The organism is Elusimicrobiota bacterium (genome assembly GCA_040757695.1).
Lineage (GTDB): Bacteria > Elusimicrobiota > UBA8919 > UBA8919 > UBA8919 > JBFLWK01.
Genome location: JBFLWK010000011.1, coordinates 1 through 57,651, shown reverse-complemented (window position 1 = coordinate 57,651; position 57,651 = coordinate 1). Strand labels below are relative to the sequence as shown.

Annotated in this window: 60 protein-coding genes; 59 read left to right on the top strand and 1 reads right to left on the bottom strand. The window is 35.5% G+C overall.

Annotation, left to right across the window (positions count from 1 at the left end; genetic code table 11):
- The 26 genes from AB1349_03660 to AB1349_03535 form a co-directional block, all read left to right on the top strand.
- Nucleotides 1–845 (top strand): site-specific DNA-methyltransferase (locus tag AB1349_03660; protein MEW6556433.1); only part of this gene is annotated, 845 nt, incomplete at its 5' end.
- Nucleotides 817–1,317, top strand: coding sequence for a hypothetical protein (locus AB1349_03655; protein ID MEW6556432.1), 501 nt, complete (start codon nucleotides 817–819; stop codon nucleotides 1,315–1,317). The genes AB1349_03660 and AB1349_03655, both read left to right, overlap by 29 nt.
- A 126-nt stretch (nucleotides 1,318–1,443) precedes the next feature.
- Nucleotides 1,444–1,965 (top strand): hypothetical protein, encoded by a 522-nt coding sequence (locus AB1349_03650; GenBank protein MEW6556431.1) that lies wholly within the window; start codon nucleotides 1,444–1,446, stop codon nucleotides 1,963–1,965.
- 38 nt (nucleotides 1,966–2,003) lie between these two features.
- The gene (locus AB1349_03645; protein ID MEW6556430.1) at nucleotides 2,004–2,939 is read left to right on the top strand and encodes a response regulator; all 936 of its coding nucleotides are present in this window, start codon (nucleotides 2,004–2,006) and stop codon (nucleotides 2,937–2,939) included.
- Between the two features lies 1 nt (nucleotide 2,940).
- Entirely contained in the window at nucleotides 2,941–3,990 is a 1,050-nt protein-coding gene (locus AB1349_03640) for an adenylate/guanylate cyclase domain-containing response regulator (GenBank protein MEW6556429.1), read from the top strand.
- A 188-nt stretch (nucleotides 3,991–4,178) separates the two neighbouring features.
- Nucleotides 4,179–4,511 carry a PilZ domain-containing protein gene (locus AB1349_03635; protein MEW6556428.1) on the top strand — a complete coding sequence of 111 codons (333 nt, stop codon included), beginning with the start codon at nucleotides 4,179–4,181 and terminating at the stop codon, nucleotides 4,509–4,511.
- Nucleotides 4,505–6,685, top strand: coding sequence for a UvrD-helicase domain-containing protein (locus tag AB1349_03630; protein MEW6556427.1), 2,181 nt, complete (start codon nucleotides 4,505–4,507; stop codon nucleotides 6,683–6,685). Before AB1349_03635 ends, AB1349_03630 begins: the two co-directional genes overlap by 7 nt.
- Before the next feature lie 24 nt (nucleotides 6,686–6,709).
- Nucleotides 6,710–6,997: an Asp-tRNA(Asn)/Glu-tRNA(Gln) amidotransferase subunit GatC gene (gene gatC, locus AB1349_03625; GenBank protein ID MEW6556426.1), complete on the top strand. Its 288-nt coding sequence runs from the start codon at nucleotides 6,710–6,712 to the stop codon at nucleotides 6,995–6,997.
- Between the two features lie 23 nt (nucleotides 6,998–7,020).
- On the top strand, nucleotides 7,021–8,481 hold the full coding sequence (gatA, locus tag AB1349_03620) for an Asp-tRNA(Asn)/Glu-tRNA(Gln) amidotransferase subunit GatA (GenBank protein MEW6556425.1): 1,461 nt from the start codon (nucleotides 7,021–7,023) through the stop codon (nucleotides 8,479–8,481).
- A gap of 19 nt (nucleotides 8,482–8,500) precedes the next feature.
- Nucleotides 8,501–8,722, top strand: coding sequence for a NifU family protein (locus AB1349_03615; protein MEW6556424.1), 222 nt, complete (start codon nucleotides 8,501–8,503; stop codon nucleotides 8,720–8,722).
- Nucleotides 8,723–8,759: 37 nt separating this feature from the next.
- The gene (locus AB1349_03610; GenBank protein MEW6556423.1) at nucleotides 8,760–9,329 is read left to right on the top strand and encodes a hypothetical protein; all 570 of its coding nucleotides are present in this window, start codon (nucleotides 8,760–8,762) and stop codon (nucleotides 9,327–9,329) included.
- A complete protein-coding gene (locus tag AB1349_03605) occupies nucleotides 9,295–10,191 on the top strand; it encodes a class I SAM-dependent methyltransferase (protein MEW6556422.1) in 897 nt (298 codons plus the stop codon). Before AB1349_03610 ends, AB1349_03605 begins: the two co-directional genes overlap by 35 nt.
- A 12-nt stretch (nucleotides 10,192–10,203) precedes the next feature.
- Nucleotides 10,204–12,018 (top strand): hypothetical protein, encoded by a 1,815-nt coding sequence (locus AB1349_03600; GenBank protein MEW6556421.1) that lies wholly within the window; start codon nucleotides 10,204–10,206, stop codon nucleotides 12,016–12,018.
- Nucleotides 11,991–12,899: a tetratricopeptide repeat protein gene (locus AB1349_03595; protein ID MEW6556420.1), complete on the top strand. Its 909-nt coding sequence runs from the start codon at nucleotides 11,991–11,993 to the stop codon at nucleotides 12,897–12,899. Before AB1349_03600 ends, AB1349_03595 begins: the two co-directional genes overlap by 28 nt.
- Complete coding sequence (locus tag AB1349_03590; protein MEW6556419.1) at nucleotides 12,883–13,407, top strand: O-acetyl-ADP-ribose deacetylase; 525 nt, start codon at nucleotides 12,883–12,885, stop codon at nucleotides 13,405–13,407. The genes AB1349_03595 and AB1349_03590 overlap by 17 nt, the downstream gene beginning before the upstream one ends.
- 31 nt (nucleotides 13,408–13,438) lie before the next feature.
- Nucleotides 13,439–14,317: a 4-hydroxy-tetrahydrodipicolinate synthase gene (gene dapA / locus AB1349_03585; GenBank protein ID MEW6556418.1), complete on the top strand. Its 879-nt coding sequence runs from the start codon at nucleotides 13,439–13,441 to the stop codon at nucleotides 14,315–14,317.
- Between the two features lie 59 nt (nucleotides 14,318–14,376).
- Nucleotides 14,377–15,708 carry an ArsB/NhaD family transporter gene (locus AB1349_03580; GenBank protein MEW6556417.1) on the top strand — a complete coding sequence of 444 codons (1,332 nt, stop codon included), beginning with the start codon at nucleotides 14,377–14,379 and terminating at the stop codon, nucleotides 15,706–15,708.
- Between the two features lie 4 nt (nucleotides 15,709–15,712).
- Nucleotides 15,713–15,946: a hypothetical protein gene (locus AB1349_03575; protein ID MEW6556416.1), complete on the top strand. Its 234-nt coding sequence runs from the start codon at nucleotides 15,713–15,715 to the stop codon at nucleotides 15,944–15,946.
- 70 nt (nucleotides 15,947–16,016) lie between these two features.
- A complete protein-coding gene (gene dapB / locus AB1349_03570; GenBank protein MEW6556415.1) occupies nucleotides 16,017–16,790 on the top strand; it encodes a 4-hydroxy-tetrahydrodipicolinate reductase in 774 nt (257 codons plus the stop codon).
- A 10-nt stretch (nucleotides 16,791–16,800) separates the two neighbouring features.
- Nucleotides 16,801–17,268 carry an MGMT family protein gene (locus tag AB1349_03565; protein ID MEW6556414.1) on the top strand — a complete coding sequence of 156 codons (468 nt, stop codon included), beginning with the start codon at nucleotides 16,801–16,803 and terminating at the stop codon, nucleotides 17,266–17,268.
- A 4-nt stretch (nucleotides 17,269–17,272) separates the two neighbouring features.
- Nucleotides 17,273–17,506, top strand: coding sequence for a winged helix DNA-binding protein (locus tag AB1349_03560; GenBank protein ID MEW6556413.1), 234 nt, complete (start codon nucleotides 17,273–17,275; stop codon nucleotides 17,504–17,506).
- 65 nt (nucleotides 17,507–17,571) lie between these two features.
- Nucleotides 17,572–18,201 (top strand): fumarylacetoacetate hydrolase family protein, encoded by a 630-nt coding sequence (locus tag AB1349_03555; GenBank protein MEW6556412.1) that lies wholly within the window; start codon nucleotides 17,572–17,574, stop codon nucleotides 18,199–18,201.
- Nucleotides 18,202–18,203: 2 nt separating this feature from the next.
- Nucleotides 18,204–18,584 (top strand): hypothetical protein, encoded by a 381-nt coding sequence (locus tag AB1349_03550; GenBank protein MEW6556411.1) that lies wholly within the window; start codon nucleotides 18,204–18,206, stop codon nucleotides 18,582–18,584.
- Between the two features lie 33 nt (nucleotides 18,585–18,617).
- Nucleotides 18,618–19,313, top strand: a complete 696-nt coding sequence (locus AB1349_03545) for a ChbG/HpnK family deacetylase (protein MEW6556410.1) — start codon at nucleotides 18,618–18,620, stop codon at nucleotides 19,311–19,313.
- An 81-nt stretch (nucleotides 19,314–19,394) separates the two neighbouring features.
- Entirely contained in the window at nucleotides 19,395–20,561 is a 1,167-nt protein-coding gene (locus AB1349_03540; GenBank protein MEW6556409.1) for an LL-diaminopimelate aminotransferase, read from the top strand.
- Between the two features lie 29 nt (nucleotides 20,562–20,590).
- Nucleotides 20,591–21,118 (top strand): biotin transporter BioY, encoded by a 528-nt coding sequence (locus tag AB1349_03535; GenBank protein MEW6556408.1) that lies wholly within the window; start codon nucleotides 20,591–20,593, stop codon nucleotides 21,116–21,118.
- A gap of 82 nt (nucleotides 21,119–21,200) precedes the next feature.
- Here AB1349_03535 and AB1349_03530 read toward each other — a convergent pair whose 3' ends face one another.
- Nucleotides 21,201–22,574 (bottom strand): ATP cone domain-containing protein, encoded by a 1,374-nt coding sequence (locus AB1349_03530; GenBank protein MEW6556407.1) that lies wholly within the window; start codon nucleotides 22,572–22,574, stop codon nucleotides 21,201–21,203.
- An 84-nt stretch (nucleotides 22,575–22,658) separates the two neighbouring features.
- Here AB1349_03530 and AB1349_03525 point away from each other — a divergent pair, with 84 nt between their 5' ends.
- The 33 genes from AB1349_03525 (at nucleotide 22,659) to AB1349_03365 (ending at nucleotide 57,615) form a co-directional block, all read left to right on the top strand.
- Nucleotides 22,659–24,149: a 5'-nucleotidase C-terminal domain-containing protein gene (locus AB1349_03525; protein MEW6556406.1), complete on the top strand. Its 1,491-nt coding sequence runs from the start codon at nucleotides 22,659–22,661 to the stop codon at nucleotides 24,147–24,149.
- A gap of 90 nt (nucleotides 24,150–24,239) precedes the next feature.
- Complete coding sequence (locus AB1349_03520) at nucleotides 24,240–24,560, top strand: nucleotidyltransferase domain-containing protein (GenBank protein ID MEW6556405.1); 321 nt, start codon at nucleotides 24,240–24,242, stop codon at nucleotides 24,558–24,560.
- A complete protein-coding gene (locus AB1349_03515) occupies nucleotides 24,550–24,933 on the top strand; it encodes a HEPN domain-containing protein (GenBank protein MEW6556404.1) in 384 nt (127 codons plus the stop codon). Before AB1349_03520 ends, AB1349_03515 begins: the two co-directional genes overlap by 11 nt.
- Before the next feature lie 191 nt (nucleotides 24,934–25,124).
- Nucleotides 25,125–26,321, top strand: a complete 1,197-nt coding sequence (locus tag AB1349_03510) for a zinc ribbon domain-containing protein (protein ID MEW6556403.1) — start codon at nucleotides 25,125–25,127, stop codon at nucleotides 26,319–26,321.
- 30 nt (nucleotides 26,322–26,351) lie between these two features.
- A complete protein-coding gene (locus AB1349_03505; GenBank protein ID MEW6556402.1) occupies nucleotides 26,352–26,882 on the top strand; it encodes a zinc-ribbon domain-containing protein in 531 nt (176 codons plus the stop codon).
- 335 nt (nucleotides 26,883–27,217) lie between these two features.
- Nucleotides 27,218–27,607: a hypothetical protein gene (locus AB1349_03500; GenBank protein ID MEW6556401.1), complete on the top strand. Its 390-nt coding sequence runs from the start codon at nucleotides 27,218–27,220 to the stop codon at nucleotides 27,605–27,607.
- Nucleotides 27,608–27,807: 200 nt separating this feature from the next.
- On the top strand, nucleotides 27,808–28,221 hold the full coding sequence (gene nikR / locus AB1349_03495; GenBank protein ID MEW6556400.1) for a nickel-responsive transcriptional regulator NikR: 414 nt from the start codon (nucleotides 27,808–27,810) through the stop codon (nucleotides 28,219–28,221).
- A gap of 72 nt (nucleotides 28,222–28,293) precedes the next feature.
- Complete coding sequence (locus AB1349_03490) at nucleotides 28,294–30,213, top strand: magnesium chelatase subunit D family protein (protein ID MEW6556399.1); 1,920 nt, start codon at nucleotides 28,294–28,296, stop codon at nucleotides 30,211–30,213.
- Nucleotides 30,210–33,980 carry a magnesium chelatase subunit H gene (gene bchH / locus AB1349_03485; GenBank protein MEW6556398.1) on the top strand — a complete coding sequence of 1,257 codons (3,771 nt, stop codon included), beginning with the start codon at nucleotides 30,210–30,212 and terminating at the stop codon, nucleotides 33,978–33,980. Before AB1349_03490 ends, bchH begins: the two co-directional genes overlap by 4 nt.
- Nucleotides 33,981–34,065: 85 nt before the next feature.
- Nucleotides 34,066–34,740 (top strand): N-glycosylase/DNA lyase, encoded by a 675-nt coding sequence (locus AB1349_03480; GenBank protein MEW6556397.1) that lies wholly within the window; start codon nucleotides 34,066–34,068, stop codon nucleotides 34,738–34,740.
- Between the two features lie 538 nt (nucleotides 34,741–35,278).
- Complete coding sequence (locus AB1349_03475) at nucleotides 35,279–36,256, top strand: ATP-dependent 6-phosphofructokinase (protein MEW6556396.1); 978 nt, start codon at nucleotides 35,279–35,281, stop codon at nucleotides 36,254–36,256.
- Between the two features lie 49 nt (nucleotides 36,257–36,305).
- Entirely contained in the window at nucleotides 36,306–36,857 is a 552-nt protein-coding gene (locus tag AB1349_03470) for a nucleotidyl transferase AbiEii/AbiGii toxin family protein (protein MEW6556395.1), read from the top strand.
- Nucleotides 36,838–37,038 carry a hypothetical protein gene (locus AB1349_03465; protein ID MEW6556394.1) on the top strand — a complete coding sequence of 67 codons (201 nt, stop codon included), beginning with the start codon at nucleotides 36,838–36,840 and terminating at the stop codon, nucleotides 37,036–37,038. Before AB1349_03470 ends, AB1349_03465 begins: the two co-directional genes overlap by 20 nt.
- 13 nt (nucleotides 37,039–37,051) lie before the next feature.
- A complete protein-coding gene (locus AB1349_03460; protein ID MEW6556393.1) occupies nucleotides 37,052–38,536 on the top strand; it encodes a pyridoxal-phosphate dependent enzyme in 1,485 nt (494 codons plus the stop codon).
- 59 nt (nucleotides 38,537–38,595) lie between these two features.
- Complete coding sequence (locus AB1349_03455) at nucleotides 38,596–39,714, top strand: YgeY family selenium metabolism-linked hydrolase (protein ID MEW6556392.1); 1,119 nt, start codon at nucleotides 38,596–38,598, stop codon at nucleotides 39,712–39,714.
- 4 nt (nucleotides 39,715–39,718) lie between these two features.
- A complete protein-coding gene (locus AB1349_03450) occupies nucleotides 39,719–40,102 on the top strand; it encodes a nucleotidyltransferase domain-containing protein (protein ID MEW6556391.1) in 384 nt (127 codons plus the stop codon).
- The gene (locus AB1349_03445; GenBank protein ID MEW6556390.1) at nucleotides 40,054–40,458 is read left to right on the top strand and encodes a HEPN domain-containing protein; all 405 of its coding nucleotides are present in this window, start codon (nucleotides 40,054–40,056) and stop codon (nucleotides 40,456–40,458) included. Before AB1349_03450 ends, AB1349_03445 begins: the two co-directional genes overlap by 49 nt.
- 15 nt (nucleotides 40,459–40,473) lie before the next feature.
- Nucleotides 40,474–41,550 carry an ornithine carbamoyltransferase gene (locus AB1349_03440; GenBank protein ID MEW6556389.1) on the top strand — a complete coding sequence of 359 codons (1,077 nt, stop codon included), beginning with the start codon at nucleotides 40,474–40,476 and terminating at the stop codon, nucleotides 41,548–41,550.
- Nucleotides 41,551–41,684: 134 nt separating this feature from the next.
- Nucleotides 41,685–43,346, top strand: coding sequence for a methylmalonyl-CoA mutase family protein (locus AB1349_03435; GenBank protein ID MEW6556388.1), 1,662 nt, complete (start codon nucleotides 41,685–41,687; stop codon nucleotides 43,344–43,346).
- 92 nt (nucleotides 43,347–43,438) lie between these two features.
- Nucleotides 43,439–43,873, top strand: coding sequence for a cobalamin B12-binding domain-containing protein (locus AB1349_03430; protein ID MEW6556387.1), 435 nt, complete (start codon nucleotides 43,439–43,441; stop codon nucleotides 43,871–43,873).
- On the top strand, nucleotides 43,870–44,580 hold the full coding sequence (locus AB1349_03425) for a GTP-binding protein (GenBank protein ID MEW6556386.1): 711 nt from the start codon (nucleotides 43,870–43,872) through the stop codon (nucleotides 44,578–44,580). Before AB1349_03430 ends, AB1349_03425 begins: the two co-directional genes overlap by 4 nt.
- Entirely contained in the window at nucleotides 44,574–44,975 is a 402-nt protein-coding gene (gene mce / locus AB1349_03420; GenBank protein ID MEW6556385.1) for a methylmalonyl-CoA epimerase, read from the top strand. Before AB1349_03425 ends, mce begins: the two co-directional genes overlap by 7 nt.
- Complete coding sequence (locus tag AB1349_03415; protein ID MEW6556384.1) at nucleotides 44,972–46,294, top strand: site-specific DNA-methyltransferase; 1,323 nt, start codon at nucleotides 44,972–44,974, stop codon at nucleotides 46,292–46,294. Before mce ends, AB1349_03415 begins: the two co-directional genes overlap by 4 nt.
- A 95-nt stretch (nucleotides 46,295–46,389) precedes the next feature.
- Entirely contained in the window at nucleotides 46,390–46,866 is a 477-nt protein-coding gene (locus AB1349_03410) for a hypothetical protein (protein ID MEW6556383.1), read from the top strand.
- A 136-nt stretch (nucleotides 46,867–47,002) separates the two neighbouring features.
- Nucleotides 47,003–47,908, top strand: coding sequence for a hypothetical protein (locus AB1349_03405; protein ID MEW6556382.1), 906 nt, complete (start codon nucleotides 47,003–47,005; stop codon nucleotides 47,906–47,908).
- Nucleotides 47,905–48,333, top strand: coding sequence for a PIN domain-containing protein (locus tag AB1349_03400; protein ID MEW6556381.1), 429 nt, complete (start codon nucleotides 47,905–47,907; stop codon nucleotides 48,331–48,333). The genes AB1349_03405 and AB1349_03400 overlap by 4 nt, the downstream gene beginning before the upstream one ends.
- Nucleotides 48,334–48,341: 8 nt before the next feature.
- Nucleotides 48,342–50,342, top strand: coding sequence for a DEAD/DEAH box helicase family protein (locus AB1349_03395; protein ID MEW6556380.1), 2,001 nt, complete (start codon nucleotides 48,342–48,344; stop codon nucleotides 50,340–50,342).
- Complete coding sequence (locus AB1349_03390; GenBank protein ID MEW6556379.1) at nucleotides 50,329–50,679, top strand: TnsA endonuclease N-terminal domain-containing protein; 351 nt, start codon at nucleotides 50,329–50,331, stop codon at nucleotides 50,677–50,679. Before AB1349_03395 ends, AB1349_03390 begins: the two co-directional genes overlap by 14 nt.
- Nucleotides 50,680–50,683: 4 nt before the next feature.
- Entirely contained in the window at nucleotides 50,684–51,874 is a 1,191-nt protein-coding gene (locus AB1349_03385) for a CoA transferase (protein ID MEW6556378.1), read from the top strand.
- Complete coding sequence (locus AB1349_03380) at nucleotides 51,864–53,270, top strand: lactate racemase domain-containing protein (GenBank protein ID MEW6556377.1); 1,407 nt, start codon at nucleotides 51,864–51,866, stop codon at nucleotides 53,268–53,270. Before AB1349_03385 ends, AB1349_03380 begins: the two co-directional genes overlap by 11 nt.
- A 12-nt stretch (nucleotides 53,271–53,282) precedes the next feature.
- A complete protein-coding gene (locus tag AB1349_03375; GenBank protein MEW6556376.1) occupies nucleotides 53,283–54,860 on the top strand; it encodes an FAD-binding oxidoreductase in 1,578 nt (525 codons plus the stop codon).
- Between the two features lie 142 nt (nucleotides 54,861–55,002).
- On the top strand, nucleotides 55,003–55,845 hold the full coding sequence (locus tag AB1349_03370; GenBank protein ID MEW6556375.1) for a fumarate hydratase: 843 nt from the start codon (nucleotides 55,003–55,005) through the stop codon (nucleotides 55,843–55,845).
- A gap of 108 nt (nucleotides 55,846–55,953) precedes the next feature.
- Nucleotides 55,954–57,615, top strand: a complete 1,662-nt coding sequence (locus AB1349_03365) for a hypothetical protein (protein ID MEW6556374.1) — start codon at nucleotides 55,954–55,956, stop codon at nucleotides 57,613–57,615.
- The last annotated feature ends 36 nt before the right edge of the window (nucleotides 57,616–57,651 follow it).

Genomic DNA, 57,651 nt, shown 5'->3' with positions numbered 1-57,651 from the left:
TCAGGTCGATAGAATTATTAAAAAAATTACCGGATAATTTTATAAATTTAATCATTACAAGTCCGCCTTATTTTGGTTGCAGAGTTTACGGAAATGAAACATTAGGCAGAGAAGAACATCCATTGGGATACGTTGCCAATCTGTTAAAATATACAAAAGAATTAAAAAGGGTTTTATATAAAGAAGGTTCTTTTTACCTTAATATAGGTGATGTTTATTTCGGTACCAAAGGTTTTATTAGGAATAAAGGGAGATATGCTAGAAAAACGGACAAACATTATAAGGAGCATAAAATAGTCAAACCCGATGGCAAATATTTACAATACAAGCAACTTTTAATGTTGCCGGAAAGGATTGCAATGGGAATGCAGGAACAGGGTTGGATTTTACGCAATAAAATTATTTGGGAAAAACCCAATCCCGTTCCATCTTACTCACCGGACAGACGGTACCCAGTTTATGAACACATTTTTCATTTTGTAAAATCAAAAAGGTATTATTTTAACTTAAATATTGCCAAACATCTCAATCATCACAGGGATATAATAAGATGTGGCATAGAACCTTTTGGAGAGCATCAAGCATCTTTTCCGCTGTCGTTGATAAAACCACTGATTTTGACAACTTCAAAGGAAAAAGATTTAGTTTTAGATCCTTTTATGGGAAGTGGTACGACTGCTGTTGCCGCCGTGAAATTAAACAGAAATTATGTTGGTTTTGAAATAAATGAAAAATTTTGCAAATTAACAGAGGAAAGGATATTAAATTCAGAAAAAACAATTGAAAATGAACTACCAGTAAAGGAGATTTACCAGAGTGATATTCATTACATCGCAACCAGATAATTTGAAGAAACTTTATTTTGATTACTTAAAAGCAATCTGTTCTTTGTCAAAATTGTTTAGTGATAAAGATGTCCCATATTTGTATTACAGAGTGGCAGAGAATATTTTTTGTAAATCTTTTAATGCTGTTAATCTCTCAAGAGATGATTTGGCATTTGATGCAAAAAAAGATGATATTGGTATTGGGTTAAAAACTTTTACAGCAAGAGGGGAATATAAAACAGAAAAAATTGCCGAATTTAATGCATTCAGCAAAGAATTAAGAAACTTAAATAATGAAAAATTAGTTTTGCGGTTGTCTGATTTAAGGAATGAAAGAATTGAATTTGCTAAAAGAACATATGGTATTAAAAGTTCTATTTATCATTGTATTGCTCGCAGAAAAAAAATACTCAAAATATTTGAAACCGATTATGAATTAATTGATAAAAACACAATAAAAGATATAAAATCTTCAAAAGCGGGCATTTAATTCAAGGATACTAAAAACGAATATGCCTTTAATTTTTCTAAAAGTACCTTATTTAAAAAATTTGAAATTTCCGATACATCAATTGACTTACCTATACAGATTTTAGATGATCCATATGAATTAATTTTGACATTGTTTGAAAAAGGAGTAGTAAGACAACCCCTTTTAGAAATTCCCGGAAAAGATTTTGTAATTTTACCTTTATATTCGTTAAGAGAAAGTAAAAAAAATAACAAAGTAGTTGCAGAAAAAAGCGGTTTGAATCAATGGAATGCCGGTGACAGAGAAAGAGATATCGGAGAAGTTTATATTCCCATACCGATACAAATTCATAAAAATTTTCCAGATTTTTTACCGCCCAGAGAAAAACCGTTTAATTTGCATATTCCTACCGGTGAGATTTTAAACGCAAAAATATGTCAGGAAAATTCAAAAGCTTTAATGACCAATCCGAACAATGCACTTTCCGATTGGTTGCTGCGGAAAGTTTTGGAACTTAAAGAAGGGGAGTTGCTGACATATGAAAAGTTGAAAACTTTAGGAATAGATAGTGTTCGTATAACAAAAATGGACGAGAATAATTTTAAGATTGATTTTGCAAGAGCAGATAGTTATGACAATTTTCAGAAATTTTTTATAATAAAATAAGTGAAAAATGCCCGATATATTACAAATTTACATTTTTTATGGAAAAAAAACGAATCCTTGTTGTAGATGATGACCCGTCGGTTGTTGGTTATCTTGAATTTTTATTGGCAATTTACGGATATGTGATGGAAGGTGCTTTGTCTGGCGAGGAAGGATTAAAAAAAGTAGATGCTTCACCGCCTGATTTAATTTTTCTGGATTTGATGATGCCTAAAATGTCTGGATATGAAGTTTGTCGTCGGCTGAAAGCAAACCTGCGAACTGCATCAATCCCGGTTATTTTGTATACCGCAGCCCGAATAGGTTCTGAAGAAAAAGCCAAAGGGATAGAACTCGGTGCGGATGAGTTTCTTACCAAACCGTTCAACACGCAGGAATTAAAAGCGCGGTTAGAGCGGCTTTTCAAACGGCGCAGCGAAGATATGGGCTATAATCCGTTGACGAAACTGCCGGGCAACTTTTTTATAGAAAAAGAGTTCAAAGAACGGCTTAGTAAAAAAGGGTCTTTCACATTCTGCTATTTAGATATTGATAATTTTAAGGTATATAACGACCTCTACGGGTTCAAAAAGGGTGACGATGCAATTTTGTTTACTGCTGATGTTATAAAGAAAGCAATCACAGAAGCCGGCAACCCGGACGATTTTATCGGGCATATTGGTGGTGATGATTTTATTTTCATAACAACTGTAGATAAAGTAGATACTGTCTGTGAACTTGCTACAAAACGGTTTGATAAGTTTATATTCCAGTACTACGATGAAGAAGATGTTAAAAAAGGCTATATCACTGCGAGAGACCGCGATGACCGGCTCAAAAATTTTCCGCTTATGACGATTTCAATTAGTGTGCTTACAAACGAGAAATCGCCATTTCCACCGTTATCTCAAATGATTGAAAAAATGGCAGAGTTGAAATCAAAAGCAAAAAGAGAACCCAATAGACCTAAAGGCAGTTTCGTGATGAAGATATAATATGGAAAAGAAATTTATTTTCGTTATTGATGACGAATCAGCATCTGTTGCCTATATGGAACTCCTGCTTACCTGTTACGGCTATATTGTTAAGGGCTTTTCATCAGTTGAAGAGTTGTTTAAAAGTATTGATATTACACTGCCTGATTTGATTTTTGTTGACCTGATTTTAAGACATACAACCGGCTATGAGGTTTTAAGACGACTGCGTGCCAACCCGAAATCACACGCAGTGCCTGTTATTCTTTATACCTCAAGTAGAATTGACTCAGACACTAAATCAAAAGGACTGTCTATTGGTGCGGACGATTTCTTAACAAAACCGTTTGACCAGCAGGAACTGAAAGCAAAACTGGAACGGATTTTTCAACGAAGAGAAGAAGAAACCAAAGAAAAAGAGTTTATTCGCGATACATTACGCGGCTATATTTCTAAAGATATACTAAAAGTACTGATGGAAAAAAGAAATACACCAATACTTGAAGGTGAAAAACGGGAGGTTACTGTTTTATTCTCGGATATACGGGAATTCACAAGATACTCAGAACAACTGCCGCCAACCGAGGTTGTGAATATGCTTAATGAGTATCTCAAAATGATGACTGCTATAATTATAAAATGTGATGGTGTGATTGACAAGTTTATGGGTGATGCAATACTATCTTTCTGGAATGCACCATTTAATCAGGCGAATCATGAATTGAAAGCAGCACGGTGTGCGTTGGAGATGCTTTCAGCACTGCAAAAATATAATATTGACCGCGAGAAAAACAATAAAGCCGTTTTTAGTAGTATAGGAATTGGTATCAATACCGGTATCGTTGTAGCAGGACTTATTGGCTCTGAAAAAAAGATGGAATATACTTTAATCGGCAATACCGTTAATATTGCTGCACGACTTCAAGCGATTGCACGAAATAAAATTTATATATCAGAAATAACTGCGCAGAAACTGAAAAACTTTTGTAAACTGGAATCAATTGGTAAAGTAAAATTCAAAGGTAAAGAAGAAGAAATAGAGGTTTTTGAACTTATAGGGATGTTATGGTAATAACGCAGATGACATAAATCCTGCCCCCAAATGACTCTATCGGGGGTGTCATTCCCAAAAGGTTCTATTGGGAATCCATTAAAGACGTAGATTCCCGACAGGGGCATTCGGGAATGACAAATCCGCGGCAATCCGCGATAATCTGCGTATAAAAAATCAGCGGTAATTAGCGATTACGGAGGCAAAAAATGTCAAAAGAAAAAAGGAAACATAAACGGTTACCAACGACAATTATTGCAGATATTTATGATGCTGCTACGCTTGAGTTAAAAGGTAAAGGCTGTATCTTTGATTTATCAAAATCCGGTATCGCACTTGAAACCAATCTGAAACTGGATAAAACCAAGCCGTTTTTTATACGGATGAATATCCCGATGGAGATATTATGCCGGATTATCCGGTCAGAAAGCGAGGATGCCCAAACCGGGGTTTACCGGTACGGCTTAAAATATTCAAGAATAAAAATGTCGGACGCTATAAAACTTAAAAAAATTGTATTTGAAGATTCTGAAAAATGTTGAGTGAAACAAAATCATATTCTGCGAAAAAAAACCTGTTTGATGATTTAAATGAGAAACAACAGGAAGCGGTAAGATGTACAGAAGGACCGCTTTTGATTCTTGCAGGTGCCGGTAGCGGTAAAACACGCGTTATTGTCTATCGGATTGCTTATCTTTTACAAAACGGAGTCAAGCCGTGGAACATTCTTGCAATGACATTCACAAATAAAGCCGCAAGCCAGATGCGAGATAGAATCAATAAACTTATTGACTATGATGCAAATATCTGGATTTCTACATACCATTCGTTTTGTGCCAGAATTTTGCGGATAGAAGCATCAAATATTGCCTTAAACCACGATTTTACAATTTATGACGAAACCGATTCCAAGAAACTTATAGAACACTGCCTTAAAGAATTAAATTATGATTCTGACAGATTCAAGCCGTCACTTCTCTATGAAATAATTTCATTAGCAAAAGATAAACTATTAGACCCTGAATCATATATTGTTCATGCAATGACTACTAACGAATCATTCAAGAAAATTACCGCAGATATTTATGAACTTTATCAGAAAAAACTTAAAGAAATGAACGCCTGTGATTTTGGCGATTTGCTAAGATACACAGTTGAACTGTACAAAAATAATCAGTCAGTTTTAGAAAAATATCAGCAGCGGTTCAAATACCTTATGATTGATGAATATCAGGATACTAATTATGCCCAGTATGTGCTGACCAAACTGCTGGCTGCCAAGTATAAAAATATCTGCGTTGTCGGCGATGATGACCAAGCAATCTATTCCTGGCGTGGTGCGGATATCAGAAATATATTAGAGTTTGAACGGGACTGGACTAAAACAACCGTTATCTATCTGGAACGGAATTATCGGTCTACAAAAAATATACTGGACTGTGCCTGGCAACTTATACAAAATAACCATCACCGAAAACCTAAAAAATTATGGACAGATAAAAAACATGGTAATGAGGTTGTCTACATAGAACTCGCCAGCGAGATTAAAGAAGCAGAATATGTCGCTAATAGAATAAAATCAGCAGTTGAGACAGAAAATGCAGCACTTTCTGATTTTGCTGTTTTCTATCGGACTAATGCACAATCCAGAATTTTTGAGGAGGTGTTCACCCGGACAGGTATCCCATTTGTTGTTGTCGGCAGTCAGCGGTTTTATGAACGTACAGAAGTAAAAGATATTTTAAGTTATTTACGGTTGATTAACAATCCAGCAGATAATATAAGTTTTACGAGAATAATCAATACACCTGCCAGAGGAATTGGGAAAGTAACACTGCTATCTATAGAAAAAAATGCAGCCGAAAAAAGATTAACACTCTATGAGTCCGCAAAAGATATGTATCAAAATGGACAGATTCCAAAAGCTGAAAAATTTGTGAAACTTGTTGATTCTATGATTGCAGAAAAAGAAAATATGAACGCTTCAGAAATCGCAAAAATCATAATTGAAGAAACCAGCTATGTTCAACTTTTAGAAGAACAAAATAGTATTGAATCGTATTCCCGAATAGAAAATATAGAGGAACTTGTATCTGCAATTGTTGATTTTGAACAAAACACTGAAGAGAAAGAAAATAAAAAACTTTCAGCATTTTTGGAAAATATCGCACTTATCTCCGATGTAGATGTCTGGGCTGAAAACAAAGAATTTGTTACACTAATGACACTCCATCTTGCTAAAGGGCTGGAATTCACGAGTGTTTTTATAACCGGACTTGAAGAAGGATATATTCCACATGTGAATCATGTATATACTTTAGAAGAACTTGAAGAAGAACGACGGCTCTGTTATGTTGGGATGACCCGTGCCCAAAAGCAGCTCTATCTTACAAGCGCAGCACAGAGAAGAGTATATGGCGAAATGCGGTATTGTATCCCGTCAAGATTCCTGAAAGAAATCGGGCTTAAAAAAATCAAGGAAAATAGTCAAGAAATAAACGGGATATTAAATTTATATCCTGATTCCCATCGGGATGCTGCACCATTACCATTTTATAAAGGACTTCGGGTAAGACATTCTGAATTCGGTAATGGCAAGATTGTTGATGTAAACGGTTCTGGAGACGATTTAAAAATTACTGTTCAGTTTGAGGCTGGTTTCTGGAAAAAACTTTTCGTAAAATACGCTAATCTAAAAAAAGTAGAAATAGATTAAAAAAAATCTGCATGTTCTGCGTTCATGAAAATCACAATAAAAGATGTTGAATATGTAGCAAAACTTGCACAACTTGAATTAACAGAACAAGAAAAAAAGGAATATACTATCCAATTAAATTCAATTCTGGAGTATATGGATGAATTAAACAAGGTTGATACTTCAAATGTGCTATCAACTGCCAGTGTAATTAAGATAAAAAATGTTTTTCGTGAAGATAAAATAAAGAAATCTGATATAGCAGAAGATATAATTTCAAATGCGCCATCAAAAGAAGACAGATTTTTTAAGGTCAAAAAAGTCATAGAATAAATTAGAGCAAATGTAAAACTTGTATGGAACTTCATATCCTGGCTGCTTGTGAAATTGTTGAGAAAATAAAAAAAAGAGAAATTTCTGCCAGCGAAATTGTTAGATGTTATTTAGAGCGTATTAAAAAATTTGACCACAAAATTCATGCATTCAATTCTGTTTTTGCTGAAAAATCACTGAAAAAAGCGGATGAAATTGACAACAAAATCAAAAAAGGAAAATATCTCGGCGCACTTGCTGGCATCCCTGTCGCTATAAAAGATAATATATGTATTAAAGACGAAAAGACAACTTGTTCGTCTAAAATTCTTGAAAATTATATTGCACCTTATAATGCGACTGTCATTGAAAAACTTGAAAAAGAAGACGCAATTCTTATTGGCAAAACAAATATGGATGAATTTGCAATGGGCTCGTCAACTGAGAATTCAGCATTTTGTATAACAAAAAATCCGTGGGATTTTAAAAGTGTTCCAGGCGGTTCTTCCGGCGGAAGCGCCGCAGCAGTTGCAGCGTCTATCTCGCCTGTAGCACTAGGCTCGGATACAGGCGGCTCTATCAGACAGCCCGCCGCATTTTGTGGGCTCGCCGGCTTGAAGCCTACATATGGAAGGGTCTCTCGTTATGGGCTCGTAGCGTTTGCATCTTCACTTGACCAGATAGGACCTTTGGCAAAAAATGTGAAAGATGTAGCACTGGTTTTACAGAATATATCGGACTACGATGTAAATGATACCACATCCGCCAATCTGCCTGTAGATGACTATCTTTCTGAAATTGAAAAAGATATAAAAAAACTTAAAATCGGTATTCCAAAAGAATACTTTGTAGAAGGGCTGGATAAAGAGGTTCAAAATGCGATATTCTCAGCACTAAAAGTTTTTGAAGGATTAGGTTGCCAGATAAAAGAAATTTCGCTACCGTATACAAAATATGCAGTTAGCGTTTATTATATTATTGCACCATCTGAAGCATCTGCAAATCTTGCAAGATATGATGGCGTGAAATACGGCTTCCGCGCTGATACCGACTCACTCATGGAAATGTATGAAAAAACACGGTCAGTCGGGTTTGGTAGTGAAGTGAAACGAAGAATAATGCTCGGAACATATACGCTTTCGGCTGGTTATTACGATGCTTATTATCTAAAAGCACAGAAGGTTCGGACATTGATAAAAAATGATTTTGATGAAGCGTTCGAGAATATAGATGTTATTATGACACCTACAACGCCTTCAACTGCATTCCAAATTGGTGAAAAAACTGCCGAGCCGTTACAGATGTATCTTTCGGATGTTTTTACAATCTCTTGTAATCTTGCCGGGATTTGCGGGCTCTCAATCCTTTGTGGGTTCTCGTCTGCCAATTTGCCAATAGGACTCCAGCTTTTAGGTAGAGCATTTGATGAAAAAACGATTTTAAGAGCAGCACATAATTTTCAAAAAAGTACTGATTATCATAAAAAAAATCCGCAAATGATATAGTTTTCAGACGGAGGATTCTATGCGAGAGAAAGTGGAAAAAGCACTTGAAAAAATCAGGCCGTTTCTACAAAGAGATGGCGGTGATGTTGAACTTGTGGATGTCACAGAAGATGGGATTGTCAAAGTAAAACTTCTGATGGCTTGTGCGGGTTGTCCGATGGCATCAATGACATTAAAAAACGGAATTGAAAAAGCCATAAAACAGGAAGTCCCTGAAATAAAATCTGTAGAAGCAGTATAAAAATGAAAAAATCAGAAGTACAAAAAAAAGTAACAATATGAATATCGGAACTGATTTAGACGGTGTTATCGCAGACAGCGACCCTGTCTACCGGTTTTTTATAAAAAAATTTTTGGGGCAAGAACTAAAAAGAAAAGATGTAACATCGTTTTTTTACGAGGATTGTCTTGGAATAACTATTGACAAAATGAACAAGGTTTGGGAATTTTTTAATAGAGAACAAGGTTGGAATAAAATAAAACCTGTAGTCGGTGCAATTAAGTATTTGAATAAATTTGCAACAAAAAATAAAATTTTTGTGGTTTCATCAAGGCCTGTTTTTTTAGAAAAAATCACCCGAAGATGGCTTGATAGGTATAAAGTTAACTACGATAAACTGATTTTGACCGACAGTCAACCTAAATTGAAAATTATTAAGGACTTAAATATCACATATTTTATAGAAGACCGATTAGATTATGCGCAAGAGATGGCAAAGGCAGGGATCAAAGTGTTGTTGCTTGATTATCCATGGAACCAGTCCGATGAAGAACAAGCAAACCTTTACCGAGTAAAAAACTGGGATGAAGTAGATGAATTTTTTAGAATACAAAAACATACCATGTAATCTTTGTGGCTCAAATGACTATAAGATTTTGTATAAAAAAGTTTATTCTTTTGAACCAGACCGAATCAAGATAACAACTGATATGTATAATTCATATGGGCAGATAGTTCGTTGTAAAAGATGTGGGCTTGTATATACGACACCACGGTTTCCCAACAATCAAATTATACAAGCATATAAATCTATGGACGACCGAGATTATGTTTCAGAGCAAGAAAGCCGTAATATAAACGCTCAGTTTTCTCTTCATACTATCAAAAAGTACAAAAAACAAGGAACACTTTTGGATATAGGTTCTGCCTGCGGTTTTTTTCTAAATTCAGCAAAAAAAGATTTTGAAGTATCAGGTGTAGAGCTTTCTCATTGGGCAACTGAATTTACAAGAAGAACTTGGGGAATAAATGTTTTTGAAGGCACACTTGAAGAATTGCAACTCAAACCCAGCTCGGTAGATGTTGTCAGTATGATAGATACTTTAGAACATTTAACAGACCCTCAAAGTACTGTTGCGGAGGTTTACAAGATTTTGAAACTTAACGGGCTGTTTTATTTAGTAGTACCGGATATTGACGGGCTTGCTGCAAAAATTTTAAGAGGTTATTGGTGGGGCTTAAGACCCGCACATCTTTATTATTTTTCAAAAAATAGTTTAACCCAATTACTAAAAAAAAATGGGTTTAAAATAAAACAGATGAAATCATATGGACGGGTATTTCCATATAGTTACTGGCTTAGCCGCTTACATCATTATCCGAAATTGATTTATAAAACAGTTAAGTATGTTGTTGATGCATTTGCTTTGAATGAAAAACTCGCTTATATTAACACGAAAGATTCTTTGGAAATTGTAGCAGTAAGATAAAATTCGGAATTTATGCAGAAAATAAAAGAGTTTCTGTCTACTATATGGTTAGAGATATTATGTTGTTTAACGGCTTCATTTCTGTTCTGGAACCGATTATTCATAAATCCGTTCCGACATTTGTATGGAGATTTTGATTTTACTATAACTTATCTTTTTGCGAATAAAATCTCATTTTTATATTTTCACGAATTCCCGTTTTTTAGTTCTTATATCGGTGGTGGTTTTCCTCTATGGGCAAATCCACAAAATATGTTTTTTTCGGTTCCACAATTTTTTTCAATAATAATTAAGAATCAATGGTTGGCTATTCGGATTACAATTCTGGTTTTAACAACAATCAGTATGTTAGGAATGTTTAATCTGCTAAAACAACTTGAAATACAAAATTTCGGGTTAAAATTATTCGGCGCAATTATCTATACATTTTCTGGTTTTTTTGTTGCCAGAATGATTATCGGGCACATTATATTCCATAATATAATTTATATCCCATGGCTTGTATCTTCGTTTATATGGTCATATAAAAATAATAAGTTTTCTTTTGCTATTCCAATATGGTTAGCAATAATGATATACGCAGGACTGCATATCACTTCAGTATTTGTAATAATTATTTTAATATCTTTACTTTTCTTTTGTAAATTCAAAAGATGGTTAATTTATATCCTACTCGGCTTTATCTTAGCAGCGCCCAAAATTATTCCTTCATATCAATTGTTATCCTGGTTCCCTAAAAAATGTAATATGGGTTATGTAGCAAATTCAGTAGTTAAAACATATACTGTCTTGCTGTCTGCTCTTGTCTGGCCTGTTCAAAATCCGAATAGTTGGCCATTTAAATGCCTTACTGATAAATGGTTATCATCAAACATGCACGAGATAAATGGCTATATAGGAATTCTTCCCGTCTTGTTAGCAGGATTTTGTATATATATTTTTTTCAAGTATAAGAACTATTTTTACCGACGAGTTGTCGTTTCTATGCTGATGATTACAGGAATTGCTCTTTTTTTATATCTGGGTGAATTGAATCCTGTCTGGCAGATATTATCAAAAAATTTAGTGTTTGGTTCTCTCCATATCCCAACGAGGTTTATCGGTTTGGTTGTATTACCAATTGCCGTTTTTTCAACTCTTGGGCTTTGGATATTTGTAAAAAATATAAAGAAAAAAGTAAACATTATTCTTTTTGGAATTTGTATTGCTGTATTCTTAGATTATTATAGGGCAAATTTATATAATATAAAAACAGCAACACAAACTTGTGCTCTTGCCAGCAGGTATTATTTTAATCAAGACAATACTTTTGAATACAACGAAGGTCCTGATTGGGTTTTTATAGAACCACAAAGTTTTGAGATTGATTCAATGAGCGGCTATCTCCAGAAAAATCAAGGTATTTTACATTTTTATGATACTTTACTCGGGTATGGACCATATGTTTTTAAGAAACATTCTCTTGTCAAAGAAGGCAGAATAGATATGTTTAATAGCGAACCGAATATAAAAATAGAATGGCTTTCCCCATCAAAAATTTTTGTAAAAGTGCTTAAAACAAAACCGGAGCATATAACAATCCCTATAAATATAAATTATTTTCCCGGCTGGCAAATTATTCCTAACTTACATGGGTTAACACTAAATTCCAACTGGACACCAGATAAATGGGGCTTATTATTACTTGACCTCTCTGATAAATTTCCAATAATGAAAACAGAGATGTTCAGTTTAAGATATTCACCTTCTTGGAAAGTAAAATTAACCTTTGTCATCGCGGGATTGACATTATGTATTATATGTTATATCCGTTGTTTTTATTCGTAATAATTGTTTTAGGATGTAATCAGAAAAAGCCGGGTATTAACGAAATACAACAGGTTCAAGACGATGTTTCTATGACTTCGCAGGACTGGCGAAAAAAAGGAGACATGTATTATCAAACTTATAACTTTGAAAAAGCGATAGAATGTTACGCTAAATCCATTGAACTTAATCCCAACAATGCATATACATGGGAATCAAACGGTTGGGCTTTTACACAGTTATATGACCACAATCAAGCAATAACTTGTTTCAATAAAGCATCTGGTATATATAAAATATTTAAAATTGGAAATTCAATAATTCCTAAAACTGCAAGAGATTATTTCAAACGAGCGTCTGTCTATTTTATTCATAAAGAGTATAACCAAGCGATTGAAGATTATACCAAAAGTATTAAACTTGACAATAAATATATAGTAAAATGTTCCTATTTTCGTGGAGAGGCATATTATAATACAGGTAGATATAATTTAGCAATCGCTGATTTTGATAAGGTTATAGAACTTGAACCATCTGCTAAAGCATATATGAACCGAGGTCTTGCATATCACGCAGCTAAAAATTACAGTCTTGCAATCCGTGATTATAATATGGCAATCAAATTGAATCCAAAATTTTCAAAAGCGTATAATAACCGTGGGCTAACTTATTATGAATTGGGTGATTCCAATCAGGCATTTTCTGATTTTAACAGGGCGATAAAACTTGACCCTGCCTATGCAATGGCATATAATAATAGAGGTGCTATTCACCTTGTTTCTAAAAGATATGATTTTGCCAAAAAAGATTTTCTGAAGGCAATAGAACTACAACCTGAAAGCGAATCTGCAACTTTTTCCAGAAGTAATATTCAACTTGGGAACTATGAATACAAAAATTGAACTTGTTCTGGGTGATATTACAAAAATTAAAGTGGATGCAATTGTCAATGCGGCTAATACTACGCTTTTAGGTGGCGGTGGGGTTGACGGAGCAATCCATCGTGCTGCCGGCCATCAACTTTTAGAAGAATGCAAGAAACTTGGTGGCTGTAAAACCGGTGAAGCAAAAATTACAAAGGGCTACAATCTGCCTCCAAAGTATGTTATTCATACTGTAGGTCCGATATGGCGTGGTGGCAATTTTAACGAAAAAAAACTACTTAAAATTTGCTACAAAAATTCGTTAGAACTTGCTGAAAAAAACAAAATCAAATCTATTGCATTCCCGTCAATATCCACAGGTGCATATGGTTTCCCGATAGAAAAAGCAGCGCAAATCGCCTTATCTGAGATTAAAAAATTTGTTGAAAAAAAATCTGTTTTTGATAAAATAATAATTGTTCTTTTTTCAGAAACCGATTTACAGGTCTACAAAAAGTTTTACAATATAGTTTTTACTAATCACTAATTCACTAATCACTGTCTTTATCGGGGGTTTTATGTTTGAGGGAAGTTATGTAGCAATTGTTACACCATTCAAGAATGGAAAAGTTGATTTTGAAACATTAGGCGAACTTGTTGAGTTTCATATAAAAAATGGGACCAATGGTATTGTGCCGTGCGGAACAACAGGTGAGTCAGCAACGCTGAATTATGAAGAGCATGAAAAGGTGATTGAGATTGTTGTTAAACAAGTGGCAGGTCGGATAAAGGTTGTCGCTGGAACCGGCTCCAATAGTACACAAGAAACAATTGAGATGACTGCATTTGCTAAAAAGGTTGGCGCTGATGGTGTGCTTCTTGTTTCGCCATATTACAATAAACCAACACAAAAAGGACTGTATCTCCATTTCAAAAAGGTTGCGAATGAAATAGCCATCCCTATAATGCTTTACAACATACAGTCCAGAACCGGAGTTAATATAGAGCCAGAAACGGTTGCAAAGTTGTATTCTGATTGTGAAAATATTGTTGCAATAAAAGAAGCAAGTGGCTCGTTAGAGCAGATGACAAAAATACGGCTTCTATGTCCTGAAATAGATATGCTTTCTGGCGACGATGCTTTGACACTTCCGCTTTTATCTATCGGTGGTAAAGGTGTTGTATCCGTCGTAGCAAACATTGTACCAAAAGATGTTTCAGACATGGTTTGGTCGTATCTTAAAGGTGAAACAGAAAAAGCCAGAGAACTTCATTTCAAACTTTTTGAGTTAATAAAAGCGATGTTTATTGAAACCAATCCTATACCCATTAAGACAGCAATGGGTTTAATGGGTTTGTGTTCCGATGAACTGCGTTTGCCAATGTGCAATATGGACGATAAGAACAAGGAAAAACTTGTAAAAGTAATGAAAGATAACGGTTTATTAAAATCATAATTTCCAAATTTCCAAATTTGGAAATTTGGAAATTGAGAAAAAGGGGAATTCCTATAACTATGACACAAATTCTGTCAGTTATAATTTTTTTGGCGATGTTTGTTTCAATAATGCTGGAAAAATGGCATAGGTATATTTCTGCACTTGTTGGCGCGGTTCTTACAATAATTTTTGTTTTAAGAACACCAGATGCAATACTATGGGTTTTGAACTTAAAAGAGATTTTTCAGTCATCTTTCTGGATAACAAAAGGAATAAAAGAAGAGGTCTCACACGGTATCAACTGGCAGACAATCATTTTTATTGCCGGGATGATGACAATGATAGAAGGACTCACACGGGTCGGATTTTTCAGATGGCTCTGCCTTTATGTTGCCAAACTTGTGAAATATAAAGTAATCCCGATTTTTATTGCATTTATGTTACTTTCTGGTTTTCTATCAATGTTTATTGATAGCATCACCGTTTTGCTTTTTCTGTCGTCGGTAACAATAGAACTTGCGAAACTCTTAAAATTTGACCCGATACCTGTGATTATTGCCGAGATTTTTGCTGCCAATACCGGCGGTAGTGCTACAATGTGTGGCGACCCGCCTAATATTATTATTGGAACGGCATTTGGATTTTCATTTTTTGATTTCTTAAAAAATACAGGTTTAGTTGCCTGGATTGGTATGTTTTTTACACTCGGATTTTTTTATCTCGTATTTAAAAAGGAATTAGTAGCCAACGACAAAACACAACCTGATAAATATCCTGAGCCTAAAGAAGCAGTTGCACATCAACAATTATTTGTAATTTATTCAATCGTTTTCCTTTTTGTAGTAATTTTGCTTGTTACTCATGGCTGGACGGGACTTTCAGTCGCACTTATTGGTGTTATCGCCGCATTTTTGACATTGGCTTGTGCGTATAAATCACATCAGAAAATTATCAGACGGATTGATTGGAGAACACTTCTGTTTTTTGTTGGGTTGTTTATTTGTGTTGGTGGACTTGAATATACCGGTGTGCTTGAAAAACTTGCACATTGGATAGGAGAAATTTCAAAAGGGAATGCATTTGTGATTGTTTCAATAATTTTGTGGACTTCTGCTTTCGCATCCGCAATAGTTGATAATATACCATTTGCTGCTACAATGGTGCCGGTTGTGTTCAATCTTTCTAAAACTGGAATCTCATTAGAAACATTGAGTTGGTCGCTTGCCTTAGGAACTGATATTGGTGGTAATGGAACGCCAATTGGTGCGTCTGCTAATGTTGTAGGGATTGCAATTGCAGAGAAAAAGGGCTACAAAGTCGGCTGGCCAAGATATTGTAAATTTGCACTTCCTGCAATGGTTATAGTTGTGGCAATCTGTAATCTGTATTTGTATTTAAGATATTTTTAGTACTATGAACGATAAAATATCAGATTTGCAAAGGAAAATACTTGCTTTTATTAACAATTCAGTAAAAAAGCGAGGATTCCCACCAACAGTTAGAGAGATAGCAAAATATTTTAAGTTTGCTTCAAGGAATACTGCACACTATCATATCAAAATACTTAGAGAAAAAGGTTGTTTAAAATTCAGGATGGGTTCTTGCAATAGAAGAGTGTCACGCGGATTAAAAATCAAACACAAGTAGAACATTTGTCCTATAAATTTTGTCGTCACTAATTAGGACATCTGTCCTATAAGTTTCAGATGGAGAGGTTATGTTAAAACTTACAGTTTGTGGTGCTTGTGGAAAAATGGGTAAAATGATAATTGATAGAATTCTTACTGATAATGAATTAAAACTTGTAGGTGCAGTAGAAAAAAAAGGGCATCCTTTTATAGAGCAAATGATCAATAAAATAAAAATTACAGATAATATAGAAACTGTTATCAAAAACACAGATGTTGTGATTGATTTTACAAATCCAGAAGCGACACTTGAACATTTGGGAATTGCCATAAGAAATGTAGTGGCAGGGTCTTGCCCTGCTTTCGTGATTGGAACTACCGGTATTTCCGAAAAAGGTCTTGAAAAAATAAAAGAAGTATCAAACACTTGCGCAATAGTTTTTTCGCCCAATATGTCGGCTGGTGTGAATCTTTTATTTAAACTTGTTGATGAAGTAGCAGGTGTATTGTCAAATTACGATGTAGAAATAGTTGAAGCACATCATAACCAAAAAAAGGATGCACCATCAGGCACAGCAGTAAAAATTGCAGATATTATTTCAGGTAAACTTAAACTATCAAAAATTTATGGAAGAACCGGTATTACAGGTCCAAGAAAAAAAGAAATTGGTATTCATGCAGTCCGAGCAGGTGATATTGTCGGTGAGCATACAGTAATTTTTGCTGGATCCGGTGAACGATTAGAACTAATTCATCGTGCGCATTCGCGTGAAACATTCGCCGCAGGGGCGGTTAAAGCTGCAAAATGGATTTTCAGCAAAAAACCAGGACTTTACAGTATGCAAGATGTTTTAGGATTATAGGGAGGCAAAGATGGGTAAAAAAACTTGGCAGGAGAAATTACATGACTCTAAAGATTTACCAAAAGTGGTAAAAATTCCAGAAAAAATGAGCAAAAGATGGGGCAATGGCACAATTGTTATTCCTGCACCAATAGAAGTGGATGAGATTATGAATAAAGTTCCGTTCGGCAAATTTATTACAATAAATCAAATTCGCGAAATACTTGCTAAAAAACATCATGCTACGATTGGTTGTCCAATAACTACAGGAATTTTTGCAAAAATTTCTGCACATGCTGCTGAAGAAATGAAAGCTCAATGGAAAAAAGATATTACTCCTTACTGGCGAACATTGAAATCAAATGGAGAACTTAACGAGAAATATCCTGGTGGTATCGTCTCTCAAAAAAAACTTTTAGAAAAAGAAGGACATAAAATAATCCAAAAAGGCAAAAAATATATCGTTGCCAATTTTGAAAACTGGTTGGTTAAGTTTTAAGGTTATGGAAAAATACTTAACAAAAGTAGAAAAGAAAATACTTTCTTTTATAAATAATTCAATAAAAAAACGAGGTTTTCCACCAACAGAAAGAGAAATATGTAAGTATTTTAAGTTTTCTTCCAGAAACACAGCACATTACTATATCAGACAACTTAAAGAAAAAGGGCATTTAAAATTCAGAATTGGTTCTTGTAATAAACGAGTAGCCCGCGGCTTAAAAATAAGAATTCGGTAATATAGAGCACTTGCTCTATACACCGACGAGAAAACATATAGAGCAAGTGCTCTGTAATGTATAAAATGAGAATTTATAAATTTGAAAAAATTCCAGAAAAAATTATTGCAGTTGGGCTAAATTATATTGAGCATGCGAAAGAACTCAACATGAGAATTCCCGCTGAGCCAGTCATTTTTCTAAAACCACCGTCGGCAGTAATTTTCAACAACCAAAAAATTGTATATCCGAAAATGGCAAAACAGGTTGATTATGAAGCCGAACTTGCAGTTGTGATTGGAAAACAGTGCAAAAATGTTTCAGTGAAAAATGCAAAAAAATATATTCTTGGATATACCTGTTTCAATGATGTAACAGCACGGGATTTGCAGAAAAAAGACGGGCAGTGGACACGAGCAAAATCGTTTGATACTTTTTGTCCGGTGGGTCCGCATATCGTTTCCGGCATAAATCCGCATAATCTGAAAATTGAACTTTTTTTGAATGGAAAATTGAAACAATCTTCAAACACCAAGAATCTAATTTTTAAAATTCCCAAGCTTATCTCGTTTGTTTCAAAAATTATGACACTTGAAAAATATAATATAATAGCAACTGGGACACCTGTTGGTGTAGGACCTGTTAAAATTGGTGATAGAATAGATGTAAAAATAGAAAAAATTGGCACACTTACGAATTATGTCGTTAAGGAGTGATTATGCTGAAAAAAATCTGGTTGTGGTTTTGCGATGTTTTTTCCGATGAAGAAAACCCTGACGAACCGATTTACGAGCCTGTGCACATCGCATCAATGATTGTGCTCACACTTTTCGGGATTTCAATTCTATACTGGCTTTTCTGGTCGCTGCTCGTCTATAAAGGCGGACTTGTCAGCAAAATAATCCCGTTTTTAAGTGTCATTTTTACATCTAAAACACTTGCTAGTTTTGGCTACGAAGGTTATCCTTACGAGATGGGTATCTTTGAAGGTTGGATAACAAATGTTGTTGCACTTCTGTTTTTGTGCCTGTTAGTCTGGCGTATTGTGAAAATTGTTAAAGGAGAACAGCCACAGAGCGCACGGAATCCACGGGATTAGACAAGAGGTTAATATAAATGGAGGGATAGCGGAGTGAAAAAACTTATTGTTAATGCTGATGATTTTGGTTATTCTGATGGGATAAATCGCGGGATAGTATATGCATATCAGAAAGGGGTAGTTACAAGCACAAGTTTGTTTGTTAATAAACCATTTACTGACGATGCTGTCCGATATGCAAAAGAAAACCAGAATTTAGGGGTTGGGATTCATTTAGATTTAGACGATTTTTTTGAAGTCGACCACAAACAAGGCAGAATTGTGGAACTAAAAAATCCGCAGCAGAACCTTGATGAACTCAAAACTGAAATCAGAAACCAGATTGAAAAATACCTTTCGTTTTCGTTACAATGTGACCATTTAGACAGCCATCATCATTCGCATCTTCATCCATTAGTTTTGCCAGCTGCCTGCGAGGTTGCAAGTCAGTATAAAATTCAGAATATAAGATTTTTCAGAAAATTTTATTTGTCACAAGATGAATTTGAAAAACAGAAACAAGTTTTACAGGGTTATAACTTGAAATTTGTTCCACATTTTATTGAGGGCTGGTACTGGGGTAATATTGACGAAAATTATGAAATTGCAGAACTGATGACGCATCCCGGCTACGGTGAATTGTGGCGTGAATTAGAACTTGCACACAGCTGCCAGTATGATTTAAGAACTTATTTATCTACTCAAAATATTCAACTAATAAAATTTTCAGATATGCAAGAGATGATATGATAAATTCTAAACCCGAAGTCCTAAATAATTTCTGTTAGTTTTTCAACTGAAACTATTCATTCATTATATGGAATACAAAAAATGAGATTTGAATTTTCTGAACGATTAAAAAAACTGCCACCATATCTGTTTGTAGAAATTGACAGAAAGAAAAAAGCAGCAATTGAGAAAGGGGTTGATATCATTTCTCTTGGTGTCGGTGACCCGGATTTACCAACGCCGAAGCACATTATTGACGCAATGAAAAATGCTGTTGAGAAACCGAAACATCACCAGTATCCTTTTGGTGCTGGGCTTATTGAGTTTAGAAAAGCAGTGAGTAATTGGTATAAAGCGAGGTTCAATGTTGATCTAAACCCTGATAATGAGATTCATTCTTTAATTGGCTCAAAAGAAGGTATCGGACATATTCATCTTGGATTTGTAAATCCTGGCGATATTGTTTTAGTTCCCGAGCCGGGTTATCCTGTGTATAATTGCGGGACAATTTTTGCAGATGGTCAGTCATGCTTTCTACCACTGACAGAAAAAAACAAATTTTTTCCTGATTTCAAAAAGATTCCTAAAAGAATTGCAAAAAAATCAAAAATACTTTTTATAAATTATCCCAATAATCCTACATCAGCAACAGCGACTTTAGAGTTTTATAGGAAAGTTGTAAAATTTGCAAAAAAATATAATATTATTGTTTGTAGTGATTTAGCATATTCTGAAATTTATTTTGATAACATAAAACCCTACAGCTTTTTTGAAGTAGAAGGTGCAAAAAGTATTGGTGTAGAGTTTCACTCGCTTTCCAAAACATACAATATGACCGGCTGGCGAATAGGCTGGGTTTGTGGGAATGCTGAAATAATTGCTTGGCTTGCAAAAGTAAAAGACAATTATGACTCTGGTGTGTTTGGTGCTGTACAAGAAGCAGGTGTTGTTGCGTTGACATCCTCACAAAATTGTGTAGAAGAGATGCGAAAAATTTATCAAAAAAGGCGAGATATATTTGTTGATGGTTTAAATAAACTTGGCTGGGCTATTAAAAAACCATCTGCGACATTTTATATCTGGGCAAAAGTGCCAAACGGTTATACATCCGTTGACACAGTTAACAAACTTTTGGATGAAGCGGGAATTGTCTGCACACCGGGTAATGGTCTGGGGCCTTCCGGCGAAGGTTATATCCGTTTCGCCCTGACAGTCCCTGAATCCCGTCTTAAACTCGCGGTTGACCGCATCTCCAAAATTAAGTGGTAAGATATGAAAAATCGGAAGGAGAGAAAAAAATGAGCAGTATGGTTCTTAACAGGGTGATTGTTCGGGATGAAAAAATCGAGAAAGTTATCTGGGTTTCGTTTTTTGTGTTGGCGACTGCGTTTGGAGCTTATGCAAGAATTCCATTGCCTTTTACACCGGTACCTTTGACTTTGCAGACATTTTTTGTTTTGTTAAGTGGTGCAATGCTTGGCAAAAAATATGGAGGGCTTTCTCAATTTCTGTACTTTTTGCTCGGTGGGTTAGGACTACCGTTTTTTACAAGTAGCGGTGCTTTATGGGGTCCTACTGGCGGCTATATTATCGGTTTTGTTATCGCAAGTTGGTTTGTTGGTTTTACGATTGAGAAAAAATGGAAAGTTTTCTATTCGCTGCTCGTCGCTGATTTAATTATTCTTACCTGTGGTGCAATCAATCTTTCTCGTTTTGTTGGAGGGCTTAAAAATGCAATAGTTTTGGGTGTGTTTCCGTTTATTGTCGGTGATTTAATGAAAATTCTTGCCACAGTTTCTATTTTAAAATTCTTAAAAAAGAAATAGATTCCTGATAAAACCGCTCTGGAATGACAGCAATACTGTCATCTGTGTAATCTGTGCTTTTAATCTGCGTATATCTGCGGCTTCAATACTTATAACAACTTCCGCCGATAAATTCTCTAACAAGCGAGTTTTTAGGAACAAGTGTTTCATCAAACTCGTCACATTCCTGTAGGACCGTAAAAATCCGTTTTGCTCTAATATAGGCATCGATTTTTTTCGGGTCAGCCTCATATTCTTTGATAATTTGCGGGAATTCTTTCAGCATATATTTTTTGTGTAATGGCAATTCATACGGCATCGCGCCGTTAAAGACAAAATCTACTTTGTTTATAAATGGAACAATGTATTTCATTTCTGCCCGACGGACATAATGCCAATGCCCGACAGTTCGCATTGGATTATAAGCACGATGCCAAATGTCTCTGACCATCCGCCGAAGCATTCTTAAATCAGACCAGCGGACGAATTCATTGTTTTTATCTCTTATCTGGCAGATTGCTTCTATGTAGAATTTGAACTTCATATTATGCGGGATACTTTTTGTCATCTCGTCGTAAAGCCCGTGCAGAGAATCAATCAAAAGAATCTGGTTTGGTTGAAGTTTGAATTCGGTTCTATCTAAAAATCGTTTCCCAATCTTAAAATCATAATAAGGCATTTTGATTGTTTTGCCTTTAAGCAGGTCAAAAAGATGTTGATTAATTAACGGCAAATCCAGTGCTTCAGGCGTCTCAAAATCGTAGTCGCCATATTCGTCTTTTGGATGGTTTTCAAGGTCTTTAAAATAATTGTCAAGATTCAGAAGTACGAAACTAATATTTTTCTTTTGAAGAACCTCACTAATCTTTGTGGTAGTTGTGGTCTTTCCACTTGAAGAAGGGCCTGCTACAATTATCATTCGGATTCTGTCTGTATTTTCAATAATTTTTAGGGCAACTTTTTCTATTTCATCTTGGTAAAGCGATTCTGCATCGTCTATAAGTTGTTTGATTGTCCCGTTTTTTATCTGCAAGTTCAGTTTTTCAATAGTATCACAGTTATGGTCAACATTCCATGTGAAATACTTCCATAAAATCTTGTAAGGTATATTATCCTGAACCTGGATATTTGCTTCCCGACCTTCACGGAGTTGTTTATGTTGTGCCCTATATAAAATATAGGCCTTAGCAGTTGTATAATGGCCATTTTCAACCAGCACCTTTTCGGTTAAATCCTGAATCTCTTCAACAGCCGGTGTAGCGTCTGTCGGATAATTATCATTTATCATCTGAACAACTTTTCTGGCTAACGAATCTGCAAGTTCACAGTCAGCCCCGCCAACTTCTACAGCCGCTCTGAAAATAGCATCTGTAATTTTATCTTTGTTAAATGTAACGATTCGGCCATCACGCTTGATAACTTTTTTGATTTTATAACTTTCAAGTTCTTTTTCAGGGAATAGTTCGTTATTTACCATTGCATAAAAATTATATAAAAAATAAGTCAATTTGTCAATTTTTTAGTTGATTTTTGCTACTTTGTTAAGTAAAATATAAATACTATGAAAAATTTAAGAAAACTAATTGGTATTCTTGTAGTTGCAATTGTAGTTGGCTTGTATTTTTTCTATTCAGTTGAACTGGCTACTACAAAGATTGTTATTTTTCATACTAATGATGTTCACGGGCATATAGAAACAAGTACGGTTCTGTCCAATTTCTTGAAATCACAACAAAAGCCGTATATTTTGCTTGATGCAGGTGATATTTTTCAAGGCACACCGGAAGGCGATTTAACAAATGGCGAGGTTTGTGTAAAAGTAATGAATGAACTTGGATACGATACGCTTACAGTTGGTAATCACGAGTTTGACAAAGGACAGAAGCGGTTAAAAAAACTTGTAGAAATGGCAAACTTTTCAGTATTGGGTGCAAATGTTATTGATAAGAAAACGAAGAATATCGTAAAATGGCTTGAGCCGTATTATATAAAAGAAATTTACGGTGTAAGAATAGGCGTGCTTGGACTGACTACTTCTGCAATGCCGTATATCACGATGCCGGAAGTCCGTCGGGGATTAGAATTCCGGAAAGAAACAGATGTTGCCAAAAATTATATCCCGCTTCTGAAACAAAAATGTGATGTCGTTGTTGCATTAACCCATATTGGACTTGCAAAAGAAGGTGAGTTTGAAGACGATGTTTTTTTAGCCGAAAACACTGATGGTATTGATATTATTATTGGTGGTCATACACATAATTTCTTGAAAAAGCCGATTCTGGTAAAAAATACAATGATTGTTCAAGCAGGTTGCTACGGAAAATGCGTTGGCCAAATAGTAATAAAAATAAGAAAAGGAAAAATCGTCAGTAAAAAATACAAATTGATACCATTAAACAGAAAGAAACTTGGCGAGGACACAGAACTTAAAACGAAAATTGGAAAACTTACCGAGCAAATTTCTGCCAAAATGGAAAGTATTATAGGTTCATCGGCACAGAAACTTTCACATTCTGTAACGGATAAAAACGGCGAAATTCCGCTGGGTAACTGGCAGGCGGATGTATTCAGAAAAATAACGAATTCGGATATCGCTTTCCAGAACGCCGGCGGGATTCGGGCTGACCTGCCAGAAGGTAAAATTACTTTGAGAAACCTCTACGAACTTTCACCGTTTGGCAATACGATTTTTACGATGAAACTTACAGGTTCGCAGATAAAAGAGATTTTAGAAAGTTCCGTCTCCGGCAGGTTCGGGATGCTTCAGGTAGCGGGCTTGAAATTCAAGTATGATAGAAACAGAAAAGCGGCTGATAAAGTTGTTGAGATTACCGTTAGGAACCAGCCGATAAATCCGAAAAAATACTATAAAGTTGCTACCAACTCATTTGTTGCGAAAGGCGGCGACGGATTTGATACATTCAAAAAAGGAAAAGAGATTCGTGATACCGGAATTATAGACAGAGATGCTCAAATTCAATTTGTAAAAAGTTACTCACCGATAAAAGCACAACTTGAAAGCAGGATTGTGAATATCACAAAGGAAAAATAGCCGTCGTTCAGAAGCAAAGTTTTTATCTTGCTTTTTTGCAATCTTTTTTATACAATTAAAAATATAAAAATTGGAGTTGGGAGAAAATTTGTGGGAACGAATACTTGGCAATCTAACTTACAGCAGACAATAAATGACATAATTGGATACGAACCGGAAAAGATTATACTTTATGGTTCTGCAGCAAGAGGCGAATTCACTGAACAGTCAGATATAGATCTTTTAATAATTAAAAAAACTGATAAAGACATATTTGATAGGATTGGCGAAGTGCTAAAATTGTTAAGAAACAATCCTTTACCGGTGGAACCAATTGTGTTGACTCCCGAAGAATTCCAAAAAATGCAATTTGAAGAACGGCTTTTTGCAGAAGTTATATTGAGAGAGGGAAAAATATTATATGAAAAATGATATTCTATCAGCAAGCGATTGGTTAAAAAAAGCAGAACAAGATTTAGCAGTAGCAGAACATTTGTTGAATACAAGTGAATTTTATGCTGATATTTGTTTTCATTGTCAACAAATAGCTGAAAAATCATTAAAAGCATTCTTGGTTTATTATAGAGAAGTGCCAAGAAAAATTCATCCATTAAAGGAATTGCTAAAAGATTGCTTAAAATATGATAATTCCTTAACTGATATAATAGAAAAGTTAGAAACTCTTGATAAACTATACATACCGACCCGATACCCATTTGCTATAGAATTCAGCAAAGATAAAGCAACAGAGGCTATTGAGTCGGCAAGAAAAGTTTTAGAAAAAATTAAAAGTTTAATCAAATAGATTTTGAATAAAATCGTTCTTTGTTTTTTGTACTATTTTTTAACAGTATTTCCTTAAAGAGGAAAAAATCCTCTAACCAGTCAGTAAGGAAATGGCTGTCGCTGATGGGCGACGGTCATTTCTCAGTTTTCCTGACTGGTTACTGAGGGTGAATTTGTCGCCCTTTTTGTTTTCATGGGCAAGGAGTAGTTATGAAAAAATATTTTGTTTTCTGGCTTTTGTTTGTTGTAGGTTCAAATTTCGTTTTTTCACAAAAACCCCCACAACCACAACTTGTTAGTCCACTGGACGGTTCAATCGTTCAGATAACAACACCTACGATGGATTGGGAAGATATAGATGATGCCGACTCGTATACAATTGCAATTTATACTGATGAATTCTGCAGGATAAAAGTACTTAAAAAAACTGATGTATCACCACCATATAAAGTACCTTCTGGTTATCTTGAAAAAGGAAATACATATTTTTGGAGAGTAGCAGTGCAGAAGGGTAATAGATGGAGTGTGCCATCACAATTATGGAGTTTTACAATAGCAGAAGAAAATATTAATGATTTAGAATCAGAAAGAAAAATAATTTGTCCAAATTGTGGTAATAAAAATAAACCAACTGCGAAATATTGTGCATTTTGTGGTGGGCAATTACAAAACTCAGGAGATTATGCTCCTGCCCGAGAAGAACAAATTGAACCATCTCAGATGCAAACATCTTCTAACCCATCTTCTTTAGTCAAAGATACAATTCCAACAAAAGATGAAATACTTCGTCGTACAAATTTTCAAATATACTGGATATTACAAAGTGTAAAAATGGATAGAGTAAATGAATATATTAAAGCTCTTTTTTCTGGAATCACAAAAACTGATGAGTTGACTGAAATCTATGGTTGGGGTGGTGCATTCAAACTTAAACTTTCAGAAACTTATTCAATAAAGCCATATATTGAAAGTATAAAAGGTGGTACAAATTTTGATTTTGAATATGGTTCCTACTATAATAAAGGATATATGGATATCACGGTTAAGGGCATATTGGTTGGTGGTGAATTATTACTTGAATCGGGTGATAAAAAAAGCTCTTTTTATCTTGGAGGCGGACCGGTCAGTGTATCAGGCAATTATGAGGAACAAATTACAATAGGTAGTTTAGTATATAATGACACCTGTAAAGGTTCTGCTATCGGTTTCACGCTGAAAGGTGGATGGGAAGGATACTTAGACGAAAAAGCCAGTATAGGCGGGTTTATAAATTTAGGATATCTATTTGCCAATATTGAAGATCTAACAAATCCGTATGGTCAAAAGGTACTTTTAACAACTAATGTTCCTTTTGAATTAAATTTTTCAGGTCCGACTTTAGATATTGGTCTTGTTTTTAGTTTTTAATTGTGCGGGAAAAAGGAGGTAGATGAGTTTATGGGTTCAATTATTTGTGTTGGTTTTTTAGCAGTTGGTTTGTTGTCTGGATGTGCTGGTATACAAGAAGAGTTTAGTTGGTTTGGCAAACAAGAGGTTTACCAAGAACCACAAAATGGAGTTGTAATGACAATAAAAAATAAAATGTCATATAAAACTCTTTTCGGTGGAGTAAAAAAAGTTAAAATAGCCGGGATTAGAATTGATGGGATGAATGTACAATCTGTTGATGCAAAATTTCCTATACTGTTCGGAGAAGAAAAAAGAATCAAAATAACACCCGGGAGTCACAGGATTACTTTTTTTCTTTCTGATAATTACAAATATAGTGCAGAAGATTATGATATAGATGATGATATAGTGTTTGAATTTACCTGTCCTTTGCCCGGTATTTATAGGATAAGCACTTATACGCCAGTTAAAAAGAAAAAACTGGAATATGATAATGAAGTTATTTATTGTCCTCAATGTGGTTCTAAAAACCCCAAAAACGCAAGATTTTGTGACAAGTGTGGGGCAAAACTTAAATAACAAAAAGCAAGATTATATCTGGGAAAAAAGGAAAAATGGGATAGGTCCTTTTTGGGTCCGTAGATAACACGGAGGTTATTCCCAATCCGATTGGAACTTTATTTATGGATTCCCGTTTACACGGGAATGACATATTGAATTCGGAATGACAATCGGTAACGATAAAATGGCTGGGTTAGAGACAGTCACTCAAGATTTGCCATAAGGGATAGGTACGGTCGGTAAAAGCGAAAATTTTTTTGCAGGGCTTGACACCCTATTGTTTTTTTGCTAAAATAGTATTAGTAATATAAATATATTACTAATGTACAATAAAAATATAGGGGGGTGATGGGATGGACAGAAAACAGGATTTAATGAATGAAATAAGTAAATTAAGGCAAAGGCGGCAATATGCGGAAAGGCGGTGTGAGATGACAGGCAGGATGTTACCGGCCTGTTTAATTTTCCGAGCTCGGGTCAAAGGGCAGAAGGTTCTTCAATCTATAAAAACAATCAGTCCTAACGTAGAATATAAAGATTACGGATATCTTACCTGTTTTTACAAAGGTAGAAATATCTACAAATATGTTCCACAAAACGAGATTGAAAATGTAAAGAAATTAACAGAAGCGTATCGTCTATTTTGTCAGAATATACAACAGGTAAGGGAACTTAATAAACGGATAGTTGAATTGTTAGACCAAATAGGCGAAATCCAAATGGAGGAGATAAAAAAATCCTAAAAAATTCAAAGAAGAATATGGACTTACTGAACCAAAACTTCGGTCGTCGGTAAAAAAAACTTCAGGAGAAAAAATATGATTACGTTCCCAGAAGGAAAAAAACCTTATGGCAAAATTAAAATTAACATTTAATTTGACTTGATTTTTGTTTATTAATATGTTACAATTATAAATAATGTAACACTAACAGGGAATTAAAAATGTCTAAATTGAAACGGTTCAACATTTCACTTGATGATGACCTTGTAACAAAGTTTGATAAAGAGATTGGAGAGAAAAATTATCCTACCAGGTCCAAAGCGATAGGAGATTTAATCAATGAGTATTTTGTCAAAAAGGAATGGATTGAAGGTAAAGAAGTAGCAGGAACAATTACATTGGTTTATAATCACCATAAAAGAGAACTGGTAAATAATTTAACCAATATTCAACACAAGTTTCATGATTTGATTATTTCTTCTCAGCATGTGCATTTAGATGAAGATAATTGTTTAGAGATGGTTGTAGTAAAAGGCAATCCTAAAGAAGTTGAAAACCTGGCTGATAAACTAAAATCTACCAAAGGTGTAAAACACGGTTCTTTAACTATGGCGACAACTGGTAAAGAAATATAGGTAGTATTATTTTTTTGTTTGATAGTAACACGAATTAGAAAAACATAATATCCATAAGGAGTGGAAATAAAAATGCATCATAAACATGTGATTTATCCATTTAGCGCTATTGTAGGACAGGAAAAAATGAAGAAGTCCCTTTTATTGAATGCAATTGATTGGAAGATTGGCGGTGTATTGATAAGAGGCGAAAAGGGAACGGCAAAATCTACAGCAGTAAGGTCACTTGCTGATTTGCTTCCAGAAGTAGAAGTGGTTGCTGATTGCCCCTTCAGTTGTAATCCTCATAATTTGAAAGAGATGTGTAAAACCTGCCAGGAAAGAAAAAAAGCCGGTAAAAGATTACCGATTAAAAAAAGGAAGATGCTTGTGATAGACCTGCCAATCAACGCGACTGAAGATAGGGTAATTGGAGCTTTGAACATTGAAAAGGCTTTAAGGGATGGTATAAGAGCCCTTGAACCAGGGATACTTGCTGAAGCAAACAGAGGGATATTATATATTGATGAGGTTAATTTATTAGATGATCATATTGCTGATGTTCTTTTAGATGCTGCAGCAATGGGAGTGAATGTTGTAGAAAGAGAAGGTATAAGTGTCTATCATCCGTCTAAATTTATTCTTATCGGAACAATGAATCCTGAAGAAGGAGAACTCAGGCCACAGCTTTTAGACAGGTTTGGCTTGAGCGTTAGAGTTGAAAGAATTGAAGATAAAAACCAAAGGATTAAGGTTGTGAAACTCCGTGAAAAATTTGATAGAGAGCATTTCTTGTTTGAAAAAGAATTTGAAAAAGCCCAAGCTGAACTCCGTCAGAAAATATTGCAGGCAAGGAAACTCCTAACGGGTGTTCGTATCTCTGATAAATTTCTATCAATGATAAGTCAGGTATGCATAGATTTTGCTGTAGATGGTTTAAGGGCTGATATTATTACTACTAAGACTGCAAAGGCTATTGCCGCTTTTAATGGAAGAAGAAAAGTAATAGAAGCAGATGTTCTTGAAGCGTTGGAATTTAGCCTTGAACACCGAATGAGGAAGCAACCATTTGAAAAGCCCGAAATTAGTAAGGAAAAACTGAAACAAGCTTTTGGAAAGTCAAGAGAAGCACAAAAAGTGAAACCGGAAGGAAAAAAATCTAGTTTAGAAGCTCAAATCCCAAAAGAAGAGGTTTTTGATATAGGTGCAATCGTAAAGGCAGAAAAGATTCTTGAGAGGAGAAAAGACAAGGTTTATCGGAGATCAATGGGCAGAAGTTCAAAAACACTAACAAAATCAAAACAGGGCAAATACATAAAAGCAAAAATACCTCAGGAAAAAATTAAAGATATTGCCATTGATGCAACAGTTAGAGCTGCTGCTGGCAGGAGCAAAAATGGTGAGTTCAAAATAGAAATGGAAGATATTCGTGAGAAGATAAGAGTAGCCAAAAGTGCATCTTTAATTACCTTTGTTGTAGATGCAAGTGGCTCTATGGGAGCAAAGGAAAGAATGAAGTCAGCAAAAGGAGCTATCCTTTCATTACTTACGGAAGCTTATCGAAAACGGGATAGAGTTGCTATGATTGCTTTCAGAAACGAAGATGCGTATACTTTGCTTCCACCTACAAGAAGTAAAGATCTGGCAGTAAAGCGGCTTAGAGAACTACCCACTGGTGGAAAAACTCCTTTGCCTGCAGGGATTATTAGAGGGATAGAAACAATTAAAAACGAAATTGTCAAAAACGATAATTTAATTCCTATACTGGTGCTGATAACTGACGGCAAAGGAAATGTTTCAACAAAAGGGAATATATTGAGTGAACTCAAAACCTGTGCTGAAGAAATAAAAAAGAGGAATCTGCACACAATCGTTATAGATACAGAATCTGGTTATCCCCGTCTTGGTTTAGCAAAAGAATTTGCCCAGAATTGCGATGCAAAATATTATCATCTTGATGAATTAGAAGCAGAAAAACTTGCAACCATTGTCCGTTCGGAGGTAACCCTATGAAAATAGTAATTGTTTCAGGACATACTGGCTCATTTGTTAAAAATTTACTTATTGCATATGATGAAATTCAAAAAGAATATGGTAATATCTTGGAGCTGAAATATTTCCAGTCTGCTAAGATTGACTTTGAAATTCTTGACGACGAAATAGTAAAAAAAGAAACAAAAGAGGCGGACGTGGTAATCTACACAGCAGGTCAAAGTTTTGGGAAAGCGGGTTTAATATTGTGCGAGGCTTTAAGGAACGAAGATAATATCTTTATCCCTATTGGTGGCGATTTTGATACAATGAAAATGGCAAGAATTGGTTCGTTTCATTTAGGCAGCAAAATAAAAAAAGAAGAGATGGATTTCTTAGAAACAAAGAACTATGTTAGAAGAGGACAGTTTATGAAAAAAGTCATTAGCCGGCTGGGAGGACTTCTACCGATAGGCGCTTTAAGAGATGGAAGAAACTGGACCCAAATAATGGATTATTACAATTATGGAGGAAAAGAAAATTTCAAAAGTTTACTTTTATTACTTTTAGGAGAGTATGGCGGACATAAACATCTACTTAAATATGTGAAAAAACCGATAAAAAATCCTGATATGGCAATCTATCATCCTAAAATCGAAAGAACATTTACAAGTCTAGATGGATTTCTTTCCAAATATTATTTTGATAAAACTAAACCTATTTTGGCTATACTTTATTATGGAAGATGGTTTTACGAAGAATGCTTAGAAACAATAAATTTTTTTCTTGATAAATTAGAGAAAAAAGCAAATATAATTCCTGTATTCTCATCCATTCAGAATGTAGATATGTTCAGGAAACTCCTTACCAGAAAGGGAAAACTGATAAAATTAGATGGAATAATAAATCTTCAATACTGGAGGATGACTGAAGGTTCACCTTTTGCTGGTGGTCAGGATACGATAGAACTCCTCAAGGAACTTAATGTCCCTGTTTTTAATACCAAACCAATGGTAATTCAGGAAATAGATGATTGGTTAAATTCAAAAGAAGGTTTTAATCCACCACAGGTAATATCAGGTATTGCTTTCCCGGAAATTGATGCTTGTGTTGAACCTATTCCTATAAGTGGTCTTTCGAAAGGAAAGTATGAAAAAATTGGTGAAATAAACACAATGCAACCAATTGAAGACCGTATTGAAAGGTTGATAGGAAGAGTATCAAACTGGTTAAAAATAAGAGAAAAACCTAATTCAGAGAAAAAAGTTGCTTTTATAATGTTTAATTATCCACCAGGTGAAGATAATTTGGGATGTGCAGGATACCTTGATACATTTGCCAGTATGGAAAAAATACTGAAAAGATTAAAACAGGAAGGATATAATGTCGGTGAACTTCCAAAGGAGAAACTGCACAAGCTGTTTACTGACTGGGGTATTGTAAATTCTGGTAAATGGATACCAAAGGAAAAATTCAAAGGGAAGTGGTTGAATAGAGATGAATATCAAAGATTATTTGAGAAATTGCCAGAGGAAGCTAAGAAAAAAATGTTCCCTTCGTGGGGAGAATTGCCAGGAAAGATAATGTGTTGGGATAATAATTTATATTTTCCCGGTATAGAACTTGGAAACATATTTATTGGACTTCAGCCGTCAAGAGGAATACATGAAGATCCTGAGAAAGTTTATCATGACAAGGAACTTCCACCCCACCATCAGTATATCGGCTTCTACAGGTGGCTTGAAGAAAAATGGGAAGCAGATATATGTGTACATGTTGGGACACATGGAACATTAGAACTTCTGTTTGGTAAAGAGAATGGGTTAACTGAAAACTGTTACCCGGACATTTTAATCGGCAATATGCCTCATCTGTATATCTATCATATAATAAATGCTCCTTCTGAAGGTACTGTTGCCCATCGGCGTGGTTATGGAATAATGGATACTCACCTGTCTCCCGCTTACGTTCCTTCTGAACTTTATGATGAACTTGCGGACCTTGATGAACTTATCAGAGAATATTATCAAGCAAGAACCCATGATCCAGGAAGGGCAGAAATGGTTTATAAAAAAATATTGGAAGTTGCTCAAAAAGCAAATTTTGAAGGAGGAGATATTGATTCAATTTATGATCAGCTATATATGGCAAAAAGGTCACTTATCCCAAAAGGGCTTCATATCTTTGACGAAAAATATGATGAAGAAGATACTATAAACTTTATTATTTCTGTACTTAGATATGATCGGGGAGAGATAAAATCATTAAACAGAATTCTTGCGGAAAAAAAAGGGCTTGATTATGAATATATCTATAAGAATCCGTCAAAGAAAAGTAATAACAGAACAAATGCAGAAATTTTAGCCGAAATAGATAGTCGGGTTAAAGAAATAGTAGAAAATTTCATTACAATGGGAGTCGGTAAAACATTAAGCAGAATAAAAATTTCTGGTACGAGCCGGGAAGATCTTAAAAATACTTTAGAATTTGCAAAAAAAGTTGTAGATAATTTGAATAAAACAGAAGAGATGAATACTTTATCCAGACTTATGAATGGTGAATATTCAGATGCTGGTTTAGCTGGAGATCCTATAAGAACACCCGAGGTTCTTCCTTTAGGAAGGAATGCTTATGAATTTGAGCCAAATCTTATTCCAACTGATATTGCTTATCAGAGAGGGGCAGAAGTTGCGGAGAATACTATAAAAGAATACTTCAAAAAACATAATAAATATCCTCAAACAGTAAATGTAACTCTCTGGGCCTTTGAAACATCAGAGACTTATGGTGAGACCATTGCTCAGGTATTGAGATATGTAGGGGTGCGGATTAAGAAAAAAGGTATAGTTAAAACTCCCGAAATCATTCCTCTTGAAGAACTTAAAAGACCCAGAATTGATGTTTGTATTACAATTTGTGGTTTTTTCAGAGATATGTTCGGCAATTTAATTACAATGATGGATGATGCTTTCAAGATGGTAGCGGGTCTGGATGAACCGGATGAGATGAATTATGTAAAACTACATTCAAAAGAAATTTTTGAAGATGCAAAAAAAGAGTTTGATGAAAAGACAGCAAAAAAGATATCTCATGCACGAATATATGGTCCTCCTCCTGGAGAATATGCTACCAGGGTAAGACCTTTAATTGAAACTTCTAACTGGGAAAAAGAGGAACAGATTGCTGATGTCTTCATAAAAAGTGTTAATTATGTATATGCAGATAATCTTCATTGTGAAAGAGCAGACAAAATTTATCGAAAACTTCTCTCAAGAGTAGATATTGTCTCTCAAATAAGAAGCCATCATGCATATGAAGTGATTGATTTAGACCATTATTATGAATTTTTTGGCGGCGCATCTAAAGCTGTAGAGGTTGAATCAGGTAAAAAACCTGAGATGTATTATTCCGATTCAACTAAGGAATTTATCCACACAGAATCTGTTGAACAGACGATTCGTCGTGGAGTCAGGACAAGGGTTCTTAATCCAAAATGGATAGATGAGATGCTAAAACATGAATATCACGGTGCTCAGCATATCAAAGATAGAGTGGAATATGTTTTTGCATTTGCTGCTACCACAGGTGCAGTGGATAACTGGATGTTTGATAAAATTGCCGAGCGTTATATTTTTGATGAAGAAATGAGAAAGAGATTAGTTGAGAATAACCGTTGGGCAACTGCTGAGATAATCAATAGACTTTTTGAGGCTAATAAACGCGGTTACTGGGATGCTACTCATGAGCAGCTAGACAAACTTAAACAATCATATCTTGAGATTGAAGGCTGGATAGAAGAGCAACTGTAGACCTCGTTAGATGTTTACTATCTAACAGAGTAAGCGAAGTAGTTCGCAAAATATACCAATTCGGGAGTATAAACGAGTGATAAGAATGGTTAATACATCATTAGTTGTAGAAAGGAACAAAAATATCGTGGGGGAGATAAAAAGGATATTTTCTGCCAAACAAAATGAAATCCGCTTAAGGTTAGGGGATTTTAAGCGTGTTTGGGAAAAAAAAGATGATGAGATTTTTAATGAGTTGGTCTTTTGCCTGTTAACACCACAATCAAAAGCAAGAACTTGTTGGGATGTGGTGGTCAATCTTAACAAAAAAGGTTTGTTATGGAATGGAGATATAAACCACATTAGAAACGAATTAGTAGGTGTTCGATTTAAAAACAAAAAGGCTTTGTATATCGTTGAGGCAAGGAAACTTTTTTCAAACAATGGCAAAATCGTTATCAAATCCAAACTTAAACTATTCAATGACACTTACAAGCTCAGAGAGTGGTTAGTCCGGAATGTAAAAGGATTAGGTTTCAAAGAAGCAAGTCATTTTCTAAGAAACATTGGATTAGGCAAAAATATGGCAATTCTTGATAGACATATATTAAAGAACTTATATTTACTCGGCGTAATAGATGAAGTTCCGAATTCCTTATCCAAGAAAAGATATTTTGAAATAGAGAATAAGATGATGAAATTCGCAAGTGAAATAAATATACCAATGAACTATCTTGATTTACTGTTATGGTATAAAGAAACGGGAGATATATTTAAATGAAAGTATGTATGAAAACTACAAACCACAAAGCCACAAAAACACAAAGAGACGGCTTAGAGTTAGAAAATAAGATATCAGAAAAAATAATAAAGTGTGCTTATAGAAAATGCGAAATGGTGTCAGTCCGAAATGGTGGAAATGGTGTCAGGTGGAAATGGTGCCAGTGGGGAAATGGGGGGAAATGGTGCCAAAATGGTGCCCAAAATGGTGCCAGGCCCAAAATGGCAAAATGGTGGAAAATGGTGCCAGACTTGAAATAGGAAAATGGTGCCAGACTTGAAATTTTCAAACTTGTTTGACAATGATAATAGATTCCGTAGCAAGATGAAATGACACACTGATTCTCGGAATGGAAAAAGGGAAAAAGGAAAAAGGGGACGGTCCCTTTTTCCTTTTAGATTCTGTGTCAAACATGGAATGACAATTTGTGTGAGATTGCCACAGCCGATAAAATCGGCTTCGCAATGACAACAAAAAATGGCTGGGCGTATGACAGTCATTTTTTTATTGCCTTTTTCTGAAAAATTTTGTAGAATAAATATCGTATGGGATTATCAGGAAAAAAATTGCGATTGTTACACCCGGTGGTGATGCGCCAGGAATGAATGCATGTATAAGAGCGGTTGTCCGTCGGGCTATTTCGTCCGGGTTTGAAGTTTTCGGTGTGATGAACGGCTATCAGGGGCTTATAGATGAGAGTATTTTTAAGATGAACCTGCGTTCTGTTAGCGGAATAATTCAACATGGCGGTACAATCCTGAAAAGTTCAAGATGTGCAGAAATAAAAACTCCGACTGGTTTAGCAAAAGCAATAAAGGCGCTTAAAAAAAACAAAATTGATTATCTTGTTGTAATTGGTGGTGATGGTTCAATCAAAGCAGCTGAAAAGATTTCTCATTTTGGTATCTCTGTTATCTGTATTCCTGCAAGTATAGATAACGATGTTTTTGCGACCGATGAGACAATCGGGTTTGATACTGCGATAGATACAGCAGTGGATGCAATTGATAAAATCCGTGATACAGCAACCAGTTTTGACCGTGTGTTTATTGTTGAGGTGATGGGTCGTGAACATGGTTTTCTGGCGTTAGAGGTGGGTCTTGCCAGTGGTGCAGAGTTTGTTTTTATTCCAGAAATAAAATACGATATCAAAAAAGTATGTGAACAACTCAAAACAGACCAGCAGAAAAAAAAGACATCTGTAATAATTGTATTCGCTGAAGGTTGTGGTGATGCCAGAAAGATTGCGAAGCAGATTTTTGATTACACAGGGATTGATGTAAAGGTAAGTAATCTTGGATATATTCAGCGTGGTGGCAATCCATCGGCGAGAAGCAGAAATCTTGCGAGCCGTTTCGGGAGTTTTGCAGTTGACCTTATTCTGCAGGGCAAAAAAAACAGGGCTGTTGTTATCCAAAACAGCAATATAAAATCTATCCCTGTAAAAGAAGTAACCTATGCTGAAAAAGAAATAGATAAAAAAACATTGCAACTTATAGCGGCGTTGGCAGTATAAACGAAGAGTGTTGACCGGGAATTGAAACGAATTATAAAGATGGGTTTGTATGGACTTCAAAAAGGTTTTTGAGATATTAATTACTGAATTCCAGAAAAACAAAATTGAGTTTGTATTGATTGGCGGACATGCTTTGAGTTTTGCCGGTCTTGAACGGACAACGGTTGATATTGATTTTGCAGTATTATTGGAACAAGCGGATATTGTTGATGATATTATGAGAAAATATGGCTATCGTGCTGCTCATAAAACGCAAGATGTGGCAAATTATTTATCTCAACTTGCCGAACTCGGTCAGGTAGATTTTTTGTTTGCTCATAGAAAATATGCATTAGAGATATTGAAAAGAGCAGAATTAAGAAACATTTTCAGGTTCAAAATAAAAGTCGCAAAACCAGAAGATTTAATTGGATTAAAAGTTCAATCAAGTTCCAACGACCCGCAAAGATACCATAAAGACATGGCAGATATAGAAGGTATTATCACAGCGAATCTCAAAAAGTTAGATTTAGAACTCGTGAGAGAATATTTCAAATTATTTGAAAGAGAAAAAGAACTTGATGAAATTTTGGAGAAAACAAATGAACCTTTCGGAAGTTGAAAAAAAAGAAATGCTTGAAGACGGAAAAAATAAAGAACGAATGTTAAATTTCCGGGAATGCCGGCGTATTCATAAAGAAATGTCGTTTGAAGAATACATAAATTGGCTTCAAGCGATACAAGAAATTTATCAGGTATATCCACAACGAAAATTTGTCGTCTATAAAAATGTAAGAATTTGAAAAGGGGGGAGTTATGACAAAACTGAATGTGAATGAGAAGGTGTTGGAAAAAACGGTTCAAAGATGCAGGGATAGGGGGATTATAATTCCGACTTTTGAGCAACAGAAAGACCCGACGAAAATACCGGAAAAAATAAAGGCAAAACTGAAAAATATAGGTCTCTGGGATGTTAATCCGTTAAATCTTTTCAGGATTACTTGGAAAAATAATCCGAAAGAAAATGGTGGAGACGGTTTGTTTCACGGTGTGAATTATATTGAAATGCCGACAGAACTTACCGGTGTTAAGGCAAAAATTATCGGGCTTGTTGGTAAATGGTTCCCAACGGGCGCACATAAAGTTGGTGCTGCATTTGGTTGTCTTGTGCCACGGCTTGTAACTGGCGAGTTTGACCCAACCACACAGAAAGCGGTCTGGCCGTCAACAGGAAATTACTGTCGTGGTGGTGCGTTTGATTGTGCGCTTCTTGCTTGTGATGCAATTGCAATTCTGCCCGAAGAAATGAGCAAAGAAAGGTTTGAATGGCTTAGAGAAATCGGAACGAAAGAAATTTTTGCAACACCGGGATGCGAATCAAATGTGAAGGAGATTTACGACAAATGCTGGGAACTTCGTAAAGAACGTGGTAACAAGATTGTTATATTTAATCAGTTTGATGAGTTCGGGAATACCTGCTGGCATTATGAAATAACCGGCGCTGCGATTGAAGAGATTTTTAATCAATTAAAAATTAAAAATGCAAAATTAAAAATGAGTGGATATATTTCCGCAACGGGTTCTGCAGGAACTATAGGTGCAGGTGAATATTTGCGAAAAAAATTTCCATTGATAAAAATTGCAGCAACCGAAGCGCTTCAATGTCCCACACTTTATCTCAACGGTTTTGGTGGGCACAGGATTGAAGGTATTGGCGACAAGCATGTCCCGTGGATACATAATGTCCGAAACACGAACAATGTAGTTGCGATTGATGATGAAAACACTATGCGGCTTTTGAGATTATTCAATGAAGAGGCAGGAAAAAAACTGCTTGAAAAAGAAGGTGTGAAAAAAGAGTTAATAGAAAAACTTCCAATTCTTGGGATTTCAAGTATATGTAATCTTCTCGCGTCAATTAAAATTGCGAAGTATTATGAGTTTAGTGAAAATGATGTTGTTTTCACAATACTCACTGACTCATCAGATATGTATAAATCACGGCTTAAAGAACTTGAGGACGAGAGAGGAAAATACAGCGAGAAGGATGCGATTACTGATTTTGAAAGATATTTACAGGGCGTTGGGATTGACTGGGTAAAGGAACTTTCTTACCGGGACCAGAAGGCGCTGCACAACTTGAAATATTTCACCTGGGTTGAACAACAGGGCAAAACAGTGGATGAAATAAATGCCCTGTGGAATCCAGAATTCTGGGATGAGGTTTTTGCTCAAATTCCCGTCTGGGATAAACTAATTGAAGAGTTTAATAAGAAAACAGGTCTGTTAGCAAAACTATAAATTGGTCCTGAGTTTTATTGTCAGAAATATCTAACAATTGTTAAAGAGAGTCATTTTTTATGAATAAATTTGAAAATAATTGCTTTAAGTTTTTGCTAAAAATTATCTCAACAAAAAGTTTATCAAAACGGGAGCAATCGGTTTCTGAAATTGTGGCGAAAGAAATGCGCGACTTGAATTACGACGATGTAAAAATTGATAAACTCGGAAATGTTATCGGTAGGATTGGAAACGGCAGAAAAAAAATTTTGTATGATGCCCATATTGATACCGTCGGTATTTCTGATATAGAACAGTGGAAAACAGACCCATTCAAAGCAGTATATAAAAACGGGATTGTTTATGGACGGGGCGCCTGTGATGACAAGGGTTGCGTTGCCGCTATGGTTTATGCAGGTGGGTTGATAAAAAAGCGGCGTGATTTTACGCTTTATGTTTCTTGTTCCGTTCAGGAAGAGGTTGCGGAGGGCTACGGGATAAATTATCTTCTGAAACATTTGAAATTCAGACCGGATTGTGTAATAATTGGTGAGCCGTCAAACTTAAAAATTGTAAGAGGACACAAAGGCAGAGCAGAAATAAAAATCACCGTCTCTGGTAAATCAGCACATGCAAGTATTCCTGAAAAAGGAGAGAATGCGATTTACAAAACAATACCACTCATAAAAGCAATTGATTTGCTGAATAAAAAATATAAAATGAATTCTCCACTTGGCAGGCCAGTAATTTCTGTCACACAAATTGAGACGAAAAATGCGTCAATAAATACTATCCCTGATAACTGCTCAGTTTATATTGATAGAAGAACCGTTGAAAATGAGACAAAAAGACAGATTGAGATTGAGATTAAAAAAGTATGTGGCACATCAGTAAAAATTGAGTATCTTAAAAAATTTTTTAATGCCTGGCTTTTGCCAAAAGAAAATTATTTAGTTGAATCGGCGATTAGAACATTTGGGAAGGCATATAAAAAATCTGCTGATGTTATACTCTGGCCTTTCTGCACGAATGGGTCATTTACAATGGGAGAAAGAAAAATACCGACTATTGGTTTTGGACCCGGAGAACCGAAATATGCACATATCGCAAATGAACAGATAAGGTTTTCTGATGTTTTGTCTGCAATAAAGTTTTATTCCATTTTTCCATTGACTTTTTCAGAAAAAAAAATAAAATAGTAACATGGCGTGGCTAACTAAAATAGAAAAGAAAGCATTAGTAGAATTCATAAACAAATTAACACAAGAGTTTTGTAATTACCTAAAATTTGTTATTCTCTATGGTTCAAAAGCACGCGGTGACAGACATAGAGAATCAGATGTAGATTTACTTATAGTAATGAATAAGGTTGATAAAAAAATTTGGGATAAAATTGTTGATTTGGAATTGGAAACTGGTGATAAATATGATTACAAATCGCATCTGTCTATACATCCGATGACTGTTAAAGAATACAACTGGATGCAGCATCGTCAATTGCCATTTATACTTAATGTAAATCAAGAAGGAATAATCCTGTGGAAATACGGAAAGAAAACAAAGTCGCTAACTCAAATCATTACTTGAACTCTGCGCAAGTAAGATTGGAAGAATCAAAAACGCTTCTAAATACTGGGTTATATGGTGGTTCTATTTCACGCTCTTATTATGCCATGCTTGATGCTGCAACCGCTGCGCTGCTTGCTAAAAACATTATTTGTCAGTCACACGCAGGTGTAATAGATAAATTCAGTTTATATTTTATCAAACCTGGTATTATAGATAAGAAACATATTAGATTATTTAAGAATATAAAAAAGTATAGAGAAGATGCAGACTACAAACATAAAATAATATCCACAAAAGAAGTTGCAGAAAAAAGTTTATCGGTAGCAGAAGAGTTTGTTAACCTGATAAAAGAATTTATACCAAAATTATTGTGAAAGGAGGACGGAGTTATGAGGTCTAACAAGTTTTTGGGACGGGATTGGATTGATGCGGAGCTGGATTTTACAAAAGAGGAATGGGAAACATTGATTGATGTTGGGCTGGAGTTAAAGCGTCGGCATGCGATGAATGAAGACCAGACGCATATACTGCGAGGGAAAACATTATTTACGATGTTTTTCAATCAGTCATTAAGGACAAGAAGCACATTCGCAGCCGGCATTCAGCAATTAGGCGGTTTCCATGTTGATTTAGAGCCGGGCAAAACATATACACCCGCAAGAAAGGGTTATGAAGTGCCTTATAAAACAGAACGAATTTGCGATGTCGCTCAGATGCTTTCCCGCGTTGGTGATGCGATTGCTATAAGAGCATACGGTGAGGTTGGGCAGTGGATTTATGGCTTCACTAATGCGATGATAAAAGAGTTTGCTTACTACTCTGACATTCCACTTATCAATATGGAATGTGATAAATTCCATCCGACGCAGGCACTCGCGGATATGATTACTATTAAAGAAAAATTTGGCGAGTTCAAGAAGCGAAAATTCGTTATGTCTTGGGCATATTCGGGTTCAACACATAAACCCTACGCAGTTCCTCAATCGCTTGTTCTCGCACCGTGCAAGATGGGTATGGATGTTGTTTTCGCAAGACCGAAAGGTTTTGAACTTGACCCGGAAGTTATCAAAAAATGTAAAGAGTTCGTGAAACAAACCGGCGGCTCATTTAAGGAAACGGATAGTATGACGGATGCATTCAAAGGTGCGGATGTTGTGTATCCGAAATGCTGGGGTTCTGGTAAGTATTTTGCTCAGGTTGATGCGAATGGAAAAATAGTCAAAAAAGAAGACCTTGATGGAATGAAGAAACTGTTTGACCAGAACAAACACTGGATATGCGATTCAAAAAAGATGAAACTTATAAAACCATCGGGAATTTATATGCACTGCTTGCCTGCGGATAGAGATATGGAAGTTACCGACGATGTGATTGACGGTCCACAGTCAGTAGTATTTGATGAAGCAGAAAACCGTCTTCACGCACACAAGGCAATAATGACAATGATAATGGGTGGAAGATTGTAAAAGTTAGGTTAAAGGTATAAATTAAAACAAAAATAAAAACCAATATGTGCAATCCATCTGTGTAAAACTGGTTGGTCTACAAAAATAGAGATATCATAGAGCACCCACAGGGGTGCTTTATGTTTCATAAATAGATGAATGAAAAAATAAAAGTAGCCAAACAAAAATGGGAAGCGGAAAAGGTTGCTCCATTGTTATCTGCCCATCCAGAAAGAAAAAAAAAGTTTGAAACTTCATCACTAGAAATCGCTCGCCTGTATACTCCGTCAGATTTAGACGAGTTTGATTACCTTGCGAAACTTTCGTTTCCAGGCGAGTTCCCGTATACTCGTGGGGTTCAACCGACGATGTACCGTGGACGGCTGTGGACGATGCGGCAGTATGCTGGGTTCGGGACTTCTGAAGATACAAATAAAAGATACAAATATCTTTTGAAACAAGGTCAGACGGGTCTTTCAGTTGCTTTTGACCTGCCTACACAGATAGGTTATGATTCTGACCATCAATTATCAGAAGGTGAAGTTGGCAAAGTCGGTGTTGCGATTGATTCGCTTTTTGATATGGAAAAATTATTTGATGGAATCCCATTGGATAAAGTAACGGTTTCTATGACAATCAATTCTACCGCTGCGATAATTTTAGCGATGTACATAATCGTTGCAAAAAAACAAAATATAGATATCTCAAAACTTTCAGGAACCGTTCAGAACGATCTTCTTAAAGAATATATCGCCAGAGGCACTTATATTTTTCCGCCTGAGCCATCGCTTCGTTTAACTACGGATATAATCTCTTACTGTTCAAAAAATTTGCCCAAATGGAATGCTATATCAATAAGTGGTTATCATATAAGAGAAGCGGGTGCTAATGCGGTTCAAGAGGTTGCGTTTACTCTATCGGATGGGATTGAGTATCTCAACCATTGTATAAAAGCGGGCTTATCCGTTGACAGTATCGCACCACAGTTCTCTTTTTTCTTCGGCTGCCATAATAATTTTCTTGAAGAAGTCGCAAAATTCCGTGCTGCAAGACGGCTCTGGGCAAAAATAATGAAAGAAAGATTTCACTCGCAAAATCCGAAATCACAGATGTTAAGATTTCATACTCAAACGGATGGCTGTACACTAACCGCACAGCAATCGGAGAATAATATCGTGCGTGTTACTTTACAGGCACTCGCTGCCGTTTTAGGCGGAACGCAATCACTTCATACAAACTCCAAAGATGAAGCGGTGGGATTACCGACGGAAGAATCGGTTCGGATTGCTTTAAGAACCCAGCAACTCATTGCGGAAGAAAGCGGAGTTTGCGATACGATTGACCCGTTAGGCGGCGCATATGCTATTGAAACATTGACCGATTCAATTGAAAAACAAGCCGCAGAGTATATCCGAAAGATTGATGAAATAGGTGGAATGGTTAAAGCGATAGAAAACGGATTTATTCAGCAAGAGATTCAGGAATCCGCATATCAATATCAGAAAGCAATTGAAACAGGCGAGATGACCGTTATTGGCGTGAATAGATATCAAACAGATGAAAAACCGAAACAGAAACTCCAGAAAGTTTCACAAACAGTTGAAAAAAAACAGGTTCTTAATTTAAGGAAACTAAAGAGCAAGCGTGATAATAAAAAAGTTGAAAGCGCAGTCAAAAAAATAGAAAAAATTGCCAAAATGAATGAGAATTTAATGCCTGTGATAATTGAAGCAGTTGAAAATTATGCAACCGTCGGCGAGATATGCGATGTTTTAAGGAATGTATTCGGCGAATATCAACCAAGCAGAGTGATTTAAACCAACGCTGAAAAAAAATCCGTGTAAATCTGCGTGGTAGGGACGAATTTATTTAAATGTCGCCGAATACCCCGCAGCTTGCTGCGGGGAGTATGTCATTCGCCATCAAATCAGCGGTAATCAGCGTTTTAGAGGTTGTGATGATTCGGATTTTGATTGCAAAAGCGGGTCTTGATGGACACGATAGAGGCGCAAAAATTGTAGCCCGTGCCTTAAGAGATGCGGGTTTTGAAGTTATTTATACAGGCATAAGGCAGACGCCGGAAATGGTTGTTGAAACAGCAATTCAAGAAGATGTTGATGCTATAGGCATTTCTATACTTTCAGGTGCACACAATGTTTTGCTTCCGAAAATAACAAATCTGCTGAAAAAAAAGGGTATAAAAAAAATTGTTTTTGCAGGTGGAATTATTCCAGATAAAGATATTAAATTTCTGAAAAAAAAGGGTATTGACGAAATCTTTACACCAGGTACACCAACAACCAAAATCATAGAATATCTTAAAAAATATTTTAAGTTATTATGAACCTCAATATTAATCAAATTGCTGAACAAATCCGTGCTGTTGAAGATAAAACACCCGACGGCAAAAAAATACTTCAACAACTCAAAAATTACAAAAAAAGAACAGCCGTAATAGGCATAACAGGACCGCCCGGTTGTGGGAAAAGTACACTCATAAATTGTCTTATAGCCGAATACAGAAAAGAAAACAAAAAAATTGGGGTGCTCGCTATTGACCCGTCAAGTTCAAAAACAAAAGGTGCATTGCTCGGCGATAGAATCCGAATGCAATCGCATACACTTGATAAAGATGTCTTTATCAGAAGTTTTGCAACTCGTGGTTCTCTCGGTGGTTTGTCAAAAGCGGTTGAGCCGGCAGTAAAAATTCTGGATAATGCTGGCTATGAAATTGTTATCATTGAAACAGTTGGTGCAGGTCAGAATGAGACAGAAATCAAAAAAATTGCTGATGCGGTTGTTTTAGTGACTACTGCCGATACACTTGACGATATACAATTATTAAAAGCAGGTATTATAGAAATTGCTGATGTGCTCGTTGTGAACAAAACTGATTTAAACAACAATGTATCTGTTGAACATCTAGAATCAATACTCGGTATTCCCGTAATTTTAACAGTTGCTACACAAAAAAAAGGTATTGGACAATTAGTAGAAACCATAGAAAATATTCGTGTGAATTCGTGTTTTGTTCATGGGACAAAATGTTGAAAAATATCAATCATATCGGTATTGCGGTAAAAAGTATTCAGAGTGCACTTAAACTTTACAGGGATACGCTTAAACTTGAATTCAGTGGTATTGAAGAAGTCGCTTCTGCCAAAGTAAAGGTTGCATTTCTAAAAATCGGTAAAACCAATATAGAACTTTTAGAAGCGTTGACATCTGAAAGTCCTATAGCAAAATTTATTGAAACAGAAGGCGAAGGTATCCATCATATTGCGTTTGAAACTGACGATATTGAAAAGGCACTTTCTGAAATTGCGCAAGCGGGCTATACTCTGATTGATACAAAACCCCGCGAAGGCGCACATAATACAAAAGTTGCATTTGCTCATCCGAAATCAACAGGTGGCGTATTGATAGAATTGGTACAAAAAATATGAGTGAAAATGAAAATAATAAAACCATCTCTGTAGAAGTTGAGATACCAAAACAAGCGGAGTTTTATAAAATACCTGCCAGATTTGGTTCTGTCCCGGTTGATGAAGCACCTCTTGGTTGGGAAGTTGAAATAGAATCAAGAAAGACAAAAATAACCAAGTTTGAGCATACCTATCCTCGTATTTTCCTGCCATTTCAGGAAGTCCGAAAAGTTGAGTTTGGGCATAGCGAAAAATTTTCGCCTTCCTGTCATTCCCGCGAAAGCGGGAATCTATCTGAACTTTTCCCGAAAGGTGCAAACCGACTATTTTTTGGTGATAACTTGCACATAATGAGACAGTTACCGTCAAAATCAATTGACCTAATTTATATTGACCCACCATTCTTTTCTGGTCGGAATTATAATGTTATATTTGGCGACAAAAACGAAATCCGTTCTTTTTCTGATATCTGGGAAGGTGGTATGCCGGGATATCTGGTGTGGTTAAATGCTCGGTTATATGAAACGAAACGATTATTGAAAGATACTGGTTCAATATATGTCCATCTTGACTGGCATGCAAGTCATTATGTAAAAGTTGAAATGGATAAAATTTTTGGAAGTGATAATTTTAGAAACGAAATTGTATGGGGTTACCGTACCGGAGGAACAAGTAAAAAGACTTTCGCAAGGAAACACGATGTCATTTTATTTTACACAAAGACAGACAAATACAATTTTAATGTTCAGCACTACAAATCTTGGCAACAGAAAAAATATAACTTCAGTGAGAAATATCCAGAGCATTTTGATGAAAAAGAGCAAAAGTGGTACCACCTCGCAATAGCACGAGATGTATGGGAAGACATTAATGTTCTGGGCACAGAACCTGACAATCTCGAGAGAATAGGTTACCCCACTCAAAAACCAGAAGCATTAGTTGTTAGAATTATCAAAGCATCATCTAATGAGGGCGATATTGTAGCGGATTTTTTCTGTGGTGGTGGGACTACATTAGCGGTGGCGCAGAAACTTAACCGCAGATGGATAGGTTGCGACCAGTCAAGGATTGCTGTTGCTATTACTGCTGATAGAATTTGTAGAGTGGTTGAAGACTTGTGTGGTGAAGTGGAGGAAGAAGGAAAGAAAAAACAATTGATTCAACAATCACTACTAGCAATCCCAGATTTTACAGTTGAACACTGGGGTATTTATGAGATACCACGTCTTGAAAAATTGTCAAAAGAAGAATTCAGGGAATTTGTGGTCAAGACGTTTGGCGGAAAGCCAGAAAATGTTTCACCAAATATTCATGGTTCACGGGCAGGAGTGCCTCTTTAGTAGGCGAACCATCCAGAAAAACAAAAATTACACAGGAAGATGTAAAAAAATTTTCTCAAGCAATTTTTAAGGATAGAAAAACTAATTTTGGAACAATGCTGGCATGGAACTTTGCTCCTGATGCAAAAAGAGCAGCAGAGATATTAGCAGCAAGAGAAAACAAGCGAATAGATTTTGTCCGTTTATCTCTAATCCGTCTTGAATCAAATGAATACCGTGAACATATTATAACAAAACATAAGGACTACGGTGGATTATTAAGTTTTGTCCAGCCACCTGATGTCCAAGTCAAAATTAACAGGATTAGTAAATTGAAGTATAAATTTGATGTTTCCGAATCAGTATCTTTTAATAAAGACGGTATGATTGCTAATGTCCAATGGGATTTTAATTACACAGGTAAATTTTCGTCAACAGAAGGATATTCATTTTTAAGAGATAAAACTACTGGTAAACCTATTTTAGTTGTTGAATATGAATTTCCAAAAACAGGAAAACAGACAATCGCCTGTTCTGTTCAGGATGACCAGGGTGGTGAAAAAACAGTTATTTTAGAATTGGAGGTAAAGTAAAATTTTATGTTTTTATATAAAAATATAAAAAACTTATATTTTATGTAAAGATAATCGGATAGAAAACGACTATAATGACAGAAAATATCATAAAAAATAAAAATTTATATAAAACTTTATAAGCGAGGTACTTAAAATGAAAATTAAAAAATCGTTACTGAATATTCATTTGGAGGGACTAATGGTCAAAGAAAATAAAATTTCTTTGCCTGATTTTATACAAATTATGTCAAAAACACAAACGGCAATTAAACGTTTAGCCGTAAGCATTCTTGGAAAAAGCGAAGAAATAAAAAGAGGAAGGCCATCAAAGGATATTAAAAGTATTGATAAAGCATGCACACTTGAACTTATTGGATATAAACCGGGAAGTGTTCAAGTAGATTTAGAGTTAACAAAGGGTGAGCCAGATCTATTTGAAGAACATCAAATTGGGAGGCAGGCATTAGAATATTTTATTCAAGGTGTTGATTCTTTAGGTAAAGACCCTCTTGCTATTCCCTTGTATTTCAATCAAGGTGTATTACTAACGCTTGAGGACCTTGGTCGGAATTTATCTTGTGGTATTGATGTTATAGATTTCAATTTACAAGAAGATGAAAAAGTTACAAAAGCAAGATTCAATCCTATAATTCGGGATAGGGTTGTTAAACTTTTGCAAGAACCTACTAAAGGAATGACAAATATACGAGGTGTTCTATTAGAACTTAATATTGAAAAAAGTACCTGCCAAATCTTTCCAACTGAAACAGAATATATTAAATGCAATTATGAACAAGAGATGGAGTCACTTTTAGTTGAAGGATTAAAACATCGTGTTCGTGTAAGTGGAGAAGGTAAATTTTTACCAAGTAAGACTTTACCAGAAAATTTGAAGATAAGACACATAGAAATTCTTGAACAAGAAGAAATTATAGAAGAAAAAAAAATATTTACACAAGAAAACGACCCTATTTTAATGTTATCTGGATTAGGAAAAGAAATTTGGAAAGATGTTGATCCTGATGAATATGTTCGAAAACTTAGAGAGGGATGGAAATGAGCATTGTTTTTTGGGACACTCCACTTTTTATATACCTTATTGAACAAAAGAGTAATTACGAAAAAGTAAAAAATCTACGCATTAAAATGATAGAGAACAAAGACATATTTGTAACTTCAACTTTAACACTTGGAGAATTATTGACGAAACCATTTCAAATGAACCGTCTTGATTTAGCAAATCAATATCGGCAACTTTTAACATCTAAAGCAGTTGAAATGGTAGAATTTGATGCGAAAGTAGCAGAAAATTATGCAAAAATTCGCGCCAAATTTACCCGGCAGGAAATTGCACCGCCTGATGCAATACAACTTGCCTGTGCTTCAGCATTTGGAGTTGATATTTTCTATACCAATGATAACCGATTAACGGGAAAAACAATTGATGGAATAGGATTAATAAAAAGTATTCAAGAGTTTGAGTAAAAGATAATATGTATAATTCATTTGCTAAATATGAGCAGGATTTTAGACAATGGAAAGATGCGGATTTTCCGGATGTTGGTCCATTAACCCGGGATTTCCTTGAACATCTTAAAGCATTAGGAAAATTATGGGCCCACCAAAAAGAAGCAATTTTCCGTGCAATTTATGTATATGAACTTTTACAAATGAGAAATGTTTTATTAAACATAGTTACGGGTGGTGGAAAAACAGCAATTATTGGTGCAATAATATCTTGGCTAAAAACCTGTCATAATATACACAAATTCCTTGTCTTATGTCCCAATACAATTGTCCGTGACCGTCTTGAATATGATTTCCGCAATACAAAGGTTTTCCGTGAGTTTGGTTTTTTCCCATCCGGGTGTGAGCATTATACCAACGATTTGGGATTACATCTGATGGAACCCGGATCAGCACCACAAGGTATTCTTGAAAATGGAATAATATTAGGGAATATTCACCAACTCTATCCATCAAATATAAATGGAAAGAGAAATCTTGCTTACATTATGAATTATGTAGAAGAAATAGCAATTTTTAATGATGAAGCGCATAATACACCTGCACCTGAATATGATAGTGTCCTTCATTTGTTATCAAAAAAAGTAAAATTCCGACTTGATACAACCGCAACTCCAGACCGTGCTGACGGAAAAACACCTGATTCAAAAATGATTTTTGAATATTCCATTGCAGATGCGCAGGCGGAAGTCCCACCAATTATAAAAAGTGTTGTTGTATATCAACCTAAAGTAAGTTTTGTGCAATTGACTTATACAAGTGACAAAGGTGAGAAAAGAACTATTGATGAAATGGATGAGGAATTTGAAAAGATAGAAAAGGGTTTAACTTCAACTCAATGGGTAACTGACCCTGACCCGATGAGAAAACAAATAAAGATTGCCCTTGATAGACTTGATGAACAAAAAAGAAGAGCAGATACTCTTGCTGGTGGGAAATATAGACCTATCCTGTTTGTAGTTGCTATTTGTATAAAAGATGCAGAATCAGCAAGAGATATGTTAGAAAAGGAATTTAATGTTAAAACACTGCTTGTTACAGAAAAATCTGATGAAGAAGACCGTGAAGCAGCAAGGATATTAGGTAAAAAGGATAGTCCTTATGATGCGGTTGTGAGTGTTTTAATGTTAAGAGAAGGATGGGATGTTCCTGAAGTTTGTGTGATTTTACTTTTAAGAAAATTTTCGTCACGCGTATACGGACAGCAAGTAATTGGAAGAGGGCTTCGTCTCAATGTTCGTGAAGAAGATACTCAGGAATTCTGTGCAATGGTTGACCATGAGAAACTTGACCATCAATGGTTGTGGGATATAGTAGGTGCAAAGGTTAAAAAGGATATTGTTCAAGGAACTTTATTTGGTATTGAAGATGACTTACCACCAAAAAGGAAACCGCAGATTTTAGTTAATCCTGATTTATTGATACAAATTCCAGAACCGACGGGTGATGAAGATACAAATTTTTTAGATGATTTGGAAAATATTGAAGTAATTCAAGATGATTATCCTAACTGGAAGGAAATACTGGCAGGTTTTGAGTATGGTCCTGAGGTAGAGATTTCAAGAGTAGAAATTGAAAAGGTGCTCGGGCAAAAACTTGCCGATGAGACAAATTTTATTGAATTAATTGAAGCCCCGGGATTCTCACCTGAAGTAAGAAATAAACCAGAAGAAAACAATGAAATAATCTTGGGAGAAAAACTAAAAGGGACAATTCGCGATATTGGTTCAGATTTACTTGCTGAAGAAGGTATCGGTTCTGATGAACTTGGATATTTCTATGGAGTGCTAATGGACCATATAAGAGAAAAATTTTTAGATGGCAAGACTGTTGGAACCGCAACATTAGAAAATATGAAACACGCATTAAATCATAGACACACACTGTTTCACAATTTTAAGGATAAGCCAGGACTTGTTACAAGCATCGTTAAATACAAAAAGGAATTGAATTATGCCAATAAGTGAAAAAGGAGATTTTGAAAATCCTAAAAAGAGCCCATATTCTGTTGAGAGATATGAATCTATATGGGAACTTGAATATATGAAAAAATTAGAAAAAGATAAAACAGTTAGAAAATGGACAAAAAATCATGGTATAGTAATTCAATATGTCACTGAGGCAGGAAATGTGCGTGGCTATCGCCCTGATTTTTTAGTTGAAAGAATTGATGGAAAGAAAGAACTCCATGAAGTAAAGGGTGGACAATTTTTGGAAAACCCAGACACAAAACGAAAGCATGAGTCAGCACAGAATTGGTGTAAACGTAGAAGTATGACATTTGTCATTGTAACAAAAAGATAATTTTATGGCAAAACCATTAGACGGAATTAGAGTTTTGGATTTATCGCGAGTATTAGCAGGACCTTACTGCTCAATGATACTTGGCGATTTCGGTGCTGAAATCATAAAAATAGAAAATCCTGATGGTGGTGATGACACCCGCGCATTTGGTCCGCCGTTTATAGAAGGCGAGTCCGCATATTTTTTATCAATAAACAGGAATAAAAAATCTGTCTGTATAAATCTTAAAGAAGAAAAAGGAAAACAAATTATTCGTGATTTGATTCCGAAGTGTGATGTTTTTTTGGAGAATTTTCGACCTGGAACTGCTGAAAAACTTGGATTCGGTTATTTGGACATTTGTTCTATAAATTCTAAAATAATTTACTGCTCAATTTCTGGTTTTGGTCAAACAGGTCCCGAAAAATTTCGTCCCGGGTATGATTTGGTTGTTCAAGGTATGGGTGGGATAATGGATTTAACAGGTCCTGCTGATGGTTCACCATATAAAGTTGGAGTTTCGCAAGCGGATTTGCTTTCCGGTATCTATGCCGTGCAGGGAATTCTTTTAGCGCTTTTAGCGAGAGAAAAAACGGGTAAAGGTCAGTATGTAGATGTCGCAATGCTTGACGGACAAATTTCACTTTTAACATTTCAGGCAGGGATTTATTTCACCACAGGAAAAATTCCTCAACGAAAAGGCAATCAGCATCCAACAATCTGTCCATATGAGACATTTCAAGCATCTGATGGCTACATAAATATCGCTATTGGTAACGACAAACTCTGGCAGCAATTTTGTGATTTAGTTGGATTACAAAATATAAAAAACGAAGTAAAATTTTTAACCAATCCTGAACGAGTAAAAAATAGAGATGAGTTATTTCACATTATCGCTAATGTGATAATAAAAAAAACCGTTAACGAGTGGCTAAAAATTTTTGATGATAACGGTATCCCAGCAGGAGATATACTTTCAATTGATAAAGTTGTTGAACATCCACAAACAAAAGCAAGAGATATGATAATAGAAATGCCGCATCCTAAAATAGGCAGAATAAAACTCACAGGTATCCCTGTAAAACTATCTGAAACAAAAGGCGCTCCGCAGATGCCGCCTCCAATGCTCGGCGAGCATACAGAAGAAGTTCTCAAAAAAATAATTGGCTATAATGATGAAACTATAAAAAATTTGAGGAAAGAAAATGTTATCTAATGAGATTGTATTAAATTATGGCGCGCAAGTTCTCCGTGATTTCATTCCACAAAAAACGATTGACGAAAAAAAGTTTCTACCGTTAATTCTTCCACAAAAACTACCTGTGATAAAAAATGTCAAAGAGAAATTGCTCTCTGCACTTGAAAAACCAATTGGCAAACAGAAACCATTAAGTTCTCTTATCAAAGAAAACTATAAAGATGGTGATATTTGTATTATTACCGATGACCACGATAGACCAAACATTCATACACGACTGCTCCTACCAATACTTGTTGACTTACTACTTACTACTTACCACTTACCACTTACTAAAATAAAGGTTGTTATTGCAACTGGAACACACAGACCGCCTACGGATGATGAACTTAAAAAAATTTTAGGCGAACAAATGTTCGGCAAAGTCAATTATGTAATCCATAAATGCAAAGAAAACAATATTGAGGTTGGCGAACTGAATGGCCAAAAAATAAAAATTGATTCAGTGGTGTATAATTCTGACATAATAATCCCGTTAACCGATGTGGAAAACCATTATTTCGCTGGTGTCGCAGGTGGTCCAAAATCATTCTGTCCTGGTGTATGTGATATGGATACCATCAGATATGAGCACTTGCAAATGTTCGGGCCTGAAGGTTTTGCTAAAAATGTCGGGCTTGGAATTATGGATAAAAATCCTGTTTTTGAGACAAAAGTAAGAATTGTTAAAACAATTTTGGAATCACTGCGAAAGCAGGGAAAACAGGTCTATACAATCGTATCAATCATAGATACTGAAGACGATTTGGTTTATTTAGAAGGCGGCGAACTGTTTGAAGCGCATCGTCGTGCCGCAGAGGTGCTGAAAAATGTATGGACGGTTTATACTGAAAAACAGGCGGATATTATTATTGCTGGCGCAAGTGCATGGGGTGTGAATCTCTATCAGATGGGTAAAGCAACCCACGCAGCATATAGAGCGGTAAAAAAAGGCGGGACGATATTAGTAGTCGCACCCTGTAATCAGAGTTGGGGTAATGAGGAGTTCAAAAATCTGATGAAAATCGGGATGGATGAATTAAATAAACACGATGATAAATGTAGGGTGAGCGAAGCGAATAGAATCAAAAAAGCGCTAACAAAAGTCGTTGAGGTTGTAAGTGCGGATTACAAAATCGGTAAACAGAAACCGGTTGACATTTTCCAAATACTGAATTATCTCGGCTGGGGTAATTTGCATATTATACAAGATGGCATCCCTGAAAGCGATTATCATCTTTTACCGTTTCTATTCTGGGGAAAAAATACTCAATCACCGCAGGAACGACTCAACACATGGGTTCAAAAATATCTACAAAACAAAACAATTACTGTGCTGAACAACCCGGGATATCTGGTTAAGCCGTTGGAATAGGGAACATACTTTATGAATAAGATATCCGCAATTAAACTGAGACAGGACACAGCCCAACAAAAGCCGATGCAGATTATTGAAGGGAAGGAAAAAATTTTGGAAGGTTACTTCGTTTATCTGCAAGACGAGTCTAAACTTTCAGCAGGAGAGATTCAGTATTTAGTATTTGCAGAGACGGAAAAACAGGTATCTGATTTTTTGAAAAATATGTCTGAAAAAAATATACCAGTTACAATCTCTAACGGCAGAACTGGTGTTGTTGGTGGTGCTATACCGAAATCAGGTGCGCTTCTGACAGTTGAAAAAATGGATAAAATACTTGGACATAGATATGTCGGTGACGAAATATGGGTTAAATGTCAGGCAGGTGTTGTGCTGGAGAATCTTCACAAGGAAAGCCAAAGTATTACAGGCGGTTGTTTTTATCCAGTAGATGTTACTGAAACAAGCGCACGTATTGGCGGAACAGTTTCTACAAATGCATCTGGAGAAAGAAGTTTTAAATACGGTCCGACAAGAAAATGGATAAGATCGTTGAGAGTTGTTCTTTCAAACGGCGAAGTGCTTGAAATTGAGCGTGGCAAAATTTTTGCTGAGAATAATCAACTTGAAATTGTATTTAGCAATGAGGAAAGAGTTGTTGTTAAAATACCAACCTATAAAATGCCTGATGTAAAAAATGCGTCGGGCTATTATGCAAAACCTGAAATGGACTTGATAGATCTTTTTATTGGTTCTGAAGGCACACTCGGAGTAATTACAGAAGTAGAAGTCGCACTGACAAAAAAACCTGAAAATATAATGTCAATCATTGCCTTTTTTCCTGAAGAACAGAATGCACTAAACTTTTTTTTCAAATGTAAGCAAATGCTTACATCGGCACTCGTTTTTGAGTATTTTGATTCAGGTGGCTTGAACATTTTACGAGAAAAAAAACAAGATGAAGGCGTAAACTTGGCTGTGCCTGATTTTCCTCAAAAAACAAATGCAGCCATTTTTTTAGAATTGGAATATACCGACGAAACACTTGACCAAATTTCAACTACACTTGATAAACTGCTTGTAAATAATAAATCGTCAATAGATACCGCGCTTGCTGCACTTGAAGAAAAAGACAAATTAAAAATCAGAGCGATGAGACACGCCTTACCCGAAGGTATAAATGAAACAATTGCCAGAAATAAAAGAAATTACCCAGCACTACATAAAATTTCTGCAGATATTGCAGTGCCTGAAAATAAATTACTGGAAATGATTGAGTATTACAAATCAAAATTAGTCCCGTCAGGTTTTATATACACACTTTTCGGACACATCGGCGAAAGTCATCTACATATGAATATCTTACCAAGAAACACTGAAGAATTTGAACAGGCAAAAGAACTTCATTTAGATTTTGCTAAGAAGGCGGTTTCATTAGGTGGCACAATATCTGCCGAGCACGGTGTTGGCAAAATCAAAATCCCATATTTGGAAGTAATGTATGGAAGAAACGGATTAAGACAGATGGTTGAAATAAAAAAATTACTTGACCCGAAGTGTATATTAAACAGAGGCAATATTTTTCCCGAATCATTTTTAAGTGAATAGAATTGTTTTCTCCGAATTCATTTGGGTGATAAAAAGATGCGAGGGCATAGATGGGTTTCAACCCATCTGGTTATGCCCGATGCATCAAACAATAATGTAGCCCCGACTTCAGTCGGGGTGAAGCGAAGCGAATGGAATTATTATGCGAGAAATAAATGTTAAAGAAATCACAAAAGCAGTAAAAAAAATCTGTCAGGATGCAAATTTTATTTTACCTGATGATGTATGGCAAAAATTAAAGGAAGCAGAATTAACAGAAGAATCGTCCGTCGGTAAAGAAGATCTCAAACAAATAATGGAAAATAATAGAATCGCTGAGGAAGAGAGAATACCGATGTGTCAGGATACAGGACTTGCTTGTATTTTTGTTGAAATAGGTCAGGAGATGCATATTACTGGTGGGAATCTAAATGATGCAATCAATCAAGGTGTGCGGGAAGGGTATACAGAAGGCTATTTGAGAAAATCGGTTGTTTCCGACCCGCTTGTAAGAAAAAATACAAATGATAATACACCTGCGATGATTCATACAGAAATTGTTGCTGGGGACAAACTGAAAATTACTGTGTTACCTAAAGGTGGTGGGTCTGAAAATATGTCACAGGTAGCGATGCTTCCGCCATCAGCAGGAGTTGAAGGAGTAAAAAAGTTTGTAATAGATGTTGTAAAAAAAGCTGGCTCCAACCCTTGTCCACCGATTGTTGTAGGTGTTGGTATCGGTGGCAGTTTTGATATGGTGACATATCTTGCCAAAAAAGCATTATTGCGACCATTAGATTCTTCTCATCCTAATAAATTATACGCTGATTTAGAGAAAGAACTTTTAGAAAAAATAAATAATCTCGGAATCGGTCCACAGGGTCTCGGTGGCAGAATCACAGCACTTGCTGTTTTGATAGAAACATATCCGTGTCATATAACAGCAATCCCTGTTGCTGTAAATATCCAATGCCATGCCTGTAGACGATATACAGTTGTAATTTAATGTTTCCGCGTTAGCGACAACATGAAAAGTTTTAATGAGCAAGGCAAAATATGATATTTTAAAAAGAATTGATATATTGATTGGGATTCCAAAATTAAGGGGAATGCTATGGAAGATACGAAAACAAAGTTTCCAATGGAAATTATAGGTAGTGCAATTGGCGGTGCAATAGGTGGAGTGATAGGTAAACTGTCAGCAGATATCACACTTAAATTAGCAGGATGGCTGGTATCTGGAGTAATAGGTTTTGCGATATGTGGCACTGCTATTGGCTTAGGAATCGGTATCGCCAGAAAGTCTAAACGCGAATTGCTCTGGGGAACAGTATTTGGATTTCTTGGTGGACTGATGACAATATGCACAGCAAAGATTGCACACCCTATAGGCGTGATGATAGCCGGTGCAATGATTGGTGCTTTTATTGGATTAGGATTAGGTATTACCAGGAGATCTATCACTAAAACAATACTAATGATAGTATTTGGTTTGTTAGGTGGTGGGATAGGTGGTTTAATAGGAGGACTGATAGGTTTAGAAACAGTCGTTTCAACTGCAATAGGTGGAATGATAGGCGGTAGTTTTATTGGTTTGGGAGTATCGTTAAAATTATTTTCTAAAAAAGGATTAAAAATTTTGGGAGTAGTAGTTTTAGTTTTTGTGGTTGTGGTATATGGTATTTTGAATTTTGTTTTCAGTATAAAGATAAGAAAAGAGATACAAAAAATCAAAGCTGCTGGACAACCAACAAGTATGAAAGAACTTGCTCCACCTGAAGTGCCTGATAATGAGAATGCTGATATTTTTCTTTTTGACCTCTCTGAGTTAACACCGTCTATAAAATATGAAAAAATTGTATGGACAGAACAAGAAAAGAAAAAAATTGTAGATATAATAGGTGCAACAAGTTCTACCTCTGTAGTAGTTCTTAATGCACAAGATGTCCAACTCATTAGAAATGTTGTTACAAAAAACAAAAAAGAGTTGGATATTTTGCAGAAAGCGTCTCTAAGAAAATATCTTAGGTTTAATACTGATTATACAAAAGGACCGGCAATAAAAATACCTCGTTATAGTGAAGATATAAGTAGAAATAAACTTCTTATGTGCCGGGCACTTTTGTATAAACACGATGGTAGAATTAAACAGGCACTTGATGATTATAAAACAAGTATGAAACTGAATAATCTATACTTACAACAACCATTCTTGATTTCAGCAATGATTTCTGTTGCGAATTCTAATATTTCTGTAAGAACTTTAAGAACAATAATCGCAGGCGAAAAAATCAGTAATCAAGAATATGATAAACTAATATCAGAATTAGATTCCTACAAACAACAAAAGACCATAGTAGTTAGAAAAGCATTCCTTGCAGAACGTGCATTTGAGATAGAATTTTTAGATGGCCTTCTTTGTTTTTTCCCAAAATATGAGTTAGCGGTTCTTGCAGGGCGGGAACCTTCACTGACAGCAAAAATCCTTACAATCCCATTCAGACCAATATTCCAAATTGATTATTTGTGTATGTTCAGTTACTGGGAAAAATTCTTTAATCTTTTTGATAAACCATATTACAAGGTCAGCAGAGAATGGAGTGGACTTAAACCAAAAGAAATATTTCTTCCTCTTATTCCGAACCTTGGTAACATTATAGAGAAATCAGTAAAAAAAGATAGAGATATCGACCTGAAAAACGGCTATAAACACTATTTTTTTGAGATAGCTCGTCGGAGCCACTATAAAATATATTTGCAAATTCACTCAAATTAAAGGTTTGACCTTTAAAATCGCTCTTTGAATTTTGAA

Coding starts and splice junctions, on each gene's coding strand:
- gatC (MEW6556426.1), top strand. CDS start 6,710: ATGAAAATCACAATAAAAGATGTTGAATATGTAGCAAAACTTGCACAA.
- AB1349_03455 (MEW6556392.1), top strand. CDS start 38,596: ATGAATAAATTTGAAAATAATTGCTTTAAGTTTTTGCTAAAAATTATC.
- AB1349_03435 (MEW6556388.1), top strand. CDS start 41,685: ATGAATGAAAAAATAAAAGTAGCCAAACAAAAATGGGAAGCGGAAAAG.
- gatA (MEW6556425.1), top strand. CDS start 7,021: ATGGAACTTCATATCCTGGCTGCTTGTGAAATTGTTGAGAAAATAAAA.
- AB1349_03580 (MEW6556417.1), top strand. CDS start 14,377: ATGACACAAATTCTGTCAGTTATAATTTTTTTGGCGATGTTTGTTTCA.
- AB1349_03565 (MEW6556414.1), top strand. CDS start 16,801: ATGGGTAAAAAAACTTGGCAGGAGAAATTACATGACTCTAAAGATTTA.
- mce (MEW6556385.1), top strand. CDS start 44,574: ATGTTGAAAAATATCAATCATATCGGTATTGCGGTAAAAAGTATTCAG.
- AB1349_03415 (MEW6556384.1), top strand. CDS start 44,972: ATGAGTGAAAATGAAAATAATAAAACCATCTCTGTAGAAGTTGAGATA.
- AB1349_03405 (MEW6556382.1), top strand. CDS start 47,003: ATGAAAATTAAAAAATCGTTACTGAATATTCATTTGGAGGGACTAATG.
- AB1349_03615 (MEW6556424.1), top strand. CDS start 8,501: ATGCGAGAGAAAGTGGAAAAAGCACTTGAAAAAATCAGGCCGTTTCTA.
- dapB (MEW6556415.1), top strand. CDS start 16,017: ATGTTAAAACTTACAGTTTGTGGTGCTTGTGGAAAAATGGGTAAAATG.
- AB1349_03450 (MEW6556391.1), top strand. CDS start 39,719: ATGGCGTGGCTAACTAAAATAGAAAAGAAAGCATTAGTAGAATTCATA.
- AB1349_03470 (MEW6556395.1), top strand. CDS start 36,306: ATGGACTTCAAAAAGGTTTTTGAGATATTAATTACTGAATTCCAGAAA.
- dapA (MEW6556418.1), top strand. CDS start 13,439: ATGTTTGAGGGAAGTTATGTAGCAATTGTTACACCATTCAAGAATGGA.
- AB1349_03535 (MEW6556408.1), top strand. CDS start 20,591: ATGAGCAGTATGGTTCTTAACAGGGTGATTGTTCGGGATGAAAAAATC.
- AB1349_03645 (MEW6556430.1), top strand. CDS start 2,004: ATGGAAAAAAAACGAATCCTTGTTGTAGATGATGACCCGTCGGTTGTT.
- AB1349_03525 (MEW6556406.1), top strand. CDS start 22,659: ATGAAAAATTTAAGAAAACTAATTGGTATTCTTGTAGTTGCAATTGTA.
- AB1349_03390 (MEW6556379.1), top strand. CDS start 50,329: ATGCCAATAAGTGAAAAAGGAGATTTTGAAAATCCTAAAAAGAGCCCA.
- AB1349_03635 (MEW6556428.1), top strand. CDS start 4,179: ATGTCAAAAGAAAAAAGGAAACATAAACGGTTACCAACGACAATTATT.
- AB1349_03530 (MEW6556407.1), bottom strand. CDS start 22,574: ATGGTAAATAACGAACTATTCCCTGAAAAAGAACTTGAAAGTTATAAA.
- AB1349_03600 (MEW6556421.1), top strand. CDS start 10,204: ATGCAGAAAATAAAAGAGTTTCTGTCTACTATATGGTTAGAGATATTA.
- AB1349_03550 (MEW6556411.1), top strand. CDS start 18,204: ATGCTGAAAAAAATCTGGTTGTGGTTTTGCGATGTTTTTTCCGATGAA.
- nikR (MEW6556400.1), top strand. CDS start 27,808: ATGTCTAAATTGAAACGGTTCAACATTTCACTTGATGATGACCTTGTA.
- AB1349_03370 (MEW6556375.1), top strand. CDS start 55,003: ATGCGAGAAATAAATGTTAAAGAAATCACAAAAGCAGTAAAAAAAATC.
- AB1349_03500 (MEW6556401.1), top strand. CDS start 27,218: ATGGACAGAAAACAGGATTTAATGAATGAAATAAGTAAATTAAGGCAA.
- AB1349_03605 (MEW6556422.1), top strand. CDS start 9,295: ATGAATTTTTTAGAATACAAAAACATACCATGTAATCTTTGTGGCTCA.
- AB1349_03590 (MEW6556419.1), top strand. CDS start 12,883: ATGAATACAAAAATTGAACTTGTTCTGGGTGATATTACAAAAATTAAA.
- AB1349_03555 (MEW6556412.1), top strand. CDS start 17,572: ATGAGAATTTATAAATTTGAAAAAATTCCAGAAAAAATTATTGCAGTT.
- AB1349_03560 (MEW6556413.1), top strand. CDS start 17,273: ATGGAAAAATACTTAACAAAAGTAGAAAAGAAAATACTTTCTTTTATA.
- AB1349_03505 (MEW6556402.1), top strand. CDS start 26,352: ATGGGTTCAATTATTTGTGTTGGTTTTTTAGCAGTTGGTTTGTTGTCT.
- AB1349_03540 (MEW6556409.1), top strand. CDS start 19,395: ATGAGATTTGAATTTTCTGAACGATTAAAAAAACTGCCACCATATCTG.
- AB1349_03385 (MEW6556378.1), top strand. CDS start 50,684: ATGGCAAAACCATTAGACGGAATTAGAGTTTTGGATTTATCGCGAGTA.
- AB1349_03575 (MEW6556416.1), top strand. CDS start 15,713: ATGAACGATAAAATATCAGATTTGCAAAGGAAAATACTTGCTTTTATT.
- AB1349_03440 (MEW6556389.1), top strand. CDS start 40,474: ATGAGGTCTAACAAGTTTTTGGGACGGGATTGGATTGATGCGGAGCTG.
- AB1349_03630 (MEW6556427.1), top strand. CDS start 4,505: ATGTTGAGTGAAACAAAATCATATTCTGCGAAAAAAAACCTGTTTGAT.
- AB1349_03595 (MEW6556420.1), top strand. CDS start 11,991: ATGTTATATCCGTTGTTTTTATTCGTAATAATTGTTTTAGGATGTAAT.
- AB1349_03375 (MEW6556376.1), top strand. CDS start 53,283: ATGAATAAGATATCCGCAATTAAACTGAGACAGGACACAGCCCAACAA.
- AB1349_03380 (MEW6556377.1), top strand. CDS start 51,864: ATGTTATCTAATGAGATTGTATTAAATTATGGCGCGCAAGTTCTCCGT.
- AB1349_03480 (MEW6556397.1), top strand. CDS start 34,066: ATGGTTAATACATCATTAGTTGTAGAAAGGAACAAAAATATCGTGGGG.
- AB1349_03365 (MEW6556374.1), top strand. CDS start 55,954: ATGGAAGATACGAAAACAAAGTTTCCAATGGAAATTATAGGTAGTGCA.
- AB1349_03425 (MEW6556386.1), top strand. CDS start 43,870: ATGAACCTCAATATTAATCAAATTGCTGAACAAATCCGTGCTGTTGAA.
- AB1349_03465 (MEW6556394.1), top strand. CDS start 36,838: ATGAACCTTTCGGAAGTTGAAAAAAAAGAAATGCTTGAAGACGGAAAA.
- bchH (MEW6556398.1), top strand. CDS start 30,210: ATGAAAATAGTAATTGTTTCAGGACATACTGGCTCATTTGTTAAAAAT.
- AB1349_03515 (MEW6556404.1), top strand. CDS start 24,550: ATGAAAAATGATATTCTATCAGCAAGCGATTGGTTAAAAAAAGCAGAA.
- AB1349_03400 (MEW6556381.1), top strand. CDS start 47,905: ATGAGCATTGTTTTTTGGGACACTCCACTTTTTATATACCTTATTGAA.
- AB1349_03395 (MEW6556380.1), top strand. CDS start 48,342: ATGTATAATTCATTTGCTAAATATGAGCAGGATTTTAGACAATGGAAA.
- AB1349_03430 (MEW6556387.1), top strand. CDS start 43,439: ATGTCATTCGCCATCAAATCAGCGGTAATCAGCGTTTTAGAGGTTGTG.
- AB1349_03610 (MEW6556423.1), top strand. CDS start 8,760: ATGAATATCGGAACTGATTTAGACGGTGTTATCGCAGACAGCGACCCT.
- AB1349_03460 (MEW6556393.1), top strand. CDS start 37,052: ATGACAAAACTGAATGTGAATGAGAAGGTGTTGGAAAAAACGGTTCAA.
- AB1349_03640 (MEW6556429.1), top strand. CDS start 2,941: ATGGAAAAGAAATTTATTTTCGTTATTGATGACGAATCAGCATCTGTT.
- AB1349_03490 (MEW6556399.1), top strand. CDS start 28,294: ATGCATCATAAACATGTGATTTATCCATTTAGCGCTATTGTAGGACAG.
- AB1349_03410 (MEW6556383.1), top strand. CDS start 46,390: ATGCTGGCATGGAACTTTGCTCCTGATGCAAAAAGAGCAGCAGAGATA.
- AB1349_03510 (MEW6556403.1), top strand. CDS start 25,125: ATGAAAAAATATTTTGTTTTCTGGCTTTTGTTTGTTGTAGGTTCAAAT.